The organism is Bradyrhizobium sp. NAS96.2 (assembly GCF_001908235.1).
In the GTDB taxonomy this organism is placed as follows: Bacteria; Pseudomonadota; Alphaproteobacteria; order Rhizobiales; family Xanthobacteraceae; genus Bradyrhizobium.
The window spans coordinates 1-54619 of record NZ_LGHK01000030.1; the positions used below are offsets into that span (position 1 = coordinate 1).

The 54619-nt window shown below is 64.5% G+C and carries 58 protein-coding genes, 1 tRNA gene and 1 riboswitch (1 of these 60 cut by a window edge); of the genes, 35 read left to right on the forward strand and 24 right to left on the reverse strand.

Annotated features, from left to right (window positions below; translation table 11 throughout):
* Nucleotides 1-322 precede the first annotated feature (322 nt).
* The 3 genes from AC628_RS08430 to AC628_RS08440 all read right to left on the reverse strand — a co-directional run bounded on the left by AC628_RS08430 (nucleotide 323) and on the right by AC628_RS08440 (nucleotide 1748).
* Nucleotides 323-913 (reverse strand): SCO family protein, encoded by a 591-nt coding sequence (locus AC628_RS08430; protein WP_074126258.1) that lies wholly within the window; start codon nucleotides 911-913, stop codon nucleotides 323-325.
* A gap of 17 nt (nucleotides 914-930) precedes the next feature.
* On the reverse strand, nucleotides 931-1119 hold the full coding sequence (locus AC628_RS08435) for a hypothetical protein (protein WP_074126261.1): 189 nt from the start codon (nucleotides 1117-1119) through the stop codon (nucleotides 931-933).
* Nucleotides 1120-1268: 149 nt separating this feature from the next.
* Complete coding sequence (locus tag AC628_RS08440) at nucleotides 1269-1748, reverse strand: hypothetical protein (protein ID WP_074126263.1); 480 nt, start codon at nucleotides 1746-1748, stop codon at nucleotides 1269-1271.
* Nucleotides 1749-2025: 277 nt separating this feature from the next.
* Here AC628_RS08440 and AC628_RS08445 point away from each other — a divergent pair, with 277 nt between their 5' ends.
* Nucleotides 2026-3684, forward strand: a complete 1659-nt coding sequence (locus tag AC628_RS08445; protein ID WP_074126354.1) for an FAD-binding dehydrogenase — start codon at nucleotides 2026-2028, stop codon at nucleotides 3682-3684.
* Between the two features lie 110 nt (nucleotides 3685-3794).
* Here AC628_RS08445 and AC628_RS08450 read toward each other — a convergent pair whose 3' ends face one another.
* From AC628_RS08450 to AC628_RS08475, 6 genes are all read right to left on the reverse strand, one after another.
* On the reverse strand, nucleotides 3795-4154 hold the full coding sequence (locus tag AC628_RS08450; protein WP_074126355.1) for a hypothetical protein: 360 nt from the start codon (nucleotides 4152-4154) through the stop codon (nucleotides 3795-3797).
* 268 nt (nucleotides 4155-4422) lie between these two features.
* Nucleotides 4423-5601 (reverse strand): MFS transporter, encoded by a 1179-nt coding sequence (locus AC628_RS08455; protein WP_210190180.1) that lies wholly within the window; start codon nucleotides 5599-5601, stop codon nucleotides 4423-4425.
* A 125-nt stretch (nucleotides 5602-5726) separates the two neighbouring features.
* Nucleotides 5727-6395 carry an aquaporin gene (locus AC628_RS08460; RefSeq protein WP_074126266.1) on the reverse strand — a complete coding sequence of 223 codons (669 nt, stop codon included), beginning with the start codon at nucleotides 6393-6395 and terminating at the stop codon, nucleotides 5727-5729.
* The gene (locus AC628_RS08465; protein WP_074126268.1) at nucleotides 6395-6922 is read right to left on the reverse strand and encodes an arsenate reductase ArsC; all 528 of its coding nucleotides are present in this window, start codon (nucleotides 6920-6922) and stop codon (nucleotides 6395-6397) included. The genes AC628_RS08460 and AC628_RS08465 overlap by 1 nt, the downstream gene beginning before the upstream one ends.
* 9 nt (nucleotides 6923-6931) lie before the next feature.
* A complete protein-coding gene (locus AC628_RS08470) occupies nucleotides 6932-7405 on the reverse strand; it encodes an ArsI/CadI family heavy metal resistance metalloenzyme (RefSeq protein WP_074126271.1) in 474 nt (157 codons plus the stop codon).
* A gap of 11 nt (nucleotides 7406-7416) precedes the next feature.
* Nucleotides 7417-7761: an ArsR/SmtB family transcription factor gene (locus AC628_RS08475; RefSeq protein ID WP_074126273.1), complete on the reverse strand. Its 345-nt coding sequence runs from the start codon at nucleotides 7759-7761 to the stop codon at nucleotides 7417-7419.
* 439 nt (nucleotides 7762-8200) lie between these two features.
* Between AC628_RS08475 and bfr the strand changes: the two genes are divergently transcribed.
* The 3 genes from bfr (at nucleotide 8201) to AC628_RS08490 (ending at nucleotide 10235) form a co-directional block, all read left to right on the forward strand.
* Nucleotides 8201-8683: a bacterioferritin gene (gene bfr, locus AC628_RS08480; protein WP_074126274.1), complete on the forward strand. Its 483-nt coding sequence runs from the start codon at nucleotides 8201-8203 to the stop codon at nucleotides 8681-8683.
* Nucleotides 8684-8812: 129 nt separating this feature from the next.
* Nucleotides 8813-9391, forward strand: coding sequence for a cysteine dioxygenase family protein (locus AC628_RS08485; protein ID WP_074126275.1), 579 nt, complete (start codon nucleotides 8813-8815; stop codon nucleotides 9389-9391).
* A gap of 241 nt (nucleotides 9392-9632) precedes the next feature.
* Nucleotides 9633-10235, forward strand: coding sequence for a glutathione S-transferase family protein (locus tag AC628_RS08490; protein WP_168193331.1), 603 nt, complete (start codon nucleotides 9633-9635; stop codon nucleotides 10233-10235).
* Between the two features lie 203 nt (nucleotides 10236-10438).
* Here the strand turns inward: AC628_RS08490 and AC628_RS08495 are convergent, their stop codons facing one another.
* On the reverse strand, nucleotides 10439-12220 hold the full coding sequence (locus tag AC628_RS08495; RefSeq protein WP_074126277.1) for an adenylate/guanylate cyclase domain-containing protein: 1782 nt from the start codon (nucleotides 12218-12220) through the stop codon (nucleotides 10439-10441).
* Between the two features lie 191 nt (nucleotides 12221-12411).
* Nucleotides 12412-12759: a winged helix-turn-helix transcriptional regulator gene (locus AC628_RS08500; protein ID WP_074126279.1), complete on the reverse strand. Its 348-nt coding sequence runs from the start codon at nucleotides 12757-12759 to the stop codon at nucleotides 12412-12414.
* Nucleotides 12760-12864: 105 nt separating this feature from the next.
* On the opposite strand from AC628_RS08500, the gene AC628_RS08505 reads away from it, so the two are divergent.
* Nucleotides 12865-14316 carry a CDGSH iron-sulfur domain-containing protein gene (locus AC628_RS08505; protein WP_074126282.1) on the forward strand — a complete coding sequence of 484 codons (1452 nt, stop codon included), beginning with the start codon at nucleotides 12865-12867 and terminating at the stop codon, nucleotides 14314-14316.
* A 120-nt stretch (nucleotides 14317-14436) separates the two neighbouring features.
* Nucleotides 14437-14787 carry a RidA family protein gene (locus tag AC628_RS08510; RefSeq protein ID WP_028334578.1) on the forward strand — a complete coding sequence of 117 codons (351 nt, stop codon included), beginning with the start codon at nucleotides 14437-14439 and terminating at the stop codon, nucleotides 14785-14787.
* 80 nt (nucleotides 14788-14867) lie between these two features.
* Here the strand turns inward: AC628_RS08510 and AC628_RS08515 are convergent, their stop codons facing one another.
* Together AC628_RS08515 and AC628_RS08520 are read right to left on the reverse strand one after the other, a co-directional pair.
* Nucleotides 14868-15923 carry an alpha/beta fold hydrolase gene (locus AC628_RS08515; protein ID WP_245321093.1) on the reverse strand — a complete coding sequence of 352 codons (1056 nt, stop codon included), beginning with the start codon at nucleotides 15921-15923 and terminating at the stop codon, nucleotides 14868-14870.
* Between the two features lie 406 nt (nucleotides 15924-16329).
* Entirely contained in the window at nucleotides 16330-17394 is a 1065-nt protein-coding gene (locus AC628_RS08520; protein WP_074126284.1) for an aromatic ring-hydroxylating dioxygenase subunit alpha, read from the reverse strand.
* 67 nt (nucleotides 17395-17461) lie between these two features.
* On the opposite strand from AC628_RS08520, the gene AC628_RS08525 reads away from it, so the two are divergent.
* The 7 genes from AC628_RS08525 (at nucleotide 17462) to AC628_RS08555 (ending at nucleotide 22764) form a co-directional block, all read left to right on the forward strand.
* Entirely contained in the window at nucleotides 17462-18409 is a 948-nt protein-coding gene (locus AC628_RS08525) for a LysR family transcriptional regulator (protein ID WP_245321094.1), read from the forward strand.
* Nucleotides 18410-18512: 103 nt separating this feature from the next.
* Nucleotides 18513-19202 carry an RNA polymerase sigma factor gene (locus AC628_RS08530; RefSeq protein ID WP_074126362.1) on the forward strand — a complete coding sequence of 230 codons (690 nt, stop codon included), beginning with the start codon at nucleotides 18513-18515 and terminating at the stop codon, nucleotides 19200-19202.
* A gap of 93 nt (nucleotides 19203-19295) precedes the next feature.
* Complete coding sequence (locus AC628_RS08535; protein ID WP_074126288.1) at nucleotides 19296-19817, forward strand: DUF4142 domain-containing protein; 522 nt, start codon at nucleotides 19296-19298, stop codon at nucleotides 19815-19817.
* 11 nt (nucleotides 19818-19828) lie between these two features.
* The gene (locus AC628_RS08540) at nucleotides 19829-20149 is read left to right on the forward strand and encodes a cupredoxin domain-containing protein (protein WP_074126289.1); all 321 of its coding nucleotides are present in this window, start codon (nucleotides 19829-19831) and stop codon (nucleotides 20147-20149) included.
* Between the two features lie 95 nt (nucleotides 20150-20244).
* On the forward strand, nucleotides 20245-20607 hold the full coding sequence (locus AC628_RS08545; RefSeq protein WP_074126364.1) for a nuclear transport factor 2 family protein: 363 nt from the start codon (nucleotides 20245-20247) through the stop codon (nucleotides 20605-20607).
* A gap of 83 nt (nucleotides 20608-20690) precedes the next feature.
* On the forward strand, nucleotides 20691-21488 hold the full coding sequence (locus AC628_RS08550; protein WP_074126291.1) for a helix-turn-helix transcriptional regulator: 798 nt from the start codon (nucleotides 20691-20693) through the stop codon (nucleotides 21486-21488).
* 106 nt (nucleotides 21489-21594) lie between these two features.
* Nucleotides 21595-22764 carry a cytochrome P450 gene (locus AC628_RS08555; RefSeq protein WP_074126293.1) on the forward strand — a complete coding sequence of 390 codons (1170 nt, stop codon included), beginning with the start codon at nucleotides 21595-21597 and terminating at the stop codon, nucleotides 22762-22764.
* A gap of 580 nt (nucleotides 22765-23344) precedes the next feature.
* Here the strand turns inward: AC628_RS08555 and AC628_RS08560 are convergent.
* Both AC628_RS08560 and AC628_RS08565 read right to left on the reverse strand, forming a co-directional pair.
* Nucleotides 23345-24274 carry a dihydrodipicolinate synthase family protein gene (locus tag AC628_RS08560; protein WP_074126295.1) on the reverse strand — a complete coding sequence of 310 codons (930 nt, stop codon included), beginning with the start codon at nucleotides 24272-24274 and terminating at the stop codon, nucleotides 23345-23347.
* Nucleotides 24275-24313: 39 nt separating this feature from the next.
* Nucleotides 24314-25480, reverse strand: coding sequence for an NADH:flavin oxidoreductase/NADH oxidase (locus tag AC628_RS08565; protein WP_074126297.1), 1167 nt, complete (start codon nucleotides 25478-25480; stop codon nucleotides 24314-24316).
* Nucleotides 25481-25774: 294 nt separating this feature from the next.
* On the opposite strand from AC628_RS08565, the gene AC628_RS08570 reads away from it, so the two are divergent.
* A complete protein-coding gene (locus tag AC628_RS08570; protein WP_074126367.1) occupies nucleotides 25775-26794 on the forward strand; it encodes an LLM class flavin-dependent oxidoreductase in 1020 nt (339 codons plus the stop codon).
* 314 nt (nucleotides 26795-27108) lie between these two features.
* Here the strand turns inward: AC628_RS08570 and AC628_RS43815 are convergent, their stop codons facing one another.
* From AC628_RS43815 to AC628_RS08585, 4 genes are all read right to left on the reverse strand, one after another.
* Nucleotides 27109-27282 carry a hypothetical protein gene (locus tag AC628_RS43815; protein ID WP_168193332.1) on the reverse strand — a complete coding sequence of 58 codons (174 nt, stop codon included), beginning with the start codon at nucleotides 27280-27282 and terminating at the stop codon, nucleotides 27109-27111.
* A 42-nt stretch (nucleotides 27283-27324) separates the two neighbouring features.
* Entirely contained in the window at nucleotides 27325-27576 is a 252-nt protein-coding gene (locus AC628_RS08575; protein WP_074126299.1) for a DUF3551 domain-containing protein, read from the reverse strand.
* Between the two features lie 93 nt (nucleotides 27577-27669).
* Nucleotides 27670-27743, reverse strand: a tRNA-Gly gene (locus AC628_RS08580).
* A 110-nt stretch (nucleotides 27744-27853) separates the two neighbouring features.
* Entirely contained in the window at nucleotides 27854-29374 is a 1521-nt protein-coding gene (locus AC628_RS08585; protein WP_074126370.1) for a glycosyltransferase family protein, read from the reverse strand.
* 205 nt (nucleotides 29375-29579) lie between these two features.
* Between AC628_RS08585 and AC628_RS08590 the strand changes: the two genes are divergently transcribed.
* The 4 genes from AC628_RS08590 (at nucleotide 29580) to AC628_RS08605 (ending at nucleotide 31973) form a co-directional block, all read left to right on the forward strand.
* Nucleotides 29580-30158 (forward strand): methylated-DNA--[protein]-cysteine S-methyltransferase, encoded by a 579-nt coding sequence (locus tag AC628_RS08590; protein WP_074126301.1) that lies wholly within the window; start codon nucleotides 29580-29582, stop codon nucleotides 30156-30158.
* A gap of 9 nt (nucleotides 30159-30167) precedes the next feature.
* Complete coding sequence (locus AC628_RS08595; protein WP_074126303.1) at nucleotides 30168-31007, forward strand: helix-turn-helix transcriptional regulator; 840 nt, start codon at nucleotides 30168-30170, stop codon at nucleotides 31005-31007.
* 56 nt (nucleotides 31008-31063) lie between these two features.
* Complete coding sequence (locus AC628_RS08600) at nucleotides 31064-31423, forward strand: VOC family protein (RefSeq protein WP_074126305.1); 360 nt, start codon at nucleotides 31064-31066, stop codon at nucleotides 31421-31423.
* A gap of 133 nt (nucleotides 31424-31556) precedes the next feature.
* The gene (locus tag AC628_RS08605; RefSeq protein WP_074126308.1) at nucleotides 31557-31973 is read left to right on the forward strand and encodes an SRPBCC family protein; all 417 of its coding nucleotides are present in this window, start codon (nucleotides 31557-31559) and stop codon (nucleotides 31971-31973) included.
* 18 nt (nucleotides 31974-31991) lie between these two features.
* Here AC628_RS08605 and AC628_RS08610 read toward each other — a convergent pair whose 3' ends face one another.
* From AC628_RS08610 to AC628_RS08620, 3 genes are all read right to left on the reverse strand, one after another.
* Nucleotides 31992-33434: an MATE family efflux transporter gene (locus tag AC628_RS08610; protein ID WP_074126310.1), complete on the reverse strand. Its 1443-nt coding sequence runs from the start codon at nucleotides 33432-33434 to the stop codon at nucleotides 31992-31994.
* Nucleotides 33435-33903: 469 nt separating this feature from the next.
* Nucleotides 33904-34953 (reverse strand): hypothetical protein, encoded by a 1050-nt coding sequence (locus AC628_RS08615; protein WP_074126311.1) that lies wholly within the window; start codon nucleotides 34951-34953, stop codon nucleotides 33904-33906.
* 151 nt (nucleotides 34954-35104) lie between these two features.
* The gene (locus tag AC628_RS08620; RefSeq protein ID WP_074126373.1) at nucleotides 35105-36211 is read right to left on the reverse strand and encodes a 2'-deoxycytidine 5'-triphosphate deaminase; all 1107 of its coding nucleotides are present in this window, start codon (nucleotides 36209-36211) and stop codon (nucleotides 35105-35107) included.
* Nucleotides 36212-36344: 133 nt separating this feature from the next.
* Nucleotides 36345-36424: riboswitch (SAM riboswitch) on the forward strand.
* 76 nt (nucleotides 36425-36500) lie between these two features.
* Here AC628_RS08620 and AC628_RS08625 point away from each other — a divergent pair.
* Entirely contained in the window at nucleotides 36501-37694 is a 1194-nt protein-coding gene (locus AC628_RS08625; RefSeq protein WP_074126313.1) for an O-succinylhomoserine sulfhydrylase, read from the forward strand.
* Nucleotides 37695-37913: 219 nt separating this feature from the next.
* On the opposite strand, the gene AC628_RS08630 is transcribed toward AC628_RS08625, so the two are convergent.
* Nucleotides 37914-38915 (reverse strand): adenosine kinase, encoded by a 1002-nt coding sequence (locus AC628_RS08630; RefSeq protein ID WP_074126314.1) that lies wholly within the window; start codon nucleotides 38913-38915, stop codon nucleotides 37914-37916.
* Nucleotides 38916-39209: 294 nt separating this feature from the next.
* On the opposite strand from AC628_RS08630, the gene murJ reads away from it, so the two are divergent.
* The 16 genes from murJ (at nucleotide 39210) to trmB (ending at nucleotide 54136) form a co-directional block, all read left to right on the forward strand.
* Nucleotides 39210-40748: a murein biosynthesis integral membrane protein MurJ gene (gene murJ, locus AC628_RS08635; RefSeq protein WP_074126317.1), complete on the forward strand. Its 1539-nt coding sequence runs from the start codon at nucleotides 39210-39212 to the stop codon at nucleotides 40746-40748.
* Between the two features lie 69 nt (nucleotides 40749-40817).
* On the forward strand, nucleotides 40818-41870 hold the full coding sequence (gene trpS, locus AC628_RS08640) for a tryptophan--tRNA ligase (RefSeq protein WP_074126319.1): 1053 nt from the start codon (nucleotides 40818-40820) through the stop codon (nucleotides 41868-41870).
* Between the two features lie 88 nt (nucleotides 41871-41958).
* On the forward strand, nucleotides 41959-42453 hold the full coding sequence (locus AC628_RS08645) for a universal stress protein (RefSeq protein WP_074126322.1): 495 nt from the start codon (nucleotides 41959-41961) through the stop codon (nucleotides 42451-42453).
* 145 nt (nucleotides 42454-42598) lie between these two features.
* Nucleotides 42599-43168 carry a NifU family protein gene (locus tag AC628_RS08650; RefSeq protein ID WP_074126325.1) on the forward strand — a complete coding sequence of 190 codons (570 nt, stop codon included), beginning with the start codon at nucleotides 42599-42601 and terminating at the stop codon, nucleotides 43166-43168.
* An 88-nt stretch (nucleotides 43169-43256) separates the two neighbouring features.
* Nucleotides 43257-43952, forward strand: a complete 696-nt coding sequence (gene tsaB, locus AC628_RS08655; protein WP_074126327.1) for a tRNA (adenosine(37)-N6)-threonylcarbamoyltransferase complex dimerization subunit type 1 TsaB — start codon at nucleotides 43257-43259, stop codon at nucleotides 43950-43952.
* The gene (gene rimI / locus AC628_RS08660; protein WP_074126328.1) at nucleotides 43949-44434 is read left to right on the forward strand and encodes a ribosomal protein S18-alanine N-acetyltransferase; all 486 of its coding nucleotides are present in this window, start codon (nucleotides 43949-43951) and stop codon (nucleotides 44432-44434) included. The genes tsaB and rimI overlap by 4 nt, the downstream gene beginning before the upstream one ends.
* A 68-nt stretch (nucleotides 44435-44502) precedes the next feature.
* Entirely contained in the window at nucleotides 44503-44955 is a 453-nt protein-coding gene (locus AC628_RS08665; protein ID WP_050629064.1) for a Fur family transcriptional regulator, read from the forward strand.
* 24 nt (nucleotides 44956-44979) lie between these two features.
* Nucleotides 44980-45678 (forward strand): HAD family hydrolase, encoded by a 699-nt coding sequence (locus AC628_RS08670; protein ID WP_074126330.1) that lies wholly within the window; start codon nucleotides 44980-44982, stop codon nucleotides 45676-45678.
* 58 nt (nucleotides 45679-45736) lie between these two features.
* Entirely contained in the window at nucleotides 45737-47125 is a 1389-nt protein-coding gene (gene miaB / locus AC628_RS08675; protein ID WP_074126375.1) for a tRNA (N6-isopentenyl adenosine(37)-C2)-methylthiotransferase MiaB, read from the forward strand.
* Between the two features lie 5 nt (nucleotides 47126-47130).
* A complete protein-coding gene (locus AC628_RS08680; RefSeq protein ID WP_083632723.1) occupies nucleotides 47131-48201 on the forward strand; it encodes a PhoH family protein in 1071 nt (356 codons plus the stop codon).
* Nucleotides 48202-48269: 68 nt separating this feature from the next.
* Complete coding sequence (gene ybeY / locus AC628_RS08685; RefSeq protein ID WP_074126332.1) at nucleotides 48270-48767, forward strand: rRNA maturation RNase YbeY; 498 nt, start codon at nucleotides 48270-48272, stop codon at nucleotides 48765-48767.
* Nucleotide 48768: 1 nt separating this feature from the next.
* Nucleotides 48769-49881, forward strand: coding sequence for a hemolysin family protein (locus tag AC628_RS08690; protein ID WP_074126335.1), 1113 nt, complete (start codon nucleotides 48769-48771; stop codon nucleotides 49879-49881).
* Nucleotides 49878-51491: an apolipoprotein N-acyltransferase gene (gene lnt / locus AC628_RS08695; protein ID WP_074126338.1), complete on the forward strand. Its 1614-nt coding sequence runs from the start codon at nucleotides 49878-49880 to the stop codon at nucleotides 51489-51491. Before AC628_RS08690 ends, lnt begins: the two co-directional genes overlap by 4 nt.
* 260 nt (nucleotides 51492-51751) lie before the next feature.
* On the forward strand, nucleotides 51752-52168 hold the full coding sequence (locus tag AC628_RS08700) for a helix-turn-helix domain-containing protein (RefSeq protein ID WP_021082652.1): 417 nt from the start codon (nucleotides 51752-51754) through the stop codon (nucleotides 52166-52168).
* 73 nt (nucleotides 52169-52241) lie between these two features.
* The gene (locus tag AC628_RS08705) at nucleotides 52242-53399 is read left to right on the forward strand and encodes a M20 family metallopeptidase (protein WP_143201496.1); all 1158 of its coding nucleotides are present in this window, start codon (nucleotides 52242-52244) and stop codon (nucleotides 53397-53399) included.
* On the forward strand, nucleotides 53396-54136 hold the full coding sequence (gene trmB / locus AC628_RS08710; RefSeq protein ID WP_074126340.1) for a tRNA (guanosine(46)-N7)-methyltransferase TrmB: 741 nt from the start codon (nucleotides 53396-53398) through the stop codon (nucleotides 54134-54136). Before AC628_RS08705 ends, trmB begins: the two co-directional genes overlap by 4 nt.
* Before the next feature lie 48 nt (nucleotides 54137-54184).
* Here the strand turns inward: trmB and AC628_RS08715 are convergent, their stop codons facing one another.
* Nucleotides 54185-54619, reverse strand: the 3' portion of a protein-coding gene (locus tag AC628_RS08715; protein WP_349510107.1) for a phytanoyl-CoA dioxygenase family protein. Its footprint extends 231 nt past the window's final position; the window shows 435 of its 666 coding nt (coding positions 232-666); its start codon lies off the right edge, out of view; the stop codon is at nucleotides 54185-54187.

A 54619-nucleotide genomic window follows, 5' to 3' on the forward strand; every position in this document is an offset into this window, starting at 1 on the left:
GGGGCTGCAGCCGACGGGGGCGTCGCGGGCGCCACGTGGTAGCGGGGGCGGGCTTGGCAGGCGAGGCCGGTGCGGGGGCCATCTTAGCTGCTGGTGCCTGCGGCGCCGCCGGAGGTGTCTGCCCAACTGCCGGCCCCGCCACGGCCAGCACAGCAGCCGCCATCATTGCCGCGGCCAGGCGAAGCTGGCGCGAACGGACGGCAAAGGGCTGGGCGGACAGATTCGGCATATAACCGGCAATATCAGGAAATTGAACGGCTTATAGACCATCCGGCGCGTGAAGCGAGCGCCGATTGGGTTAATTCTGAACCGGAAATGGCGGTCAGAGATACCGTTTGAGATCGGCGGCCGCCTCTTCCGGCGTCCGTTTCAGATTGAACGGCGCGACGAAATGGCCGTCGCGATCCATCAGATAGATCAGCGCGGTGTGATCCATCGTGTAGTCGCCATCCTTCAGCGGCACCTTCTTGGCGTAGACGCGGTAGCTCGACAGCACCTTGGCGATCGCGGCCGGGTCGCCGGTCAGGCCCTTGAGGTGCGGATCGAAACTCGACAGGTAGTCCTTCATCGCCGTGGCGGTGTCGCGTTCCGGATCGACCGAGACGAAATAGGCATTCACGCGGTCGGCGTCCTTGCCCATCGCCTTCAGGACCTCCGAGATCTCGAACAGTGAGGTTGGGCAGATGTCCGGGCAATGGGTGAAGCCGAAGAAGATCAGCGTCGGCTTGCCCTGGAGGTTCTTGTCGGTGACGGTCTGGCCGGCCTGGTCGGTGAGTTGGAACGGCCCACCGATCGCGGCCGGCGCTGCGACGGTGCGCAAGCCGCCGACCGCCCACAACATGAGGAACAGGCCGACCGCCAGACTGCCCGCGAAGGCAGCGAAGATCACCAATGGGCGAGTGGTCCGGGGCATGATGCAGGGCGTCCTTGTCAGAAGCAGGCAGAGATGCCGGCCGTGATCATTTCGAAAAACACCGCGGTCCCGTAGTGGAACCAAAGCGCGGCGGCGGCGAGCAGGGCCAATCCGCCGATGCCGGCAGCGCCCCACAGGATCGCGGACGCCACCCGGCCCTGCGGAGCCGTGACAAGCTCGGATCGGGTGGCGATCGGCTGAACCATGCGGTTGAGATAAGCCGGGTTCCCCCAGCCAGCAAGCGCAATGGCGGTCGCATTCCGTCAAATGATAGCGAGGCGATGTCCGGCGCGAACCCGGTCATGGCGGGCTCGCCGGCCGTGACGCGAGAGGATGTTGGACCGGGATCAGCGGCTCAGCGTGCGGGCTCAGCGGTCGCCTTGGGCGCGGAGGCCTGGGCGTTGAGGTAACATGGCTTGTACAGCGCCTGCAGTTGCTTGCCGCGCAGGAAGATCATGTGCCGGGTCAGGCCACCGCGATCAGTGATCCATTTGCGCACCGCCGGCGGATACATCAGGTACAGCATATGGGTGGCTTCGGGATTGGGGACCGGGCGGCCGTTGTCGCCGTAATCCCAGGCAGCATGGAAGCCGAGCGTGGCGTGTGAGGTCACACAGATCCGGTCGTGAGGAACCTTGCCGAGCACGATGGTGCAGGCCGAGGCGCACAAACCGTCGATGATCACGGTCTCACCCGATGTGCGCAGGTCCTGATACTTGTCGACATAGACCCCGATCTTGCCGCCGCGATCGTCGGCGATCCTGACCACTGCTTGAGACGCCCCCATTCCCGCCAGCAGGAGAACCGCAGCGAGCAACCCCGTCAGCAACTTCATTGGCCTGCCCCAAGTCGAAACCGAATCTGTTGGTCTTGTGATGCAAGATTGGCGTGAGCGTGTTGCGCGCGCAGATTTTTGTCCAGACGAGCGAAGCCGGTCAAAACAAATTCAAATTGGGTGTTGCGCCGACGCTGCAGTGGAGCGTGGGAAAGGTCCCAAACTGGAACAACTTGCCGCAACCATTTGGTGCCTCGCCGCCACAGGCAAGGTCCATTTGGCGTTGACCGCGCACAACGGCGCGGTCTTGAATCGCGGCGGGACGGGGGACATCAAAATGGCTGACGATGCAGATGTGATCGTGATCGGCGCCGGACTTGCCGGCCTGGTCGCCGCAACCGAGATCGCCGACGCAGGCAAGCGCGTCATCATGCTCGACCAGGAAGGGGAACAGAGCATCGGCGGCCAAGCCTTCTGGTCGTTCGGCGGATTGTTCCTGGTCGATTCGCCGGAACAACGCCGGCTCGGCATCAAGGATTCGGTCGAACTCGCGCTGCAGGACTGGATGGGCACCGCCGGTTTCGATCGCGACGAGGATCACTGGCCGCGCAAATGGGCCGAAGCCTATGTCGCGTTCGCAGCGGGCGAGAAGCGCGATTGGCTGCGCGCGATGGGCCACCGCATCTTCCCGGTGGTCGGCTGGGCCGAGCGAGGCGGTTACGACGCGATGGGTCACGGCAATTCGGTGCCGCGCTTCCACGTCACCTGGGGCACTGGCCCCGGCATCGTCGAGCCATTCGAGCGCCGCGCGCGCGAGGCCGCCAAAAGCGGACGGCTGATATTCAAGTTCCGCCATCGCGTCGATGCACTCAGTGTCAGCAACGGCACGGTCGACGGCGTCAGCGGCGCGATCCTGGAACCGACCTCGGTCGAACGCGGCAAGAGTACCTCGCGCAACGTGGTCGGTGATTTCTCGCTGCACGCGCCGGCGGTGATCGTCGCCTCCGGCGGCATCGGCGGCAACCATGACCTGGTGCGGCAGAACTGGCCGAAACGACTCGGCGAGCCGCCGAAGTTCATGATCTCCGGCGTGCCCGAACATGTAGACGGCCGCATGATCGGAATCACCGAGCAAGCAGGCGGGCGGCTGATCAACCGCGACCGCATGTGGCACTATGTCGAGGGCATCCAGAACTGGAACCCGATCTGGCCGCGTCATGGCATCCGGATCCTGCCGGGGCCATCGTCAATGTGGTTCGACGCGTCAGGCAAGCGGCTGCCGGCGCCGCTGTTCCCGGGCTCCGACACGCTCGGGCAACTGCATTACATCATGGGCACCGGCTACGATTATTCGTGGTTCATCCTGACCCAGAGCATCATCAAGAAGGAGTTCGCGCTGTCGGGCTCGGAACAGAACCCCGACCTCACGGGAAAAAGCTGGCGCATGACGGTCAAGCGCGCCACCAACAAGGGCGCGCCGGCGCCGGTCGAAGCCTTCAAGCAGCACGGCGCCGACTTCATCGTGCGCGACAATCTCGCCGATCTCGTCGGTGCCATGAACAAGCTCGCCGGCAATGACCTGTTGCAGCTCGACGCCATCAAAACGCAGATCGAGGCACGCGATCGCGAGATCACCAATCCTTACGTCAAGGATGCGCAGGTGATGAACCTGCACAATGCGCGGCGCTATATCGGCGACAGGCTGATCCGAACCGCGAAGCCGCACCGGATTCTCGATCCCGCGCACGGTCCGCTGATCGCGGTGAAGCTCAACATCCTCACCCGCAAGACGCTCGGCGGCTTCGAGACCGACCTCGATTCACGCGTGTTCGGCAGGGATCACCAGATCATCCGCGGACTCTACGCGGCCGGCGAAGCCGCCGGCTTCGGCGGCGGCGGCGTGCACGGCTATCGCTCGCTGGAGGGAACATTCCTCGGCGGCTGCCTGTTCTCCGGCCGCAACGCAGGGCGTGCTGCGGCGAAGGCGGTGGGGTAAGGCATCCCCTCGTCACGGAAGAGACGGCGAATCGAAAATGAAAGAGCCCGCCGGGTTTGAACCGGCGGACTCTTATCATTGAGTCCGAATTGCTTCAGCTATCCTGGCGCTCACGCCAACTTGGTGAAGAGCGTGAGAATACCGTTGCTGAGATTGACGGCGACAACCTGTGCCGAGCTCAGTCCCTTCGCCTTGAGCGCGGATGTCGCTTCCTTGGACGCGTCGATGGAACCGCGCAGGCTCTTCAGATCTTCTTCGCTTGCCTTTGCGATGACGGCCTCGACCCTTGACCGGACTTCAGGCTTCAGTTCCTTGACGTCCACGACCTGTATGGTCTTGATCGTGGCGGGTTGGTCAGACTCGGCCTGCGACGGCGTGTTCGGTTGCGTTCCCTGCGTTTGCGCCCAGGCAGGAGTTCCAAGCGAGAGCGCCGCAACGATGATCGACGCCGTAGAGATACGGATGCGCATGAGCATTCCTTGTGTTGATGACCCCCAACACCCGCGACAACGATCGTTCCTTGCTTAAGGTTCCGGCGGGAAATCCGCGCTGTTATGCGACCGTCGCAGGGGGCGCTGCCAAAACATCGAAAACAACCCCATGCAAAGCAGCCGGCGGCGGCCTGCGCTCGACCAAGGAACTTGACACGTCGGGCAACTCAGGGGCATATTTCTAATATTCAGAAATGACGCAAGTGAACCTTACCGCTTTCGACCCAAAGCTGACCTTTCAGCCGAATTAAGAGGGACGATCAACTGTCGGCTGCGCTGCAATTCGCGACCAGTACAGGGCGAGCGGTCCAAGCAGGATGCCAAACGCCAGCACCGCAAATGCAGCAGTCCAAGCCGACGCGCTTTGTGCTCCTCCTGCAGCATCGAGGGCTACGCCGAGCGCCCATGCGCCAAGCGCCGACAGGCTGAAGCCAACAGTCGAGTGCACTGCCATCGTCGCACCGCGGTTCTTGGGATCGGCGGCCATGGTCATGCCCGAGGTCAGCGCGCCGGAATCGGCGGGCACCGTCAGCGCGTAAACGAGGAGGAGCGGCATCAGCACCCAGGGCGACTGGTCCGAGAGCAGTCCAATCAGCAGCGCGACCGCGGCCGAAGCGAACATGACAGCGGTGATGGCGCGGTGCCGTCCGAGTTTCAGCGCAAGCTCATTGCCGAGGATGCTTGCGGGCATCGCCAGGAGGGAGAACGCGACGCTGACGATCAGCGGCGTAAGTGATGTCGGGTGCCTTGCCGCCACGAAAGTCCAGAACGCAACGATCCAGGTCCGGATGCCGTAGAGCTCGAAACAATGCGCGCCGTAGCCCAGTACAAATCCCATCGCGTTGGTGTTGCGCAAAACAGGCGCGAAGTTCAGCAGGCGGCTCGCCGAGGGCTTCGGCTCGAGCGGCTTCAGCAAGGCGCTTGCCGTGAGCATCAGCAGCGGACCGACGGCGGTAACCAGAAACGCCGCACGCCAACCAAAGCTCTCGGCGACGAGCTGCGCGACCAGGAACGACAGCCCGACACCGAGCGAGAAGCTCGACGTGTAGAACGTCACCGCGCGGGATGAATCGCCTGGCGCAAGGCGGTCGGTCAGCGCCTTGAGCCCCGGCATGTAGGCGCCGGCGAAGCCGATTCCGGCGATGGCATTGCATAGCGCGCCGGACCACAGATCCGTTGCGAACAGGCCGAACAGTGCGGTACCGAACGCGCTCAGCGCCGATCCCGCGATCAATATCTTGCGGGCATCGATGCGATCGGTCAGCGTCGCCAAGACTGGCACCGTGAGCATGTAGCCGGCCGCGCCCGAGCCGGACAAAAGCCCGGCCTGTGCACCCGACAGATGCCATTCCGGAATCAGAAAACCGGCGAGAATTGCGGGCACGACGACATGCGGTAGCAAGCTTCCGAGCTGCCCTACGCACATCGCGAAGATGACCGGCTTTCCTTCCAACCTCATTTTTTCACCCGATCCGGTCGGGGTGCGCGAGGCGCGCCCGCAACCGGCCTTTCGTTGTTGCCGCTTTGGGCAGTATTGAAGGGGACCCTGGCCTATGCCGGCTTCCCCTCGCGCCAGAGCCAGCCGGCGATGGCAACCGCAGCCAGCATGCCAACGAACCGAGCGACGATAAAAGCGGTCGCGCCGCTCGGTGCTATTCCAGCGAAGGTGTCAGAAAGCGAGCGCGCGATTGGCACCGCCGGATTCGCGAACGAGGTTGAGGCAGTGAACCAATAGGCTGACGTGATGTACAGGCCGACGGCATATGGAATCGCCCCCGGTGTTCTGGCGGCGCAACCGAATATGGTCAGGAGCAAGCCAAAGGTAGCGACCGCTTCAGCGAGCCATTGTCCGGTACCCGAACGCTGCGTCATCGAGAGCTGCAACACCGGCAATTCAAACATGAGGTGAGCTACCCATACTCCGGCGACGGCTCCAACAATCTGAGCAGCGATGTAGGCAACGGCAATTGGCCAGCGCAATTCGCTCCGAATTGAGAGCGCAAGACTTACGGCAGGATTGAAGTGCGCGCCAGAGACCGGTCCGAAGACCAATATCAGCACAGCGAGAATTGCACCGGTTGGGATGGTATTGCAAAGGAGGGCGAGCGCAACATTCCCGCCCGCGAGCTTCTGGGCCATGATCCCGGAGCCGACTACGGCAGCCAGAAGAAACGCCGTGCCAAGTGATTCCGCGACCAGACGGCGCGCGAGCGTCGGCATCAATGCTCTTCCGTGGCGTTGGCTGTCGAGCCTTCCATTTGTCCGATCTCCCGGAGCTTGCTTTGCAAGCTGAGCGCGTCGATGGACCGCAGTGGTAGCGCGGTAAAGACTGCAATTCGCTGATTGAGCATGCGGTAGGCATCTTCGAATGCGACCGCGATTTCGGCTGGCGTACCCTTCGCGTCAGCTGGATCAGGAATGCCCCAATGGGCGGTTGCGGGATGTCCGGGCCAGACGGGGCACGCTTCCGCCGCCGCGCTATCGCAGACCGTGAACACGAAGTCGAATTCTGGCTCACCGGCCTGGGCGAACTCGTCCCATGATTTCGAGCGATAGCCCGACGTATCGTAGCCCAAATTATCGAGAAGATGGATGGTGTGCGGGTTAACCCGGCCCTTGGGCTGGCTGCCGGCGCTGTAGGCGCAGAAATGACCCGCGCCCATCTTGTTCAAGATTGCTTCCGCAATGATCGAGCGCGCCGAATTTCCGGTGCAGAGGAACAGCACGTTATAGGGGCGATCAACCATGGCGCACCGTCACGACGCGCAGCAAGCGGAAGAGCTTGGCGTTGCCTGCGGAGCGCAGCACGCCGATTGCTTTTCATGTGCGATGCGCGCTTGATTTTCGCCGGAGCCGTCGCCGTACACAATGCTTTCGCCCGTGGTGTGGAAGGTTTCCCAAGAGATGCCCGCGGGATCGTCGATCCACGACTTCTCGGACTTGGCGTAGCAACAAGCCGTCTCGCCCTGTTCGATGACGTTGCCCCCGGCCTGGCGCAAGCGACCGTAGACCTCGTGAAGCTCCTCTTGGCTCTCAACCTGGATGCCGAGATGGTCCAGGCCGGGCTCGCGGCCCCTGGCCGAAATGGCGAAGTTCACGCGCGGATCATCGAGCATCCACTTCGCGTAGTCTGTCTTGAGAACGGTCGGTTGGGCCGCGAACAAGGCGGAGTAGAAGCCTACGGACTGCGAGAGGTCACTGACGGTGACATGAACATGAAGGCGCTTCATGGAGGGTCCTTTCAGGCTGGGACTTTGGTGCGCTTGCGCGCTGGTTTGCATTCGGCAGCAGGCGCACAGGGCGTGCCGCCACAGCAGTTTTCGGTCAGGAAGCCAAGGAGTGCGTTCATCTGCTCGAACTGCGCTGCGTAGATCATCGACCGGCCCTCGCGGCGAACGGTGACAAGGCCCGCCGTGCGAAGCCGATCAAAGTGAAATGTCAGCGTATTGGGCGCGAGATCGAGAGCGCCGGCGACTGCGCCCGCCGGCATGCCCTCCGGTCCCGCTTGCACGAGCAGCCGGAATATATCGAGGCGATTGTCCTGCGCGAGCGCCGCCAAGGCGGCAACGGCATCGGTCTTTTTCATACTTCAGTATCTATCGAAATATCGCCCGCTGTCAACGATATTTCAGCATTCATTGAAATATCGAGATCCGGGCTCGCGGCCACGCCCTGAACTCATCTTGCTCCAGGGCGTGTGCTCATAAGCGCCTTGCGGCCGCTTTGAGGTGCAGGCCGGAAAGCGTCGGCGCGCTCAGAACCTTACCGCTTTTGACCCACAGCGGAAGTCAGGTCTCTCATTTTGCCGTGCCGCACAACGCCGCTCGTTCAGTGGTAAACGTGGTAGGGTAACGTTCTCCGAATTGAGAGCGCGCATGAGGTGAGGGGAAGTCATCACCCTCATCGGCGCAGCCGCTGCGTGGCTGCTCGCCCGCGCCGACGAGGTGATCGAAACGCGCCTCATCCGAGCGGTTTCGCCTCGCACACAGACCGATTCGAGTGGCACACGCGAAAAGGAGCAGAGCATGAAGGGAGATGTAAGAGTCATCGAATACCTCAACAGAGCACTGCGCCACGAGCTCACCGCGGTGAATCAGTACTGGCTGCATTACCGCCTGCTCGACAATTGGGGCTACAAGGCGCTGGCCAATACGTGGCGCAAGGAATCAATTGAAGAGATGCAGCACGCCGACAAGCTCATCGAACGCACGATCTTCCTCGATGGATCTCCCAATATGCAGACGCTGGAATCCCTTCATATCGGGAAGAGCGTGAAGGCTGTGCTCGATAGCGACTTGCAAGCCGAATTGTCGGCGCACTCCCTCTACGTTGAAGCCGCGACTCATTGCCATTCGGTCAAGGACTATGTGACACGGGATCTGTTCGAGCAGCTCATGCACGATGAGGAAGAGCACATCGACTTTCTGGAAACCCAGATCGAACTCGTCGCAAGGATCGGTCTCGAACTATATGCCCAACGTCATATCGGCGAGCTCGACGGCAATTGATGTGTCAACTGCTGCTTCCGGTCCTGACCCGCCCCGCCGAAGCCACCCAGAGCGCTTTCCAGGCGTTCCGGCGTCGGCCTAAAAGTGCTAGGCTGGCGGTGCTGCCTCTAGCTAAGGGAGATCGATGCAATGCCCATCTCGTATACCCTCGAACGGTATGTGAACGATCTCCGGGCAATCACCGCTAAACAGATGGATCCGCTGAAAATCACTGACCTCGTCGCGCCACTCGCCAAGAAATTTGCTCAATCGGCCGAATGGTTTCGTCCCGAGTATCGTGAATGCGACGCTGAGCAAGGTTTCGGCGTTCACATGCTTCACGAAGAGCCCAACCACGATTTGGCAGTTTTTCTCGTTTCATGGCTGCCCAACCGGGGCACGACGCCGCACAACCATAAAACTTGGGCCGTCGTTGTCGGTATGGAGGGCGAGGAGCGCGAGATCAGTTATGATCGACTCGATGACGGCACTACGCCTGGCTTTGCCGACCTTAAGCATGGTAGCGAGCAAGTGATAACCGGCGGCAAGATAACGCGCTGCTACCCCGAACACATTCATAGTGTCTGGAACATTGGAGAAAGCGTCGCAATATCACTGCACACATATGGCCGGCATATCAACTACACGGGCCGCTCAGAATTCGATCTGGAGCACAAGCGAGAAAAGCCATACGTGCTAAAGATCGCTGTCGAGCATGCGCGAGCGTAGTATTTCGAATGTGACCGTGGGTGCATGTGCCATCACGTCAGCTGATGGCCCACCGCGACATATTGCAACGCCACACGACCTCGGTCGCTGACGGGCCATACCGGAAATCGACAGGCCGCCGTCTACAGCAGAGGACGAAGCTCGTGACCCATTTGAGACATGCTGAGCCCTGAAGCCCGTTTCGCCGACCGCGAATACTTGATGTAATTGCACTTTCCGAAGTATGGATGGCCCACCGAATATGAAGCTGTATGTCACGTTCACCTCACCCTACGCGCGCTTGGCGCGCATCCTGGTAATTGAAAAGACGCTTGAGGATCGCGTGGAGATTATCGCGGCGAAAACCCGTACTGCAGATAGCCCTTACTATCGGATTAACCCATCTGGGCGCGTACCGTACCTCATCGATGATTCAGGTGTTGGCATGGAGGACAGCCAACTCATTTGCGCTTATCTCGACCACCTAGATGGTAAGCCTCGGTTCCACGACCCTAAACGCCAAACGGATTGGGCTTACCAGCAGTTAGAGTTCTCGGCGCGCAACATGTGCGAAGGCATCTGCGGATGGGTGCGCGAGATGGCTCGACCCGCAGGCGAACGTTCGGCCACTGCTTTGGCGCATGAGGTAACGCGTGCGCAGCGCATGGCCGATGTATTTGAGGGTCGTGTAACTGATCCGCTGATGCAGAGCGCGCCAACTATGGCGCACTTGAGCCTCGCAGTGGCTCTCGATGTCGCGGCAAAGCGCGGTTTCGGTGATCTCACTACCGGCCGCCCCCATCTCGCAGCTTGGATGCGCGGCATGTCCGAACTGGCTTCAATGCAAAGGACGGCGCCGCCGTGATGCGCGAGTCTCGTTTTGAATCCGCTGGTCAGGAGCAAAGCGGATATCTGCGCCAGTCTGCATGACGCGCGTCGGATATAGGTGGCCCGGCGGGTAATCGGGCGTATGGCCGAATGCTCAAGGCCTCGCTTGTGGTAGAGGCTGGCATGCCTGGAAAACGCTATCTCTTACGGCGAGGATCGCGGCGAGCCGGTGGGCCGTGCTCATCCCTCCGGCAGCCCGGCCTTGCGCATCCCGTCGCGGATGCGCTCGCGCTGAGTGAGATAGGTCGGATTGTCGCTCGACGCGCGCGCGCGGAAGCGGGAGATGGTGAAAGTGGGATCGAGGGCAAGCCCGGCCTGAACCGCGGACCGCGCCTCATCGCGCCGACCAAGATGCGCCAAGGCGGCGGCGAGATAAAAATGCGCGAGCGGAAAATTTCGGTTCATCTCGACGGAGCGACGCAACCGCGCGACTGCCTCCTCGTCCGCGCTAAGCAGTAGTTTGGCGAAGCCGGCGTACATCATCCAGCGATAGGCGCTCGTATCTCTAGGACTGAGGCGAAGCGCCTCCTGGACATGGCACTCGGTTTCGTCGCCGAGACCCATACTATACTTGGCGAGACCAATAGCTCCGTGAGCCGAGGCCAAATTTCGATCCAACGCCAATGCTCGCTCGCACTCGGCAATTCCTTGGGCCGCCCGGTTGGTAGAGATTAGGATTAGGCCCAACACTTGATGGGCCATGGCGTGCTCGGGAGCCAGGGACAGCGTCTTGGTCAGCGCCGCTTCGGCCGCCGCGAAGCAAGCGGCCCGATCGTCAGTCGTATAGCTGTTGCCGGTCCTCACGTCGACCCACGCGGCGCCGACCCGCGCGTCGATATTGCCGGGGTCGAGCGCCAAGGCGCGCTCGAAAAATCCCCGCGCTTGCGCTCTAGACTCGGCAGTCGATCCCTTGTTCAACCAAGCCCTACCTTGAAAATAAAGGTCCATCGAATCGGGTTGCGATGCCCTTTCGGCGTGGCGCGCCTCTGCGGCGACGAGCTGCGCGTTGAGCGTCCCGGCAAGGCGCGCGACGATTTCGTCCTGCATATCGAAGAGGTCGGCCAAGGGCTTATCGAACCGCTCGGCCCAAAGGTGATTGCTGGTCTGCGCATCGATGAGCTGGACGTTCACGCGCATCCGATTGCCGCCGCGCTGAACGCTTCCCTCCAGCACATAGCGCACCCTCAATTCGCGGCCGATCTGCTTCACATCGAAGGCCTTGCCCTTGTAGGTGAAGGCGGTATTGCACGCGATCACGAGCGAACCAGAGATGCGCGAGAGGTCGGTGGTCAGGTTCTCGGTCACCCCATCGACGAAGTAGTTTTGCTCCGGATCACCGCTGAGGTTAGCGAAAGGCAGCACAACGATGGAAAGATGAGGCAGTGAAAGTGCGCCCGGCTCAGCCTGTGTCGGCGGGCTAGACCTATCCCGGACCACCGCATAGGCTCGGACCGGAAGGGCGATGTTTTTGAGGTTTTGCTCGCCCAGGTCGGCGAACTCAACCCGGACCTTGGCTCGGATTTGATCGTAGACAGCAGATGAGATGCAGATGCCGCCCGGCTCTGCGATGCTCTCAAGCCGAGCCGCAATGTTAACGCCGTCCCCAAAGATGTCATGGGGCTCGACAATTACGTCGCCGATATTAATGCCCACACGGAAGGCAATGCGCCTGTCTTCTGGGTCATCGATTGTAAGTTCCTTGATACGGGTCTGGAACTGCATAGCAGCTCGAACCGCTTCGACCGCGCTCGGAAACTCGGCCAAGAACCCGTCCCCGGTGTTCTTGACGATGCGGCCGCCGTGTTCGGCGATTGCCGGGTCGACAGCGTCCGTTAGGAGCGCGGTCAGTTTGGCATGCGTAGCCTCTTCGTCTTTGTGCATGAGCCGCGAGTAGCCCGCCACATCGGCGGCCAATATCGCCGATAGCCTGCGCTCGACCCGGACTGGCCGCTTTTGCTCCATGGCCCGCAATCCAACCCGAGGTTATTGTACGACGGACCAGACGGCAGCGCCACGCGTTTTGACGCAATGCCCATCCAGGCTGACGTCGGCTATTTGGCCCCAAAGCGGAGGTCCCGGAATGTCCGCCTCTCGCGCCGCTGTTGGGTGCCAAGCAGACGTGAGCCCCGAAAGGGTCTCGTTGCTTTTGCGCCCTACTCCGCCTCCGCGCTCGCGAACCGGACGCCAAACGTGTCGGCGTTGGCTTCGCCCCAATCGTAGAGTGCCTGGAGCATCGGCTTCAGCATTTCGCCGCGCTTGGTCAGGCAGTAGCGCGAGGAGCCGCCGCCGCGCTCCTGCCTGACGAAGCCTGAATTGCAGAGATCGCGCAGCCGCTCGGTCAACACCTTGTCGCTAAGCTGCGGGATGTCGTGGCGGAGTTCGCCGTAGCGCATCGGACGAACCTTCAAACGGCTGAGGATCACGGTCTTCCATTTGCCGCTGAGCTGATCGATCGAGAACTCGACCGGGCAGCCATATTTGCGCTTGGTCTTGCGGATCATCGCAACTCTCCCGCGGCACTTTCCATCTGGTTCGTTGAGAGCCGCCATCGATCCATTTAAGCACGCTTCGCACGGGTTGAGCGAGCTCAGGGATCATTGCACGGCATGACAGACAACAACTCCGCTCAAGGCCCAAACGACGAGCGACGCGAGCGCAAGCGCATCATCGTCAGACGCAACGGGCCCTACGAACCCGAGCCCGGCATTGCGATCGTCGATCATCTCGGCGTGCCTGTTACCGCCGAGGCGCCGGTGCGGCTGTGCCGCTGCGGGCAATCCCGGACAAAGCCGTTCTGCGACGACAGCCACGTCACGCGCGGCTTCACCGACGCGAGGGATCCGCGACGCGTGCCCGACAAGCTCGAGGTCTATGCCGGGCAGCAGGCCTATGTGTTCGACAATCGCGGCACCTGCGCGCATTCAGGCTTCTGCACCGACCGGCTCAGCTCGGTGTTTCATCTCGGCGAGGAGCCTTTCATCGCGCCGAGCGGCGCGCGCCTCGACGACCTCATCAACGCGGTGCGCAGATGCCCCTCGGGCGCACTCGGCATCGGTATTGATCCCGCGCGGGACGCCGACCTGTCCGACGTCAGCCGGCCGCCGCAGATCGAAGTGTCGAAGGACGGTCCCTATCGCGTCACCGGCCATGTCGAACTGGTCGATGGGGATGGCACTCCGATCGCAGGGAACGCGGGTGCATCGCAGGAGCATGCCAGCCTGTGCCGTTGTGGCGCGTCGCTGAACAAGCCGTTCTGCAGCGGTATGCACTGGAATATCGGGTTTCACGACCCCGTCCCCGATCCCTTGCGCGAGCCGACGCTATTCGAATGGGCCGGCGGCTATCCGGCGCTGCTCGACATGACGCGGATCTTCTACAGCCGCTACGTGCCGGAAGATCCGCTGCTCTCTCCGCTGTTCGCCGAGATGTCGCCGGATCATCCCGAACGGGTGGCAGCGTGGCTCAGCGAGGTGTTCGGCGGACCGCGCTTCTACACCGAGCGCTATGGCGGCTACCGGCGGATGGTGTCGCAGCACATTGGCAAGGAGATCCGGCCGGAGCAGCGCGCGCTGTGGGCCACCTACATGGTGCAGAGCGCCGACGATGCCGGGCTGCCATCCGATCCGGAATTCCGCGCCGCCTTCGTCGCCTACATCGAATGGGGCTCACGGATCGCCGTGGAGAACTCCGGCGCCGACGCGAAGCCGCCGCCGAACATGCCGGTGCCGCGCTGGTGGTGGGTCTGCAACGCGACGCCCGCGGCACGCCCATCCGCAACCGCGGGCGATGCGCAGGCCGCGAACGAAATCGGCGTCGCGCTGCCCGGTCCCGATGAGACGGTGCAGTTCGAGCGGCACATCCGGCCATTGTTCCGGCCGATGGATCGCAGCTCGATGCTGTTCGCATTCGATCTCTGGAAGGAGGCCGACGTGGCCCGTCACAGCCGGCAGATCCTCGCCCGCCTGGAGGCCGGCACCATGCCGTGCGACGGCGCCTGGCCGGCCGAACAGGTGGCGTTGTTCGCACGCTGGGCCAATGGTCTGAATCCGCCAGCCTGATTGCGCCGAGGCGACCTCGGAGCAATTTCGAGCGATTTCCGTGAACAGCGCTGCAAATTGCGCAGTGGCGGCGGTCGCTTTGGCGGGTTAGACATGCCCGCCATTCAAGTGGAGACCCAAATGAGCATTCAGCGTTTCGAAACCGGCCCGCGCATGAGCCAGGCCGTCGTGCACGGCAACACCGTCTATCTCGCCGGCGTCGTCGCCGGCAAGGCGGCGGGCGGCAGCGTCACCGACCAGACCAAGGACATCCTGTCGATCATCGACGGCCACCTCGCCAAGGCCGGCACCGACAAGTCGAAGCTGCTCAGCGCGACCATCTACATCACCGACATGAAGACGTTCCCCGAAATGAACGCGGTGTGGGATGGCTGGGTCTCCCAGGGCAACACCCCGGCGCGCGCCACCGTCGAGGCCAAGCTCGCGGCGCCGCAGTACAATGTCGAGATCATGGTCGTCGCAGCCAAGTAAGCCCGCGCAAGCTGATCGAGCGAGACCTCTCGAAGCCCCGGATTGCAAACCGCAATCCGGGGCTTGTTTTATCCGCAGCCTTACGCACTGATCCGTGGTCGTTGAGCCGAGGCATCACCGATGTCGGACTGAAGCCAGCGCGCGATCCGGCGCCATGAGCTGGTCAGCGCCTTGCAGCCCATGAACAGGCCGAGGTGCCCGCACGGTTCGGTGCCACGCTCCAGCCACATCGGCGGCGTGCCCAACAGTCGCGCTGTCGCAAACGCCTGATCGCGCGGAACGACAATGTCGTCGTCAGCGGCCAGCAGGAAGGCCGGCGTCTTCACCTCGGCGAGATCGATCCTGCGGCCGAGCGCGACGAAGTCTCCGCGAGCGATCCGGTTCTGACGGAAAATCCAGTCGATCACCTCGAGATAGTAGACGCCCGGCAGATCAAGCGTCTCGCGATTCCAGCGCTGGAAACGATCGAGCAGCGAACCGGCATCGTCCGATGCGTCGCGCAAGCCCCGTTGCAGCACGGCTTCCACATCCTGCAGGCCAAAGGGAATGCTCCAGCATTGCAGCATGTGCTTACCGCTGATGATGCCGTCACCCTGATGCACCAGCGCCGCGAAGCTCTGCTCGGGCATCGCGGCCACCATCCCGGAGAGTTGCGACGGCACCGAGACATCGATCGGGCTGCTCGCCAGCACGAGCCGCCGCACCTTGCCGGGGAAACGCGCCGCATAGAGCAGCGACAGCCATCCGCCCTGGCAGAGACCGACAAGATCGACCGGCGGTCCGATCGTGTCGACGGCGACGTTGAGGTCGGAGAGATAGCTGTCGATCGAGAAATAGCGCATCGCAGGCGTGGCCGAGCGCCAATCGGTGAGATACAGACGCGCAATGCCTGACTGTTCGAGCGTCTCGATCAAGCTGTGGCCGGGCGCGAAATCCGCAATCAGCGCGCGGTGCAGCGCGTAGGGCGCACAGATCAGCAGCGGCTGGCCCCGCGCGGCCTGCGAAAAATCCAGCAGATGCATCGACGGCAGTTCGAGCGCGATCCTGTTCGGCGTCGTCCAGGCGAGCTGTGCGTCAGGCGGGTCTGCATGCCCGGGCGCGTGGTCGGCGTACCACTGCCAATATGCGTCAAGCACCAGCCTCGTGGCTTCAAACGGCCACAGCCAAGCATGCTGCGCCCCGACAGCGCCCGTCTCCCGTTCCGGTAACTTCGCGTTTTCGGTCAAAGTCATTCACCGATTGATCGCCGCCGACATAGTCCGGCCAGCACGGGTCGAAACCTTGACCCCGATCAAGAACCGACGAATTCAGATCGAAAATTCTACGCCAAATCAAAGGGTGTAGCCGCCATGCCGGGGTTCACGATCTCGCGACCCCGGGATGACGTTCCGGCCAGCAAGAGGGCCGCCGGCCGCTCCAGCTAAAGCGCGATGAGAACAGGTTGAAGCGTCATCGCGCTTTAGCTCTTTGTTTGAGCATGATCTTTCCGGAAAACCGCTTCGCACTTTGCGCTAACGCGGCCCTTCGGGTCCGGATCATGCCTTAGGCTGCTCGGGCGGCGGTGCGCTCCGCCTCGAGTTTCCGTGCGAACAGCCAGCGGAAATAAGTCAACGGCGCATCGGCGCCGATTGCGAGCAGCTGATAGTCCGGATCGGCGTCAAACACGCGCTGCTGCGCCTCGATGATGTCCTTGTCCTCGTTGAACCCTTCCTCGAGGCTGTGGCGCAGTGACAGCGCGATGTTCGGGTTGTCGATGTCGAAATCGTGCAGGTAATTCCAGAAGAAGTGCGTGGTCGAGCGCGTCTCCGGCGTCATGAACTGTGCATTGCGATAGGACCGCGTACCCGGAACCTGGACGCCCTTCTCTACGCCCTGCCCCGCCGGGGCAAACGTGGTGTCGAGTGTGAAGATGCCGGGCACGATCATGCGGCCGATATTGCGGCGATCGATCTGGTCGGTTTTGTTCGGGATGACCTTCTTGTGATAGGGCGGCGGCTCGGCGCCCATGTGCCAGCGCTCGACGCGGAAGCCGTCGTCCAGCTTTTCGATCGCGACCGGTTTGGTCTTGTAGGCATATTCCTCGGAACCGCCGAGCGTGTTGGTGTGCACGAAGGCGAGATGCGCGAAGTCGCTGAGGTTGTCGACGATCAGCAGCCAGTTGGCCTTATAGTGCATGTAGCCCGGCAGGCCGCGCCACTTCGGATCTTCGAGCGGCGGATAGTCGAGGATCAGCTTCGGATCGGCCTTCTCGGGATCGCCGGTCCAGATGAAGATCAGATTGTAGCGCTCCACCACCGGATAGCTGCGCACGCCGAGCTTGGCGGGGATCGAATCCTGCCCTGGAATCTGGATGCATTTGCCGTCGGCCGCGAACTTCATGCCATGATACATGCACCTGATGTCGTCGCCCTCGATGCGCCCCATCGACAGCGGCGCGGCGCGATGACAGCAACGGTCATCGAGCGCGACGACCTTTCCGCTGGCGCCGCGATAGATCACGATCGGCCGCTCCAGGATGGTGCGCGCCAGCTTCTTGCCGTCGATCAGCTCGTGATTCCATGCCGCCACGTACCAGGCGTTGCGCAGGAAAATTTCGTCGTCGGCCATATCACCCTCCCGATGCACTATTGCTTGCAATCAGGTTAGGTGATCCCGGCCATCGGGATAATCCGATTTGGCTGGACACACTGTACCGGTGGATGGACAATCGGCCATGGAGTGGCGCGACTGGGAGCTGTTTTGCGAGGTTGTCGAGCATGGCGGCTTCACCGCGGCCGCGCGCGTGCTCGGACATCCCAAATCGAGCCTCAGTGCTGCGGTGCAGCGCCTCGAGGCCAACCTCGGGCTGAGGTTGATCGAACGCACCACGCGGCATCTGCGGCTGACCGAGTCCGGCGAGACCATCTATCGCAAGGTGCGCCCGCTGTTCGCCGCGCTGCACGACACCCACAGCGAGGCGCTGGCGATGTCGAGCGCGGTCGCAGGCACGCTGCGGATCAAGGCACCGTACGAATTCGGCGCGCATCACGCGGGGCCCGTCGCCTGCGCCGTGATGGGCCGTTATCCGGAGCTCGCGATCCGGATCGATGTCGAGCACGACATCGTCAACCCGATCGCGGAAAACTACGACATCGTGTTCGCGATGCTGGAGGCGCCGCTGCCCTCGGCCGGCATCGTGATCCGCCGCGTCTTCACCCTCGAGCGCGGCCTGTTTGCGGCACCGGCGCTGCTGGAGAAGTTCGGCGAACCGCGCACGCTGGATGAGTTGAGACAGCTGCCGCTGCTGACCGGCCCCAGCGATCCGCCATGGGCGATCACCGCACCCGGCGGCGCGGTCGAGCATCTCGCGGTCGATCGCGCGCGTCTCACCTCTTCGAATGCCCATGTCCGGCTGCAGGCGGCGCTCGCCGGCCATGGCGTGCTGCGGGTCACCGCGAGCTACACCCGCGCCGCGGTCGCAGCCGGCCAGTTGCGGCGGCTGCTGCCGGACCATGCCTGCGAGCCGCTCAACGTGCACGCGCTGCTGCCGGCGCGGCAATTTGTCCCGGCCAAGGTGCGCTGCTTCCTCGACGCGATGGAGGCGCACGCGCGCGGCGATCCGGAGGCCTATATCAGGCCGTAGCCGCCGATCGGGTCTTTTTGGCTGATCGCGATTTTCTCGGGAACCTGTGCGCCGGCTTGGCATCCAATGTATTATTCAGCCAACAGTGAAGGGCGATCCCGCCATGCGTCAGGCCCATGTCACGTCGCTGCCGCCGGTCAGCTCGGGCGATGCCGAGCTCGTGCAACGCGCGATCGCCCGCGATGAGGCCGCGATCCGCGCCATCATGCAGGCGAATAATCGCCGGCTGTTCCGGCTGGCGCGCGGCATCCTGCGTAACGACAACGAGGCCGAGGACGTGGTGCAGGACGCCTATGTGCGCGCCTTCACCCATCTGGATCAGTTCCGCGGCGACTCCAGCCTCTCGACCTGGCTGTCGCGGATCGCGATCAACGAGGCGCTCGGCCGCGTGCGGAGCAGGCGCAGCAGCGTGGAGTGGTCCGAGCTGCCGAAAGGCAGCCTTGAGGCGCAGATCATCCAGTTCCCCCTGTCGTCAATGGACGATCCGGAAAAATCCATGGCCCAGCGTGAGATCCAGCATGTCGTCGAGCACGCGATCGATGAGCTGCCCGAGGCGTTCCGCCTCGTCTTCATCACCCGCGTGATCGAGGGCATGAATGTCGAGGAGACAGCTGACATCCTAGGCCTGAAGCCGGAAACCGTGAAGACCCGCCTGCACCGCGCCCGGACCATGCTGCGCGACAATGTCGAGCGGAAGATCGGTCCTATCGTGATGGAGGCCTTTCCCTTCGCAGGCAGGCGCTGCGAGCGATTGACCGAGGCGGTTCTGAAACGGCTCGGCGCCGCAGCATAGGTTTTCGGGAACCTTTGGCCGTCTGCACCATCCAACTCCTGTCTAACCAACGACGTGCCGTGCGCATGCCCGGCTCAACAGGAGTGTCAAACCATGTTCGTTCGATTGAGCATTGCGGTCGCCGCGCTCAGCCTTCTCTCAGGGGCTGCGCTGGCCCAGGGCGCCAAGCTGACCGATCCGCAGATCGCGCACATCGCCTACACGGCGGGCGTGATCGACATCAACGCCGCCAAGCAGGCGGAAAAGAAGGCCTCCAACAAGGAGGTCAAGGCGTTCGCCAAGGACATGGTGCGCGACCATGAGGCGGTCAACAAGCAGGCGCTCGACCTCGTCAAGAAGCTGAAGGTGACGCCGGAGGACAACGACACCAGCAAGGCGCTGTCGAAGCAGGCCGCCGACAAGCTCGCCGAACTCGGCAAGTTGAAGGGCGCCGCCTACGACAAGGCCTATGTCGACAACGAGGTCGCCTACCACAAGACGGTCAATACCGCGCTGGAGACGCAGCTGATCCCCTCGGCCAGCAATCCCGAGCTGAAGGGCCTGCTGCAGACCGGCCTGAAGATCTTCCAGGGCCACCAGCAGCATGCCGAACATGTCGCGGCCGACCTGAAGTAAGGAGACGCGCGATGTTGCCAGGACGCTATCTCACGACGCTCGCTCTGTTCGCGCTCGGCGCGATAGCCGTCCCGGCGCATGCCGCCACCATCCAGATCGTGATGGAGAATCTGGTGGTCTCGCCGGCCGAGGCATCCGCCAAGGTCGGCGACACCGTCGAATGGGTCAACAAGGATATATTGGCCCACACCGCCACCGCGAAGAGCGGCGACTTCGACGTGACGATCGCGCCGAAGCAGACCGTCAAGTCGGTTCTCACCAAGGCCGGCACGGTCGACTACTACTGCCGCTTCCATCCCAACATGAAGGCCGTTTTGAAAATCGCGCCGTAGTTCGCGCGATGACCTCCGAGGTAATCGATCGGCACCTGCAAACCTTCGATAGTGAGGACAGCCGCTTAAGTCCGGCGCATCAGAAGGAGAGCACCATGACCGACCACGCAACCGTCGCCCGCAACTACATCGAGCTCTGGAACGAGCGCACGCCGAGCCGGCGCCGCGAGATGCTGACCGCAAACTGGACCGCCGATGCGCGCTATGTCGATCCTTTGATGAGCGGCGACGGCCATGAGGGCGTCGACGCGCTGATCGCGGGCGTGCAGCAGAAGTTTCCGGATTTCAAGTTCAAGCTGATCGGCGAGCCGAACGGCTTCGGCGACCACGTCCGCTTCTCCTGGGGCCTCGGGCCCGACGGCGTCGACAGCCCGATCAAGGGCACCGACTTCGCCATGCTGAAGGACGGCCGTATCAGGAGCATCACCGGCTTCCTCGACCAGGTGCCGGGCGCCTGAGGCGATCCGTCATTCCGGGGCGACGCACCGCTTCCACCCCCGTGATGTCGCTGCTAGTCTTTCCGAAACACAGGGAGGACGCCATGAAGGCCGATTACGCCTTCAAGACTTCTGTCGTCAGCGACATCACGCCGGCGCTGCTGGCGATCGGCCGCGCCAGCTTTCCGCAGGCCTTGATCGACGCGCTGTGCCGCGTCGCCGGCGTCGGTCACTGCATGGTGTTCTCGTTCACGGGCCCACGGTCCGCCGCGTGCCTGCTCGACGTCGGCAACATCCCGACCGGGCACGATCTCGGGATCGCCTATTCCGAGCATTTCCACCAGGCCGACCCGAACCGCGATGCGGTGTTCGAGGGCCAGGCGCAGGCGGCGCCGATCCTGCTGCCGACCTTTGCCCGCCGGATGTACAGCGACGGCTACCGCAAGATCTTCTTCGACGATTCCGACATCGTCGACAAATTCGCTTCCGCGATCTGGACCGGCGACACCTGCTTCTATGTCAATTTCTACCAGATCACCGAGCAGGGCCGCTTCAGCCGCGAGCAGATCGCGCGCCTCGCCGCGGTCGCCCCCGCATTGACCGCCGCCGTGGCGCGGCACTTCCAGCGCGATCCAGCGGCGGATGCCGATCCGATCGCGCGGCTGAAGAGCCTGTTTGCGACTACTGAGCCGCTCGCCAGGCTGACCGGGCGCGAGAAGGAGGTCTGCGTGCGCATCCTCTCGGGCCTCAGTTCGGAAGCGATCGCGGCCGATCTCGGCATCGGGCTGCACTCCGCCCTCACCTATCGCAAGCGCGCCTATGACAAGCTCGGCATCTCCTCGCAGAACGAGCTGTTCGCAATCGCGCTGCGGCTGATGGCATCGGCACGCCAGCTGAACTGAAGCGTCGAAGCGGCCGCTTCCTCCTGTCCCCAACGGTAGGGACAGACCGGCGGCGTCTGCCGGCCTATGCTCAGCTCGAAACCTGAACGCCACCTGAGATCGCGCTGTGAGCACCGCTCCCCATTTCGACATCGATGTCCCCGCCTTCTGGCAGGATCCCTATCCGACGCTGGCGCGCATGCGCAAGGAAGCGCCGATCGCCTTCGTGCCGCAGCTCGGCAGCACGCTGCTGTGCAACCGCGACGACATCTTCGTCTCCGAGAAGCAGATCGACGTATTCTCATCGCACCAGCCCGAAGGGCTGATGAACAGGCTGATGGGCCACAACATGATGCGCAAGGACGGCGATGCGCACATGAACGAGCGCAAGGCGATCTTCCCGGCGATCTCGCCGAAGACGGTGCGATCGCACTGGACCGCGCAGTTTGCCGGACATGCGGCGCGCATCCTCGACGGATTGTCGCCGGACGGCGTGGTCGATTTCGTGCAGGCCTTCGCGCTGCCGTTCTCGGCCGAATGCCTGAAATCGATCACCGGCCTCACCAATATGCGCTTCCAGGACATGAATGCCTGGTCGCAGGGCATGATCGACGGCATCGCCAATTATGTCGGCGATCCCGCGATCGAGGCGCGCTGCCACGCGGCGACCTCGGGCATCGACGCCGCGATCGACGACATGGTGCCGGTGTTGCGCAAGACGCCCGACCTCAGCCTGCTCGGCGTGCTGTTGCAAACCGACATGCCGATGGAAAGCGTGCGCGCCAACATCAAGCTGGCGATCTCGGGCGGCCAGAACGAGCCGCGCGATGCGATCGCCGGCGCGGTGTGGGCGCTGCTGACCCATCCCGACCAGCTTGCGCTGGCGAGGAGCGGCACGATCCCGTGGTTGCAGGTGTTCGAGGAATATGCGCGCTGGATCTCGCCGATCGGGATGTCGCCGCGGCGGATCGCAAAGCCCTGGACGATCCGCGATGTCGGGTTCGAGACCAATGAACGGGTGTTCCTGATGTTCGGCTCGGCGAACCGCGACGAGAAGCATTTCAGCGAGCCCGACCGGTTCGACGTCCGCCGCGACGCCAGCAAAAGCATCGCGTTCGGCGCCGGTCCGCATTTCTGCGCCGGCGCCTGGGCCTCGCGCGCCATGGTCGCCGACGTCGCGCTGCCCGCGATCTTCGAGCGGCTGACGAACTTGCGACTGATCGAGCACAAGCCGCCGCGGATCGGCGGCTGGGCGTTCCGCGGCCTGCTGGATTTGCCGGTGACGTGGGACGCGTAGCCTACCAAGTCTTCTTTCGTCTTACCCAGAACTTGCTTGTTGTTTGAATAGGCGTGGATGGCGCTGATGAACACCACTGCGCCAGCCGTGGCGAGAGCGTCAAGCAAATCTGTACGGAGGACGTCACTCTTTTCGATGAGGATTTGCTTTTGGTTCTCCAGGCCATGGGCCGCAAGCGGACGATCCAAGTCACGCATATTCCATTTGACCGGACAGTGGCTGTCTAGGCCGTGTTTGGCCTTGAACGTCTGTACCCTCTCCAGCAGGCCAGCGGTCATGTCGCGCCGTATGGCATAGCCGCCGATAACGAGGATGTCTGGGGCTTCGGATCCCCAGATACCGTTAAGCTCAGAATTGTCACCTACCAGCTCCATCAAGTCACAACATAACTCGACTACCACCGATTACGAAAGCCAATTATGCAACCAGCCGGCTTTCTGGCGAGCGCTGATGGGCATCACAGGATCATCCGCCGAGATGCCCGGGGCTCCTCGCTTTCATAAAGAAAGCCCTCGCAGAAGCGACCTCCCCCGCAAGCGGGAGAGGTGCAGCGAGTACGCCGCTTGAGCCGATTCAGCTTTTAGCGTCCCCAGCGCAGCACAACCGGATCGAGCGAGCGCGCGATCTCGATCAGCCCGGCGCGTGTGGCCGGATGCAGCGGCTGCAGCGGGTGCCGTACCGCATCCGACTTGATGACGCCGCCCTCGCGCATCAAAACCTTGCAGGCCTGCAGCCCGCATTGGCGGTTCTCGTAATTGATCAGCGGCAGCCAGCGCGCATAGGCCTGCACGGCCTCGTCGCGGCGGCCGGCGAGGAACGGATCCATGATCTGGCGGATGCCGTCGGGATAGCCGCCGCCGGTCATCGCACCGGTGGCGCCGGCATCGAGGTCGGCCATCAAAGTGATCGCCTCCTCGCCGTCCCACGGTCCCTCGATCACGCTGCCGCCCTTCTCGATCAGCCCGCGCAGCTTGTTCGCGGCCATCGGCACCTCGATCTTGAAATACCTGACATTGGCGAGCTCCTTCGCCATCCGCGCCAGGAAATCGACCGAGAGCGGCGTGCCCGCGACCGGCGCATCCTGGATCATGATCGGGATGTTGATCGCATCGGAGACCACCCGATAGAACTCATAGATCGCCGGCTCGCCGACGCGGAAGGTCGCGCCGTGATAGGGCGGCATGATCATCACCATCGCAGCGCCGGCGGCCTGTGCCTCGCGGCTACGCGCGGCACACACCGCCGAGGAGAAATGCGTGGTGGTGACGATCACGGGAATGCGGCCCGCGACGTGCTCGAGCACGGCATGCATCACGGTCTCGCGCTCGGCATCGGTCAGCACGAACTGCTCGGAGAAGTTGGCGAGGATGCAGATGCCGTGCGAGCCGGCATCGATCATGAAGTCGACGCAGCGCCGCTGTCCGTCGAGGTCGAGATTGCCGTTGGCGTCGAAGATGGTCGGCGCCACCGGGAAGACGCCGCGATAGGGGCGCTGTGCCGAACTCGTCATGTCAAATCCTCCCTCATGATCTTGTCGCAGCTTGTCGTGTCACGCGCTGCGGAACGGCAGCGGCGGACCTTCGAGCCTGCGCAGGCCCGGTTCGCGCCGCTCCAGCCACCAGCCATACTGCTTCGGCCAGGATGCAAACACTTCGCCGCTTCCGCCGCCAAGCGCAAGCTCGGCATGCAGCGGCCAGTTCGGATCGAACAGCGCCTCGCGCCCGATCGCGACCAGATCGGCATGGCCGTTTGCCAGCACATCCTCCGCCTGCTGCGGATGCAGGATCAGGCCGACGGCAATGGTGGCGACCTCGGCGGCACGTCGGATTTCGTCCGCATAGGGCACCTGGAAGCCATAGCCGCGCGGAATCCGCGCCGCGGTTGCCGAGCCGAGCAGGCCACCCGACGAACAATCGATCAAATCGGCGCCGCGCGCCCTGGCTTCGCGCGCGAACGCAATCTGGTCCTCGAGCGTCAGGCCGCCGTCGACACCGTCGACCGAGGAGATCCGCACCGCCAGCGGCCGCTCGGCAGGCCAGGCCGCGCGGACGGTCTCGATGATCTCGAGCGGATAGCGCATCCGCCCGGCGCGGTCGCTGCCATAGGCGTCGCTGCGGCGGTTCGACAATGGCGAAAGGAATTCGTGCAGCAGATAGCCGTGCGCGCAATGCACCTCGACGAACTCGAAGCCGGCCTCCACCGCGCGCAAGGTGGCGCGGCGCCATTGCTCGCGCAGCGCAGCGAGCTCGGCGACATCGAGCGCGTGCGGCATCAGCCAGCCTTCCTCCATCGGGATCGCGCTCGGCGCCACGGTCCGCCACGGCAGATCGCCACGAGCGTGGTCCGCCTCGTCGAGCGCGGCATTGCCGTACCACGGGCGCTGCATGCTGGCCTTGCGGCCGGCATGCGCGAGCTGGATCGAGGGCACCGCGCCATTGTCCTTCAGGAAGGCGGCGATGCGTTCGAGCGGCGCGATCTGCTCGTCATTCCAGATGCCGACATCGCCATGGGTGATGCGCCCCTCGGCAGCGACCGCCGCGGCCTCGACCATCACGAGCCCGGCGCCGCCCTGGGCAAACTTACCAAGATGAACAAGATGCCAATCATTGGCGAGGCCGTTGGTCGCCGAATACTGGCACATCGGTGAAATCAGGATGCGGTTTCGGGAGGTCACGCCACGAAGCGTGATCGGCTGAAACAGAAACGGCTGCGGCATCGGGACCTGCGGTAGAGCGTGGTGGCGGAAAGTATGGCGGCCGAAAGCTAGGCGGCGCGTCCCGCAATCGCAAGACGCACGACAGCGCAGGCGGCAGGACCTGCACGCATGCAGCGCACCCGGGCGACAGCACGATCCACAAAACCCGCAACATTTGCCGCGGGATATTCACGCGGCTGGTAAACAGATTCCACTATCCCTTGATGACTTTCAGTCATCCCCGGCTGACTTTCAGTCATGCCGGGGATCACGCCACGGATCGCAATTCGCATCGGACATGCCTACATTGCCGACATGAAAAAAATCGGTTTCCTCTCGTTCGGGCACTGGACGCCCTCCCCGCAATCCCAGGCCCGTTCGGCCGCGGACGTGCTGCTGCAATCCATCGACCTTGCGGTCGCCGCCGAGGAGCTGGGCGCGGACGGCGCGTATTTTCGCGTCCATCACTTCGCGCGCCAGCTGGCTTCGCCCTTCCCGCTGCTGGCGGCGGTCGGCGCGAGGACCAGCCGGATCGAGATCGGCACCGCCGTGATCGACATGCGCTACGAAAATCCGCTCTACATGATCGAGGACGCCGGCGCGGCCGACCTGATCGCGAAGGGACGCCTGCAACTCGGCATCAGCCGCGGCTCGCCCGAGCAGGTGATCGATGGCTGGCGCTATTTCGGCTATCAGCCGGGCGAAGGCGAGACCGACGCCGACATGGGCCGGCGTCATGCCGAGATCTTCCTCGACATGCTGCGCGGACAAGGTTTTGCGCAGCCCAATCCACGGCCGATGTTTCCCAATCCTCCGGGTCTGCTGCGGCTCGAGCCGCTGTCGGAAGGTCTGCGCGAGCGGATCTGGTGGGGCGCTGGCTCGAACGCCACCGCGGTCTGGGCCGCGAAGCTCGGCATGAACCTGCAGAGCTCGACGCTGAAGAGCGACGAGACCGGAGAAGCCTTCCACATCCAGCAGGCCGCGCAGATCCGCGCCTATCGTGCCGCCTGGAAGGAGGCCGGCCACACAAGCGAGCCGCGGGTCTCGGTGAGCCGCAGCATCTTCGCGCTGATCGACGATCGCGACCGCGCCTATTTCGGCAACGGGCAGGAGGAAGACCAGATCGGCTTCATCGATGAGCGGACACGCGCGATCTTCGGCCGCGGCTACGCCGCCGAGCCGGACAAGCTGATCGAGCAGCTCAAGACCGACGAGGCGATCGCGGAGGCCGACACGTTGCTGCTGACCGTCCCCAATCAACTCGGCGTCGCCTACAACGCGCATGTGATCGAGAGCATCCTGACTCACGTCGCGCCCGCGATGGGTTGGCGCTGAATCCAGCGGAGAAATGCAGCGATCCCCTCGTCACGGATCAGGACCCGCGGCGGCCGTCCTCCAGGGGGGTGTGGTTGAGGGCGGACGACCGGCCGCGGGCTTGAACCGGCCATTCTCCGCCGGAGGTGAGCCGGTTCTGCCGGGCTAACCCCGGAACACGCAGAAACGTTCCGGCGGAACTCCGTTCTCAAACGCGGAGAACTACGGAAACATAACTGCGCGTTGTGAGAAGAACAGGTTGAGTACAGTTCGTTAGGCGCGCACGTTGCGTGAACAGATCGCCGTAATATCCCGGGACCCTCGCGCGAGGTCAATCAAGGGTCCCGGTCACGCGTGCGGCGATTGAGATCGAGGCGATCGATACGCTCATCGATCCGCCGGTTGAGTTCCTGATCCTCGTTCGAATCCCTGCCGCGCCGGGCGCGGACGACGAACACGCACCCGATCAGGACGACGACGGCAAACAGCGCGTAGTACCACCATTCCATGCATCGATCTCGAATGAACGCTCGCAGGGACGAGCGGAAGGGTCATCGTTCAGGCCTGGCAGGACGCCCCGATCTTGGCGCGTAGAACGGGTTCACCAGGCAGGTGGCCGGATTGCCCGCCATGCTGGCCTGGCACTGCTGCAACGATGTGAAGATACAATCCATTCGCTCGCCGAGCAGTTCCCCGTAAACATGCATGCAGACGGGATAGCGAGGGTCATACATTTGCGCCGATGCCGGCGTCGTCGTGCAAAGCGCGCCGAGCGAGAGCAACAGCGCTGCAAGCAACCTCACGTCTCGTCTCCTGCTATCGCCGCGAAATAAATTGCTGCTGCGAAATGCATTGTCTCGCCGACAAAACCATCGCGTGCAATTTTGCCTGAGGGCTGGAGCGGGCGAAGGGAATCGAACCCTCGTATGCAGCTTGGGAAGCTGCCGTTCTACCATTGAACTACGCCCGCGATCTCAATTGCTTGAGGTCGAACCCTGTGGGTGCGACCCGCCGGACCATAGCCCGGGCGGCGGTCGAGGATCAAGCGTGCAGTGACGCCGGTCGCGGCACCGCCGCCCGCTACTGGCCCATCCTCACCAGCACGTCATTGATGACAAAGGGCGCTGCGGCCGATGCATCGCAGCTCCCGCCGCGGGCATAGATGCAGGCTTCGCTGAAGCCGACGCGGGCACAGCTTTGCTGCGAAAAATCCGCCGGCAGATCGCCTGCGGCCTCGGGCCGCGCCAGGATGCGATTGAAGGCCGGCCTGGCCGCCTGCAGCAGCAGCGGCGGCAGGATCAGCTCGGCGAGCGGATCGGCGGGCTGCACCGCATAGAGCGGCACCGGGCCGACCAATCGCTCCCGCCCCGGCAATTGCTGGAAGCGAACGTTGTAAAGCGCAAGGCCGCACATCTGCGGATCGCTGCGCAGTTCGGCGGCGAGCCGCGCTGCGCCGACGCCGCGCATCCAGTACTCGCGCATCCCGTCGCTGGCGCCGGCCATCGCCACCGACAGCAACGCCCAGCCGCCGAGCACGATCGGCAACGCCCAGCGGCGCCACGCGGCTTTCGCGCGCAGCCATTGCACCCAATCGGCCGAGCCCAGCGCCGCGACGGTGATGAACAACACCAGCGACAGGAAGACGAAGCGGTATTCCTTGTGCGTGATCAGGCTGTGGAAGACGAGGTTGACCAGCGCCACGGTCAGCAGCAGCGGCGCATGCCGCCAGCCGCGCCAGATCGCAGCAAGCGGCAGCAGGATCGCCACCGACCACACGGTCAGAAAGTCGATCAGATAGGCCGACGGCGGCGACACGCCGAATTCGATGGCGCGATCGTGGACGAGGTTTTCCTTGATGTTCGCGATCAGCCAGGCGAACGGCACGGCGCCATGTGCAAGGTCGATCGCGGAGGCGAGCAGCAGCGCAACGAGCCCGCCGGCGACCAGCGGAACGAGGTTTCGCCAGCGTGTCCAGCACGCCCCGAGGGCCAGCACGGCGATCGCCGGCGCATACTGGAAGCGGCAGACAAAGGCGAAAGCGAGCAAGGCTCCGCCGATCGCGAGACGCCGCTGTGACGGATGGTCGGTGATCAGCAGCGCCGCCGGCACGATCAGCGCGGTCGCCAGCGGCTCGCCCAATGTGTGGGGCGCGAGCATGAACAACTCGAACCAGGTCGCGGCGGCAAAGGCCGTGACGACGGCATGGGTTCGCGAGATCCGCGCGCCGACGAACCAGGCGCTGATCACGATCGACAGCGAGGCGCAAGCAGCGATCAGGCGCGGCACCAGGAAGGCGCCTGCGCCACCAGGCGCAATCGCATCACCCAGCGCAACCGGCCCGGCCAGCAATGTCGGCAGGAACCAGCCGCGAATACCCTCGCGCCATTCCCACGTCAAAATGCCGTCATGGCCGAGCATCCGCCACGCCGGCTCGAGATACTGAAAGACCTCGTCGGGATAGATCACGTTGGGCCAGACGGCGACCGCAAGGCGGATCACCAACGCCAGCAGCAGCAACGCGAACAGCGGGTGCAAACGCCGGCTGGCGCGCGCGACCATGGCAGCGCGGCCGGGCGCAGCCCCGGCGCTCGTGCTCGTCATCGTTCCGCCGATCGTCCTTTGGAGCAGCATGCCGGCGACCAGATTGCGGGCAAAGCCTTTAAGATGCGTGACTGGACGATGCGTGACCGGACGTCGTCGAGGTCACACAGCGCCGGCCGTAACATGCTTAACTAAACGTCAAGATTTTCGGATGCGCCGGACCGCGACGATGTTATGCTCGCCCGCGTGGGGGGCTCGTGGCGTCATGGCGGGGCGTGGGTACACCATTTTCGACACGGCAATCGGCCGATGCGGCATCGCATGGGGCGAAGCCGGCGTGGCCGGTGTCCAGCTTCCGGAGCTCCGCGAGATCGAAACCCGCAAGCGGCTGTTCCAGCTCTACCCCGACGCGCGCGAGATGCGGCCGCCCGCGGAGATCGAGCTCGCGATCGAGGGCATCGTCGCGACCTTGCACGGCGGCGATGCTGACCTCACAGGCGTGGGGCTCGACATGAGCGGCATCCCGGCCTTCAACCAACGCGTCTACGAGACCGTCCGCAGCATTCCCCGCGGCGAGACCCGGACCTATGACGAGGTCGCGAGCGCGCTCCGCGCGACCGGCGCGGTCTATTCGGTGGCGCAGAGGCTCGGCCGCAATCCGTTCATGATCATCGTGCCCTGCCACCGCGTGCTCGAAGCGGGGCACTATCCCGACCGGATTTCACGGAACGGCGGCAGCATCTCCAAGCGGCGGCTGCTCTCGATCGAAGGCGCCCAGCCGACCACCAGCAAGACCCTGTTCGACGTGCTGCTGCCCGTTGCACGGCCCCGGCCGCACGCCTAAATCTCGGGTATGACCCGAACCACGCTGTTGCAGCGCGATCGCATCACGGTGAACGAGTTTCGCTGCACGGCGGAGCCCGGCGACAAGCCGTTCGCCGAGCAGTTCGCCTGCCATTCCGTGTCCTATGTGCGCAGCGGCAGCTTCGGCTGCCATTGCCGCGGCCGCTTCCATGAGCTGGTGGCAGGCTCGATCCTGGTCGGCCACCCGGGCGACGAATACACCTGCACGCACGACCATGTGGTCGGCGACGAATGCCTGTCGTTCTTCCTGGACCCGGAGCTGGTCGAGACGATCGGCGATCGCACATCGGTCTGGCAGGTCGGCTCGGTGCCGCCGCTGCCGGAATTGATGGTGATCGGCGAGCTCGCCCAAACGGCGGCAGGTGGCAACAGCGATGTCGGACTCGACGAGGTCGGCCACATCCTTGCCAGCCGCCTTGTCGAGCTGGTGTCCGACCGCAAGGCAAAGCCCCTCACCGCCGGCTTGCGCGATCGCCGCCGCGCCGTCGAGGCCGCGCTGTGGATCGACGCCAATTCGCATCATCAGATCGATCTCGACGATGCAGCCGAACAGGCCGGGTTGAGCACCTTCCATTTCCTGCGGCTGTTTTCTGCCGTGCTCGGCGTCACCCCGCATCAATATCTCGTGCGCTCGCGGCTGCGCCATGCGGCGCGGCGGCTGGTGGATGACGACAGCCCGGTCACCGACATCGCCTATGGTGTCGGATTCGGAGATCTCTCCAATTTCGTGCGCAGCTTCCACCGCGCCGCCGGCGCCTCGCCGCTCAAGTTCCGCCAAGCCTCGCGCGGCGACCGCAAGATTCTCCAAGAACGCCTTGCGCTGCAATAGCTAGGCTTCTCCAGTCCGCGCGTCCGTCGACGCGCCCAGCGACTGGAGACCTCATCATGTACGACCATATCGGATTGCGCGTCGCCGATCTCGACGCCAGCGTGCGCTTCTACACCGCGGTGCTGGCGCCGCTCGGCTTCGTGCTGTGCTCGCGCGACGACAGCGGCGCGGGCTTCGGCCCGAAGGGCGAGCCCGCGCTCTGGCTGCATCTGCACAAGGGCAAGGCGCAAAGCGGCACCCACATCGCGTTCCGCGCGCCGAGCCACGAGGCGATCAAGACATTTCATACCGAAGGCCTGAAGGCCGGCGGCAAGGACAACGGCGCGGCGGGCCATCGCAAGGACTACAGCCCGACCTACTACGCGGCGTTCCTGCTCGACCCCGATGGCAACAATGTCGAGGCGGTGAGCACCTAGGTGCACGCCACGATCTCCGCCGTCATTGCGAGGAGCGAAGCGACGAAGCAATCCATACTTCACTCAGCTGCGGCATGGATTGCTTCGCTTCGCTCGTAATGACGGCAAACTCAAATAGCAAGGACCCACTCCCATGGCCTCCATTCAAAAAGACATCCCGATCGACGCGCCGGCCGACCACGTCTGGGACGCGCTGCGCGATTTCGGCGCACTGCATACGCGGCTGGTGCCGGGCTTCGTCACCGACACGCAGCTCGACGGCGACGTCCGTACCGTCACTTTCAGTAACGGCACCGTGGCGCGCGAGACGATGGTCGATTGCGACGACAAGCGGCGACGGCTGGTCTATGCGATCACCAGCGAGCGGTTGAAACAGCATTCCGCCTCGGTGCAGGTGTTCGTCGAAAGCGATGCGCGCTGCCGGGTGGTGTGGATCGCCGATGTGCTGCCGCACGAGATCGCGCCCTACATGGACGCGCAAATGGACCTCGGCGCGGCGGCGATGCAGGCCGCGCTGGCGAAATCGGCCAGGGAGAAGAGCGCGGCGTGACATTCCCGGTCGCGCAGCCTACGACAACGCCGGCTGCACATCCGCGACCGGCGCGGACTTGCCCCAGCGGGTCAGGATCACGCTGAGGCACGAGAGCACGCCGAGCACGCCCATCGAGGCGGCGGCGAGTGCGAAGAAGTTTTGCGCGCTCGCCTCATCCGTCGACAGCCACCAGCCGCCGGTGCCGATGAAGATCAGCCGCGCGGTCTGCGCCAGCACCGGGCCCAGCACCTTCGCGGCACCCTGCGAAGAGAAATACATCGACATCGCAAGGCCAATGAAGGCGTACATCGGCGCGGCGGTCGACAGATATTGATGGCTGGTCGCCCGCACATGCGGATCGCTGGTGAACAGGTTGACCCAGAGGTCGGGGAATACAGCAATGAAGCTGCCGACCACGCCAACCGACAGGAACGACACCGTGCCTGCGGTCCAGGCGATGCGCCGGGCACGCGCGACGCGTTCGGCGCCGACCGCCATGCCGATCATCGGCACCGAGGCGATGCCGACCGCGAAGGCGACCGAGGTCAGCATGAATTCGAGCCGCGCACCGATGCCGTAACCGGCGAGCACCGCGGTGCCGAACTGCGCCAGCATGTGGGTGAAGATCGAGATCGTCAGAACCGATTGCAGCGGCGAGAAGCAGGAGACGGCGCCGACCCTGAGGATGTCGATGAACATCGCCCATTGCACGCGCAGCCCCTTGAGCTTCGGCTTGACGCGGGCGCGGCCCGAGAACAGATACCAGCCCATCACGCTGATGCTGATCGAATAGGCGATCAGCGAGCCGGCGGCGACGCCGCGCATGCCGAACTGCGGCACCGGCCCGAGGCCGAGCCCGAGCGTGCCGCCAAGCATGATCTGCCACACCGCCGAGGACAGGATCATGGTCGACGGCAGTTTCATGTTGCCGGTGCCGCGCAGGATGCCGGCCATCGTGTTCATCAGCCAGGGCAGGATCGCGCCGCCGAAGAAAACCTGCGTATAGGCGATCGCCTGTGCCAGCACATTGCCGCGGCCGCCGAGCAGTTCGAGCAGGCGCGGACCGAAGATCAGCATGCCCAGCATGAAGGTGACGCCAAACGTCAGCCCGATCAGCAGCGCATGCATCGCCAGCGTCGAGGCGCGCTCGATCTCGCCGGCGCCGAGCGCGCGCGCGATCGCAGACGCGACGCCGCCGCCCATCGCGCCGCCGGACATCGTCATGGTCAGGATCACGCAGGGAAACACCAGCGCCATCGCCGCGAGCGACTCGACGCCGAGCCGGCCGATATAGGAGGTCTCCGCGATCACGACACAGGTACCGGCGGAGAGCGCGATCACGTTCGGCCACGCCAGCCACAACAGCGTGCGTAGAATCGGCCCGTCGAGCAGCGCATTGCGCGCCGGCTTGGTCACCGGCGGCGGCAGCGGCCGCTCTTGTTCGTCGACAGGTATTTCGGCGAGGCCGAGATCGGACATTTCTACTCCACTGCGCATGACCCGCCAAAGGGCGTGCGGTTTGGCGAAAAGGTCATGCGCCCAAATTTATGATTCAGAGCGCGATCGGACGCAAAACCGGCAACCACTTTTGCTGATCGCTCTCTGCGCGATCTGGGGAGCCGCGCCATGGTGTTTCCCTACCATGGCAGCGACGGATTCCACGTGCGCGGGACGCAAGGGGGGGCCTGCGCGATTGCAGGTGAACCCAAGTGAACCTCTGGTCTAGCCGATCGACCAGACGAACGGGGAGATCAGAGGTCACCCTCCCTGGAGGGGGAGGGTCGGCTCACCGCGAGCGAAGCGAGATGTGAGCCGGGGTGGGGTGATCTCTCCGCTCGGGCAGCGCCCGATATGAGAGACTTTCACCCCACCTCGGTTCGCATTTCATGCGAACCGATCCCAGAGCGAGCTCCGCTCGTCTCGACCCCTCCAGGGGAGGATGTCTGAGCTAGCCGATCGACCACACGAACGGCGCGCCGGCGGTGCTGTTCGGCTTCAGGTGCACCGGAATATGCCGTCCGCAGCCGGCTGCGAGGCCCTCGAACAGGCCGGTCAGCACGCTGGCGCAGGCCGGGTGATAATCGGCGACATCGGCCATCAGCTTCCAGCCCTGCTGGCGGATTTCGAACTGGCCCTCGGACTCGCTGATCTCGGCGACATCATCCTGCGACTCGAAGAGCGTGCGCAGAAATGCGGCAAATTCCGCGGCACGGCCACGGCTGCCGCCGAGCGCCTGCGCGACCTCATCGAAATACTGCATGCCAATCAGCCTGCCGGTGAGATGCAGCAGATAGCTCGCATCCTCAAGGCCAAACACCTGCACGATGACCGGCGCGGCCGTCTTCACATATTCCATCGCGTAGTTGCGATAGGCCTTCTCCAGCCGCTGACGCGGCCAGCTGTCGACCGGCAGCGCCGGCGCTGTGTTCGGATCGAACAACGGCGCCTCGAGGTGGCGCGCGAACACCAGGCGCTGGTCGAGCTCGAGCGGATGATCGTACTCGCAGTAATAGCCCTCGAGGCCATCTTGTCCGTCGACGCTCTGCTTGGTGCACACGAAGCCGAGCCTGAGATCGCCGAGCGCGACGCCGTTGTTGGCGTGCCAGCCGCGCAGCATCGCGCGTGAGACCTCGCCGGGCACGCCGCAGATCGCCGTGCCCTTCCAGATCCAGCGCGGCGGCGGATAGCGGATCCAGGCCTTGCGGTCGGTCTCGACCATGTATTCGACATGCACGCCGCCGATCCAGTTGGAGAGATAATGATACTGCGCGGCCGCCACCGCCGGCGGCAGGCCGTCGAGGCCGAGCTTCTTCAGGCCGGGCAGGAATCGCTCCTGCTGCTGCCGGCGAAACACGCGGAACACGAACTCGGCGGCATCAGCAGTGCCGCGCCGCGTGACCACGGTGAGGATCAGCCCGGTGAAGAAGGCGTGATAGAGATCGGCGACGCTGCGCCACTTCCGCCACTGCGCCTCGCGCGCGTCCTGATCTCCGCTCATGTTTGCTCCCGCTGTTGTCGTTGGCGAGATCAAGGCTCGCGCACATGATCGTAGCCCGGATGCAGCGAAGCGCAATCCGGGGCAGCTCAATCCGCGTATGCAGCGTCGCGGATTTCGCTAGCGCTTCATCCGGGCTACGTACGGAATATCGCTATACGCGAAAATGCTTGGAGAGCTTCAGGCCCTGCGCCTGATAGTTCGAGCCGATGCGCTGGCCGTAGAGCGCGTCGGGACGCTCGAGCATGCGCTCATAGACGAGACGGCCGACGATCTGGCCATGCTCGAGAATGAACGGCACCTCGCGCGAGCGCACTTCGAGCACGGCGCGCGCGCCCTTGCCGCCGGCGCCGGCATAGCCGAAGCCGGGATCGAAGAAGCCGGCGTAGTGGACGCGGAATTCGCCGACCAAAGGATCGAACGGCACCATCTCGGCGGCGTAGTCCGGCGGCACCTGCACGGCCTCTTTCGACGCCAGGATGTAGAACTCGCCGGGATCGAGAATCAGGCTGCCGTCAGGGCGCGCCTTGATCGGCTCCCAGAAATCGTCGACGGCATAGCCGCCGCGGCGATCGACATCGACCACGCCGGTGTGGCGCTTGGCACGATAGCCGACGAAGCCGCCCGAGCTCTCGCCGGAGAGATCGACCGAGAGCGCGACGCCATGGGTGAGATCGGCATTGTCGGCATCGACCAGCCGCTCGGCGGCATGCAGCGCATCGAGTTCGTCGGCGGTCAAGGTCGCCTCACCGATCCGGAAGCGCACCTGGCTGAGCCGCGAGCCCTCGCGCAGCAGCACGGGAAAGGTCTTCGGTGAGATCTCCGCATAGAGCGGGCCGTGATAGCCGGCGCCGATCATGTCGAAACGGCGGGTGCCGTCGGCGATCACGCGGGTGAAGACGTCGAGCCGTCCGGTCGAGCTCTTCGGATTGGCCGCCGCCACGATCTCCGGCGGCAGCGCGAGACTCTCCAGCAGCGGGACGATGTAGACGCAATTGGTCTCCAGCACCGCGCCGTCGGAGAGATCGATCTCGTGCAGCTTCAGCTGGTCGATCCGCTCGGCGACGGTGGCATCGGGTCCCGGGAGGAAGCTGGCGCGGACGCGGTAGGCGATGTCGCCAAGGCGCAGGTCGAGGCTCGCCGGCTGGATCTGGCTCTCGACGAAGTCGTAGGCGGGCAGGATGAGGCCGGCCTCCGCCATCTCCGCGATCATGCGGTCGGGCAGGATTCCGTTGGATTCATCTTCCAGCGTGAACGACACGATACGGTCCCTCGGCGATCCCTCGAGATGGCCCAAAATCATACTCTCCGCGGCCATCAAGCCCCAAAATATGGGCTTTTACGGGTTATCCGATGACCGTCTTGACGGAAAGGGCGCGAGGGAATATCAGCTGCACTTATCCCGTGGTGATTTGAGCCGGCCGGCTTGCAGCCACGTTAAATAAGTCGCTAAACAGGCCGGGGACAGTGTGATCCCGGCTTGTGGAGGTTTCTCCAGGCCGGTTTTTTTTGTGGCCATTTCCGAGGGAAATGGCCACTTCGGAGGTCACATGTCTGAATCTGAAGGTACCGCCCGCTTCCGTCCCGAAACCCGCCTGGTCCATGGCGGCACGCTCCGCTCGCAATTCGGGGAGACGTCGGAAGGGCTTTTTCTCACCCAGGGCTACGTCTACGACACCGCCGAGCAATGCGAGGCGCGCTTCAAGGGCCAGGATCCCGGCTTCATCTATTCGCGCTATTCCAACCCGACCATCGCGATGTTCGAGCGCCGCATGATCGAGCTCGAGGGCGCGGAAGCCGCGCGCTCGACTGCGACCGGCATGGCCGCGGTGACCACCGCGATCCTCGCACCGCTGAAGGCCGGCGATCACGTGGTGGCGTCGAAGGCGCTGTTCGGCTCCTGCCTCTATGTCGTGCAGGACCTGCTGCCGCGCTACGGCATCGAGACGACGCTGGTCGACGGCCTCGATCTCGACCAGTGGCAGCGCGCCTTGCGGCCGAACACAAAGAGCTTCTTCCTGGAGAGCCCGACCAACCCGACGCTCGACGTGCTCGATATCGCAGCGATCGCAGAGATCGCGCATAGCGGCGGCGCCCGGCTGATCGTCGACAACGTGTTCGCGACGCCGATCTGGCAGAGCCCGCTGTCGCTCGGCGCCGACGTCGTGGTCTATTCCGCGACCAAGCACATCGACGGCCAGGGCCGCTGCCTCGGCGGCGTCATCCTGTCGTCGGAGGCCTTCATCGCCGAGCACATCCATAATTTCATGCGCCAGACCGGTCCGTCGCTGTCGCCGTTCAACGCCTGGGTGCTGCTGAAGGGGCTGGAGACGCTCGGCGTCCGCGTCCGCGCACAGACCGAAAACGCTGCGAAGATCGCCGAGGCGCTGGCCAGGCATCCGAAGATCACGCGGCTGATTTATCCGGGCCGCCCCGATCATCCGCAGGCCGCGACGGTGAAGAAGCAGATGGGCGCCGGCTCGACGCTGGTCGGCTTCGAGGTCAAGGACGGCAAGGCAGGCGCGTTCCGCTGCCTCAACGCGCTGAAGATATCGCGGATCTCGAACAATCTCGGCGATGCCAAGAGCCTGGTCACGCATCCCGCGACCACGACGCATCAGCGCCTGGCGCCGGAGGCCCGCGCCGAACTCGGCATCAGCGAGGGCTTTATCCGCTTCTCGGCCGGGCTCGAGCACCCCGACGATTTGATCGAGGATTTCGAGCGCGCGCTGGAGCAGGTTTGAGGCGACTCTAGAAACCGCAAAGCAAGTCGAACTCCCTCTCCCGCTTGCGGGGGAGGCATAGGCGGCCTTCGGCCGCCGTTCCTGAGAACACGCCGATGCAAAGCATCGGCTACGGGTGGGGGCTCTCTCCACGAGTCATTCTGTGGAGAGAGCCCCCCACCCGGCGCTACGCGCCGACCTCCCCCGCAAGCGGGAGAGGTGAAGAAAGTGAGCCGCGCCCTAAACCAACAGCCCCTTCTGCTTGGCCAGATCCTTCAGCGACACCAGCGGCCGGGCGCCGATGTGCTGGATCACCTCGGCGGCGGCGAGCGCGCCGAGACGGCCGGCATTCTCATGGCCGACATTGCGGACAAGGCCGACCAGGAAGCCGGCCGCGAACAGATCGCCGGCGCCTGTCGTGTCGACGAGCTTGTCGATCGGAGAGGCCGGCGCTGAAGTAACGTCATTCCCGGAGATCACGACGCAGCCCTTTTCGCTGCGGGTGACGACGCCGAGCCTGGTGTCCTTGCCGAACTGCTTCAGCGCGGTGTCGAAATCGGAGGTCTGGTACAGCGAGTGCAGCTCGGACTCGTTTGAAAACACCAGGTCGACGATACCCTTGCGCATCAGATCGAGGAATTCGTCGCGGTAGCGATCGACGCAGAACGAATCCGACAGCGTCAGCGCGACCTGGCGGCCCGCGCCATGCGCAATATCAGCCGCCTTCACGAAGGCGTCCTTGGCGTTCTTCGGATCCCAGAGATAGCCTTCGAGATAGATGATGCTGGCGGCTGCGATCTGGGCCGGATCGATGTCGTCGGGCGTCAGGTCCTGCGCGGCGCCGAGATAGGTGTTCATGGTGCGCTCGCCGTCCGGCGTCACCAGGATGTAGGAGCAGCCGGTGGCCGGGCCGGCCTTGGCCGGCGCGGTGTCGAAGGTGACGCCGGCGGCGCGGATGTCGTGGACGTAAAGCTTGCCGATCTGGTCGTCCTTGACCTTGCCGACATAGGCGGCGCGGGCGCCGAGATTGCCGACGCCGACGATGGTGTTCGCAGCCGAGCCGCCCGACATCTCGGTCGCCACGCCCATGTCGCTGTAGATCGCGGTAGCGCGCGCTTCGTCGATCAGCTGCATCGAGCCCTTGGTCATGCCGTGACGGGCGAGGAATGCCTCATCTGTTTGCACCAGCACGTCAAAGATCGCGTTGCCGATCCCGAGAACGTCATATTTTGCGTCAGCCATAGACCTGCCCTGTGTTAACGCCACCCAACAAGAGCCGCGACCTATCACGTTACGCCTTGGGGCAGCAAGGGAAGCGGGCTGCCAGTTCCGTCATTCGCCGCGCGCTCGTTAGCCGTCACCCGCAAAGGCTTCGCCTTTGTCGCTGGAGGTGCGAGCCTCTTCGGCGAGCCTCGAAGGGTGCACGGCCCATCTGTGGCCGATTCATCCTTCGAGGCTCGCTCCGCTCGCACCTCAGGAGACGGGTTTGATAGGGCGGGCGCTGGCAGCAACGCAGGCGGCTGCTATAGAGACACCATGTTCCGCTCCTTCCTCACGGTCTCCTCGGGAACGCTGGCCTCGCGACTGCTCGGTTTCGTGCGCGATTCCGTGATCGCGGCGCTGCTCGGCGCGGGGCCGGTGGCGGATGCGTTCCTGGCGGCATTCCAGCTTGTGAATGTCGTGCGACGGCTGCTGGCTGAGGGCGGGCTGAATGCCGCTTTGGTGCCGGCATGGCTGAAGATGCGCGATGCTGATGGCGCGGCGGCAGCGACCGCGTTTGCCGGCCGCGTGCTCGGCACCATCAGCGCCGCAGTCATCGCAGCCGCGCTCGTGATCGGCGCGCTGATGCCGCTGGTGATCGCCGCGATCGCGCCCGGTTTCGTCGGCCGCGACACCCTGCAATTCGCCGTCGACAACGCAAGGCTGATGCTGCCCTATCTCGCCTTCGCCGGTCCCGTCACCGTGATGATGGCGCTGCTCAACGCGCAGGGACGCTTCGCGCTGACCGCGTTCTCGCCGCTGCTGTTCAACATCGCGCTGATATCAGTGATGGCCGTGCTGCTGGCGCGGCAGCAGGAGCCGGTGCAGGCCGCGCTTGTCATGGCGGCCACGATCGGCGTCGCCGGCTTCCTGCAACTGTCGATGCTGGCGCTGCGCGGGGCAAAGCTCGCTTCGCCGGTCCGCGTCTCCTTCGATCCCGAGATGCGCGGCTTTCTCGGCCGCGCGGTCCCCGGCATGGTCGCGAGCAGTGCGCCGCAATGGCTTGTCGTGGCAGGCGCGGTGATCGCATCCACCTCGCCATCGGCGGTGTCGTGGCTCTATTTCGCCAACCGCCTGCTCGAGCTGCCGCTCGGCATCGTCGGCGTCGCGATGGGCACGGTACTGATCCCGGAGATGACGCGCGCCGTGCGCAGCGGCGAGCCCATCGCGATCGCGCATGCGGAATCGCGCGCGCTGGAGCTCGCGGCCGGGCTCGCGCTGCCGGCAACGCTCGGCCTGATGGTGCTGAGCGAGCCGATCGTGCGGATGCTGTTCGAGCGCGGCGCGTTCACCGCGGAGGATACCGCCGCCACCGCGCAGGCCCTGATCTGGCTGACACTGGCGCTGCCCGCGCATGTGCTGGTGAAGGCGCTGTCGCCGGCGTTCTTCGCCCGCGAGGACACGCTCACGCCGCTGTTTGCGACGCTGAAGGCCGTCGTGGTGGCGATCGCGGCGGCCTTCCTGCTTGGCCATATCTTCGGCGCCAGCGGAATTGCCGCAGGCATTGCGCTCGGCGCCTGGAGCAATGCGCTGGCGCTGATCCGCAAGGGGGCGGTGACCTTCGGCTTTTCGATCGACGCCGAGGCGCGCCGCCGGCTGCCGCGCATCCTGGGCGCAACGCTTGCGATGGGCGTCCTGCTATGGCTCGCAGAGGGCGCGCTGCCGGCCGCCGGCGACCACGGTTTGGTGCGCGCAGCCGCCCTGCTCGTGCTGATCGCGGCCGGTATCGCCGGTTACGGGCTCCTCTTGCAGCTTTTCGGCGTCACCGACTGGCGCGATGCGGTTAACGCCATCAGGCAAAGACGTCCCGCCTGACTTGCGCGCGCGGGGCTTAAGTGGCAAACGACGCCGCAAAAGCAGCGGCCATTTCCGGGAAATAACACCATGGCGTTCGTTGAACGGGTCTTCTCAGGCGTCCAGCCGACGGGCAATCTGCACCTCGGCAACTATCTCGGCGCCATCGTCAACTTCGTGAAGATGCAGCAGACCCATAACTGCATCTATTGCGTCGTCGACATGCATGCGATCACGCAGGGCGTCGAGGTCTGGGGCGGCCCGGCCGAGCTTGCGCGCAACACCCGCGAGGTGACCGCGGCCTTCATCGCCGCCGGCATCGATGCCAAGAAGCATATCGTGTTCAACCAGAGCCAGATCGCCGGCCATGCCGAGCTGACCTGGATCTTCAACTGCGTCGCGCGGATCGGCTGGCTGAACCGCATGACGCAGTTCAAGGAGAAGGCCGGCAAGGACCGCGAGAACGCCTCCGTCGGCCTCTACGACTATCCGGTGCTGATGGCCGCCGACATCCTGCTCTACCGCGCCACCCACGTGCCGGTCGGCGAGGACCAGAAGCAGCATCTGGAGCTGTCCCGCGACATCGCCCAGAAGTTCAACAATGACTTCGGCGATTCGATCCGTGGCCATGGCTTTGCCGACGGCCTGCTCTTCCCGCAGCCCGAGCCGCTGATCACGGGGCCGGCGACGCGGGTGATGAGCCTGCGCGACGGCACCAAGAAGATGTCGAAGTCGGACGCCTCGGACAATTCGCGCATCAACCTCACCGACGATGCCGACACCATCGCGCAGAAGATCCGCAAGGCGAAGACCGATCCGGAGCCGCTGCCGTCGGAGGAGAAGGGCCTCGAGACCCGCCCCGAGGCCGACAATCTGGTCGGCATCTACGCCGCGCTCGCCGGCATCTCCAAGCAGGAGGTGCTGACGCAGTTCGGCGGCGGGCAATTCTCCAGCTTCAAGAACGCGCTGGTCGAGGTTTGCGTCGCAAAACTGGCGCCGATCGCCTCCGAGATGAAGAAGCTGGTTGCCGATCCCGGCCACGTCGATTCGATCCTGGCGGACGGCGCCAACCGCGCCCGCGGCATCGCCGACGAGACCATGCACATCACCAAGGACATCGTCGGCTTCATCCGCCCGCGTTGACGCACAAGCCGGCAACTGTGCACTCCCTCTCCCAAACGGCGAGGGAGTATGGCAGCATGGGTTGGTTTGGTTCAGCACCGGGACATGCATGACCACCCAGCGACGAAGCTACGAGACAGGTCACAAGCCGAAATGCCTCGTCATCGTTGACGACACGGCTGAATGGGACCGCGCGGTGTATTACGCCAGCCGATGGGCCATCCGGGTCGGCGGCGGCGTCGTGATGCTGCGGGTGATCGAGACCGAGGACCAGAACCAGCAATGGCTCGGGGTCGCCGACATCATGCGCGCCGAGGCCGAGGAGGCCGCCAATGAGGCGCTCGACCGCGCCGCCGGCCGCGCCAACGGGATCGCCGCGATCACCCCGGAGCGGGCGATTCGCGAGGGCGACCCGACCGAGCAGATCCTCGACGTGATCGAGAAGGACGTCGATATCGCGATGCTGGTGCTGGCGGCCAATCCGGGCCCCGAGGGGCCCGGGCCGATCATCACCACCATGGCCAAGACCATGGGCGCGTTCCCGATCCCGGTGACCATCGTGCCCGGCGGCCTGACCGACGCCGAGATCGACGCCCTGTCGTAGGCGCTATCGGCCCCGAAACCGCTCCAGGGGCATGGGTACGGGCCTGGAACCGCGGTTTTGCGGCTTGATCGCGGGCTTTTTAATTGCCATTTCATACGGGGAACCCAACGCGCCGGCCTTGAACCGGCGACGCCGGAGACAGCAAATGTTCATTCAGACCGAAGCCACACCGAATCCCGCCACCCTGAAATTCATCCCGGGCCGCCTGGTGCTCGACAGCGGGACCATGGAATTCTCGTCGCCCGAATCCGCCGCACGCTCGCCGCTCGCCGAACGGCTGTTCGCCGTCACAGGCGTCACCGGCGTGTTCTACGGCGCCGACTTCATCACCGTGACCAAGGCGGACGGCGACTGGCAGCACCTCAAGCCCGCGATCCTCGGCGCCATCATGGAGCATTACATGTCCGGCGCGCCGCTGCTCGCCGACGGCACCGCTGGCAGCGACGACATCAGCGATGAGGCAGACGAGTTCTTCGACGAGGCCGACGCCGAGACGGTCGAGCAGATCAAGGACCTGATCGAGACCCGGGTGCGTCCGGCGGTCGCCAATGACGGCGGCGACATCACCTTCCGCGGCTTCAAGGACGGCATCGTCTATCTCAACATGAAGGGCTCCTGCGCCGGCTGCCCGTCATCGACCGCAACCTTGCAACACGGCATCCAGAACCTGCTCCGGCACTTCGTGCCCGACGTGCAGGAAGTCCGGCCGATGTGATGGAGAGGCGAATATTGAGTGGCGAATGGCGAATAGCGATCCGCGCTGAGACCCTATTCGCCATTCCCTACTCGCTATTCGCCCTCCCATGATGATTCTCGCCATCGATACCGCGCTCGACGCCTGCTCCGCGGCGGTGCTCGACACCACCTCCGGCAATACCATCGCGATCGAATCGCAAGCGATGCAGCGCGGCCATGCCGAGGCGCTGATGCCGCTGATCGCGCGGGTGATGAAAGAGAGCGGCATCGGATTTGCCGGGCTTGACCGCATCGCCGTCACCACCGGCCCCGGCAGTTTCACCGGCCTGCGCGTCGGCCTCTCGGCGGCGCGCGGCATTGCGCTGGCCGCGTCCAAGCCGGTCGTCGGGCTGTCGACGCTCGCCGCTTACGCTGCGCCCGTGGTTGCCGAGAATGGCGAGAATCCGATCCTGTCGGCGATCGATGCGCGTCACGATCATGTCTATTTCCAGTTGGTGGGCGGCGACGGAAGCTTGATGCTCAAGCCGAAAGTTGCGCCGATCGCGGAAGCGCTCGAAGCCGCCCAATACGGTGCGCTGCATCTGGTCGGCAACGCCGCAAATATCCTCGCCGAGCGCTGGCCCGCCGACGCAACGCCGCCGGTGAAGATCGACCGGCAACCGGCGCCCGACATCACCTGGGTCGCCTGGGTCGGCGCCGCCGTGGATCCCGAAACGGCGCCGCCGCGTCCGTTCTATCTGCGCGCCCCCGATGCGAAGCCGCCAAAGGATCGCCTCGTCATCAGCGCGCCGCCATCGACATGAGCGGCTGGCTGTCGCGATGGTGGGGCGGCGGCACGCCCGCGGTCGAGCCCGCATCTCTGCGTGATGCGGCGCGGCTCGCCCAATTGCACGGCGCGTCGTTTCATCGCGGCTGGGGCGAGGGCGAATTCGAGGCAATGCTGACCGAGCGCAACACGCTGGTGCATCGGCTGCGGCAGGGCCGCAAGGTGATCGGCTTTGCCGTCTCGCGGATGGCCGCGGACGAAGCGGAAATCCTGTCGATTGCGATCGATTCCAATCAGCGCGGGCGCGGCCTGTCGCGCGACCTGCTGTTGACCCATCTCGGCCATCTTGCCGGCCGCGGCATCCGCACCATCTTCCTCGAGGTCGAAGAGAACAATGCGCCGGCGCGACGGCTCTATGAAAGGGCCGGATTCGGCGTGATCGGCCGCCGCGAACGCTATTACAAGCAGCCCGGTGGGGAACATTTGAACGCGCTTCTGATGCGGCGCGACTTGTCGTAACATCGGCGCGATGGCAGAACAGCGCCCTGCTCTGCCACCCAAGGTTTGAAGAATACGGCCTGAAACCCATGACCACGGTGAAAATCCCGCCGGCGCAGAAAAATACCGGCATCGAGGCGCGCTGCGCCGCGACCGGCATGCGCATGACCGAACAGCGCCGCGTGATCGCGCGGGTGCTGGCGGAGGCGATGGACCATCCCGACGTCGAGGAGCTCTACCGCCGCTGTGTGGCGGTCGACGACAAGATCTCGATCTCGACGGTCTATCGCACCGTCAAGCTGTTCGAGGATGCAGGGATCATCGAGCGTCACGACTTCCGTGAGGGCCGTGCGCGCTACGAGCAGATGCCCGAGAGCCATCACGACCACCTGATCAATCTGCGCGACGGCAAGGTGATCGAGTTCACCTCCGAGGAAATCGAGAAGCTGCAGGCCGAGATCGCGCGCAAGCTCGGCTACAAGCTGGTCGATCACCGTCTCGAGCTCTATTGCGTCCCGCTCGACGACGACAGCAAGTCGTAGGCGCGCGTCACGCATCGCCAGATCATGAGCTTCGATCTCGTCATCTTCGATTGCGACGGCGTGCTGGTCGACAGCGAGGTGATCTCCTGTCGCGCGCATGCGGACACGCTGACGCGGCACGGCTTTCCGATCACGCCGGACGGGGTGCTGAAGCGTTTCCTCGGCGTTTCCGACCGCGAGGCGCGGCGGATCGTGGAAAGCGAGATCGGCCGCGCGTTGCCCGAGAGCTTCGAGGCCGAGGTCAAGCACGCGACGCTGAGCTTCTACGCCAACGATCTCAGCGCGATCGCGCATGTCGGTGACGCCATCGCCGCGCTCACCTTGCCGAAATGCGTGGCGTCCAGCGGAACGCCGGAAAAGATCCATCACGGCCTGACCTGCGCCGGGCTCTACGACCAGCTCGCGCCGCATATCTTCTCCGCTGCGCAGGTCAAGCGCGGCAAGCCGGCGCCGGATCTGTTTCTGTTCGCGGCCACCCAGATGGCTGCACGGCCGGAACGCTGCGTCGTGATCGAGGACAGTGTGGCTGGCGTCACCGGCGGGTGCGCCGCCGGAATGACCGTGCTCGGCTTTTACGGCGGCAGCCATTGCACAGCGGAACACGAGGCCATGTTGCGCGAGGCCGGCGCGGCCATAACCTTCGCCGATATGCGCCAATTGCCCGATTTGATCGCCCGGGCCGGCCAAAAACACGGCTCGATCGCTGGATTTTCCCCGGTTTAGGCTATATTTCAGCCCCGGCGCCCGGATGGCGCCGTTTCCTTTCCGCAATCAGGGTTCCATGACGACGCCGCGCAAACTGCACATCAAGTCCTATGGCTGCCAGATGAACGTCTACGATGCGCAACGCATGGTGGACACGCTGGCCGGCGAGGGCTTTGTCGAGACCGCGAGCGCCGAAGACGCCGACCTCGTGATCCTCAACACCTGCCATATCCGCGAGAAGGCGTCGGAGAAGGTCTACTCCGAACTCGGGCGGCTTCGCGTCGCCAAGGATGAAGCCGCGCGGGCAGGCCGCGAGATGAAGATCGCGGTCGCCGGCTGCGTCGCGCAGGCCGAGGGCGCCGAGATAATCAACCGCGCACCGACCGTCGACATCGTGGTCGGGCCACAGAGCTATCATCATCTGCCTGAACTGCTGAAGCGCGCAAAGGAGAACGGCCGCGCGCTCGAGACCGAATTTCCGGTCGAGGACAAGTTCGGCTTCCTGCCGCAGCCGAAGCCGGATGCGATCCGCGCCCGCGGCATCTCCGCCTTCGTCACGGTGCAGGAAGGTTGCGACAAGTTCTGCACCTTCTGCGTGGTGCCCTATACGCGCGGCGCGGAAGTCTCGCGTCCGGTCGCCAGGATCATCGACGACGTGAAGCAGCTCGCCGACAATGGCGTGCGCGAATTCACCCTGATCGGACAGAACGTCAACGCCTATCATGGCGAAGGCCCCGACGGCGGCGCCTGGTCGCTCGGCAAATTGCTCCAACGGCTTGCCGAGATTCCCGGCGTCACCCGGCTGCGCTATTCGACCAGCCATCCGCGCGATGTGGACGATGATTTGATCGCGGCGCACCGCGATCTGCCCCAGCTGATGCCGTTCGTGCACCTGCCCGTGCAATCGGGCGCGGACCGGATCCTTGCGGCCATGAACCGCAAACATACCGCCGATGACTACCGACGTGTCATCGACCGGTTCCGGGCGGCGCGGCAAGACATTGCTTTTTCATCAGATTTTATCGTGGGCTTCCCCGGCGAGACGAGGGAAGAATTTTCCGCCACCCTCGCGCTTGTCACGCAAATCGGGTACGCTGCGGCGTATTCATTCAAGTATTCGCCACGGCCGGGCACGCCGGCGGCGGAGATGCGGGAGACGGTGTCAGCAGCCGAGATGGACGAGCGCTTGGGGCGGCTTCAGGAATTGATCGACAGCCAGCAATCGGCCTTCAACCGTGCTGCGATCGGCACAACGGTCGATGTGCTGTTCGAGCGCGCCGCGCGCAATCCGGGCCAGATCGTCGGGCGCACCGCCTATCTGCAGCCCGCCCATGTGATGGCATCGCCTGACATCATCGGCCAGGTCCTCCCGGTGAGGATCGACAGCCTCGAGCGCTACAGCCTGATCGGCGAGCTTGCGACACCGGCAGCGCCGCGCCTCTTTTCGCAGACCATTGGAGCCTGAAATCCTTGCCAAAAAGCGCATCGGATTCGTCTTCGCTCGCTCCCAGCCGCAAACCTGACCGCGACATGCAAATGCCACCTGAGACCCGGGCCCCTGAGACACAGGTCGTCATCGATTTCGACGACAACCGCGCCGCATCCGCGCTGGTCGGCCCCTACGGACAGAATCTGGCGTTGATCGAGCGGCGGCTCGGCGTCGTGGTCGATTCCCGCGGCAACCACGTCACCATCGCGGGCTCCCGCGACGGCTGCGACGCGGCCCGGCGCGTGCTGGAGACGCTTTACGCGCAGGCCGTCGCAGGCCACGACCTCGATCAGGGCGAAGTCGAGGGCGCGATCCGCGCCGTGATCGCGCAGGGCTCGCTGTTCGAATTCGACAACAAGACCGCCAAGCCGACCTTCGAGACGATCAATCTGCGCAAGCGTCCGGTGCGCGCCCGCACCGCTGCGCAGGATTCTTACATCCGCGCGCTGAAGCGGCATGAGCTGGTGTTCGGCATCGGCCCGGCCGGCACCGGCAAGACCTGGCTCGCGGTTGCCCACGCGGCGCAGCTGTTCGAGCGCAAGGAGGTCGATCGCATCATCCTGACGCGGCCCGCGGTCGAGGCCGGCGAACGGCTCGGCTTCCTGCCCGGCGACCTCAAGGAGAAGGTCGATCCGTATCTGCGCCCGATCTATGATGCGCTGTACGATCTGATGGATGCCCGCGTCGTCGAGCGCGCGCTGCAGGGCAACGAGATCGAGATCGCGCCGCTCGCCTTCATGCGCGGCCGCACCCTGACCAATGCCGCCATCATCCTCGACGAGGCGCAGAACACCACGACGATGCAGATGAAGATGTTCCTGACGCGTCTCGGCGAGAACAGCCGGATGATCGTCACCGGCGACCCGTCGCAGGTCGACCTGCCGCATGGCCAGGCTTCGGGGCTCACGGAAGCCGTGAAGCTGCTCGATGGTGTCGAAGGCATCGCGCAGGTGCATTTCAAGGCCGAGGACGTCATCCGCCATGAATTGGTGGCGCGCATCGTGGCCGCCTATGAGGGATTGCCGCAAAAGCCGGCAAACGCCAGATCTTGAGACCAATAGCTTCGGCCGCGAGCCCGCGCGATGCGGGTTCCGGCCATAACGCAGATTTTGAAACGAACGTGTCCGCTTTTCCTGCAACCGAGGTTCTCGTCACCGCCGAATGCTGGCAGGCCGAGCCCGACGCCGACGCGGTGATCCATCGCGCCATCGAGGCTGCCGCCGCAATCGCCGATGCCGATGTCGCCGATGCCGAGCTTGCGGTGATGCTGACCGACGATTCCGGGATCCGCACCCTCAACGCCAATTGGCGCAGCATGGACAAGCCCACCAACGTGCTGTCGTTTCCGGCGCTACAGCCGGAAGGCGGCGGCGGGCCTGACGATGCCCCGCGCATGCTCGGCGACATCGCGATCGCCTATGAGACGACGCGGCGGGAAGCCGATGAGGAACAGAAACCGTTCGACCATCATTTGAGCCACCTCGCGGTGCATGGCTTCCTGCATCTGATCGGTTACGACCACGAGAACGACGACGATGCCGAGGACATGGAGTCGCTCGAGCGCGAGATCCTGTCCTCCCTCGGCATTCCCGACCCCTATGCGGATCGGATCGCCTGACATGCCGGATTCCGAACCGACCCACGACAATCCGCGCAACGTGAGCAACCTGCCCGCGGTCGTGCACGACGGCGAGGTGCAGCGCCCGGCCGCCGAGGGCTGGCTGGTGCGCGCCATCCGCACGCTGTTCGGCTGGAAGGCCGGCTCGGTGCGCGACGACCTTCAGGTGGTGCTCGACGCCTCGACGCCCGACGATGTCGGCTTCTCGGCGATCGAGCGCACCATGCTGCGCAATATCCTGTCGCTGAACGAGCGGCGGATCGCCGACGTCATGGTGCACCGCGCCGACATCGTCGCGGTCAAGCGCGACATCCCGCTCGGCGAGCTGATGAGCCTGTTCGAGAGCGCCGCGCATTCGCGGCTCGTCGTCTACAACGAGACCCTCGACGATCCCGAAGGCATGGTGCACATCCGCGACCTGCTCGCCTTCATGACCGCGAAGGCGCGCGTCACCGATGCGACCAAGACCAAGCGCAAGAAGCCGTTCCCGGCCGGGCTCGATCTGCGCAGCGTCGATCTCGCGCTGCCGCTGGCCGAAGCCCATATCATCCGCAAACTGCTCTATATCCCACCGTCGATGCGCGCGATCGACCTCTTGGCGCAGATGCAGGCCTCGCGGATCCATCTCGCGCTGGTGGTCGACGAATATGGCGGCACCGACGGGCTGGTGTCGATCGAGGATATTGTCGAGCAGATCGTCGGCGAAATCGACGACGAGCACGATTCCGACGAGCCGCCGTCCATCGTCCGCCAGCCGGACAACTCCTTTGTTGCCGACGCACGCGCCAGCCTGGACGATGTCCGTTCGGTGATCGGCGAGGACTTCGTGACCGGCGAGGCCGGCGAGGAGGTCGAGACGCTCGGCGGCTATCTCGTCTCGTTCGTCGGCCGCCTGCCGGTGCGCGGCGAGGTGATTTCCGGTCCCGGCAATTACGAGGTCGAGGTGCTCGACGCCGATCCCCGGCGGGTCAAGCGCGTGCGGGTCACAACGCGCAAGGAACGGCCGGCGCCGCGCAAGGAACGCGAACGGCGCCGCGAGCAGGCACCGGACTCCGGCAACCCCCAGGCGAATGACAACATGCCGCCGCCCGGCGAGGGAGCCGGTCCGCAGTGAGGCTGTCAGACAAACTCCGCTCGGTCGGACTTGCGATCATTTTGACCTGGGGATGGACGCGCGCGGTCCTCGCGCTCACAGCCGGCGCACTGTCCTCGCTGGCGATGGCGCCGTTCAACGCCTGGCCAGTGCTGTTTCTGACGTTTTCGATCGCGGTCTGGCTGATCGACGGCGCTGCTGCCGGGCGCTGGCGCGGCGTGCCCGCCGCAGCGCTGTCCGGCTTCTGGTTCGGCCTCGGCTATTTCGTGCCGGGACTGTACTGGATCGGCTACGCCTTCTTCGTCGATGCCGACACTTTCGCCTGGCTGACGCCGTTCGCGGTGCTCGGCCTGCCCGCCTATCTCGCGCTGTTCACCGCGTTCGGCTTCGGGCTGGCAAGGCTGATCTGGCCGCGCGACGCCTCGCGGGTGCTGGCGCTGGCGGTCAGCCTGACGATCTCTGAGTGGCTGCGCGGCCATCTCCTGAGCGGCTTTCCGTGGAACGCGTTCGGCTACGCGCTGACCGAGCCGCTGGCGCTCGCGCAGACCGCGTCGCTGATCGGGCTGTGGGGCATGACGTTCCTGGCCGTCGCGATCTTCGCAAGCCCGGCGGTGCTGATCGACGGCGCCTCGCGCGGCCGCAAGCCGTGGCGCGCGCCGGTGGCGGCCGTGCTGGTTCTCGCCGCGATGCTGGCGTTCGGCGCGGTCCGCCTCTCGCAGCAGCCGACCAGCATGGTCAGCGGGGTCAAGCTGCGCATCATGCAGCCCGATCTGCAGCAGGACGCCAAGTTCAACTACTCCGCCAAGGCGGCGGTGATGCAGAAATATCTCACATTGTCGGATCGCGCGTCCGGGCCGCATTCGACCGGCGTGAGCGATGCCACCATCCTGATCTGGCCGGAATCCGCGTTTCCGTTCTTCCTGACCAAGGAAGCCGACGCGATGGCGCAGATCGCCGATCTCCTGCCGAAGGGAACCGTGCTGATCACCGGCTCGGTGCGGGCACCCGATCTGCCGCCAAACGTCCGCGTCACGCGCGCCTATAATTCGATCTACGTCATCGACCACGACGGCAGCGTGCTCGCGGTCTACGACAAGCTGCACCTTGTGCCATTCGGAGAATATCTGCCGTTCCAGGACTGGATGGAGAAGCTCGGCCTGGTGCAGCTCACCAAGGTGCAGGGCGGCTACATTGCCGGCACGATCCGCCGCACGCTCGACATTCCCAATGCGCCGCGCGCGCTGCCCTTGATCTGCTACGAGGCGATCTTTCCCGGCAATGTCGTGAGCCGCGACGATCGTCCCGGCTGGATCGTCAACGTCACCAATGACGGCTGGTTCGGAATCTCGACCGGCCCCTATCAGCATTTGCAGCAGGCCCGGCTGCGCTCGATCGAGGAAGGCCTGCCGCTGGTGCGTGCCGCGAATACGGGCATCTCGGCCGTCATCGACCCGCTCGGGCGAATCGTTGCGCAACTTGGGCTCGGCACCGAAGGCGTGCTCGATGCCGGACTGCCGGCGGCGATCGCGCCGACGATCTATGCGCGCGCCGGGAACATCCCCGCCGCCGTGATTGTGTTGGTTGCCCTCGCAATCGTATTGCGGAGACGTTTTGTCAGGCGAAAAGCCTGATCCTGCATATCGCCGGTTGTCGCGAACCCGAAAAAACGTCGAAATTTACCTCAGCGCGATTCCACCAGTTGACAGATCGACCGTGCACTTCGCATTGTACGGGTCCACGCGAAATCACAAGCCAAGTCAGCCCCTTTGCGCAAATTGTCCGCATTTCGTCCCGATCCTCCTTGCAGGATTTGACGGCACCGGCGCCTGAGGCATACTCCACGTCCAACTTGCCTCACCCCCGGGCGCGCAATCCCTTAGGAGAGTTGGAGATGTCCACCAAAGCGCCCAATCCTGTTGACAAATATGTCGGCAGCCGCGTCCGTATGCGACGCATCATGCTCGGCATGAGCCAGGAAAAACTGGGCGAGGCGCTAGGCCTGACGTTCCAGCAGGTGCAGAAATACGAGAAGGGCACCAACCGTGTCGGCGCGAGCCGGCTGCAGCAGATCTCCGAGATTCTGCAGGTGCCGGTCTCTTTCCTATTCGACGGCGGCCCGAGCGGCGTCAAGACCGCTGACGGCTTCAGCGAGGGCTCCTCGCCGGCCTATGTGTCCGACTTTCTGGCAACCGCCGAAGGCCTGGCCCTGACCCGTGCGTTCACGCGAATCGCTGACGCCAAGCTCCGCCGCAGCATCGTCGAACTGGTCGAGCAGATCGCGGCGCGCGAGGCGGCCGAACAGGTCTGATCCAGCCTTATCCGTTTGAGAGCTCGTCAAATCTGGAATATGTCATTCCGGCGTACGTTAAGGCGTGCGCTGAATGACAACGCAATTCCTGAGCGACGACAACAGCATGTCCAGCAACCCGTTCGAAACCGCTGATATCCTCGACGGCATTCGCCGCTGGGTCGAGATCGAATCTCCGACCGAGCGGCCGGACCAGGTCAACAAACTGGCTGATCTCGTCGCGTCTGAATATCGCGACCTGCCGGCAACCGTCGACCGCGTTGCGGGACGCGACGGCTGCGGCGATCACCTGGTCACGCGCTCGTCCTGGGGACAGGACGCCCCGGGCATCCTGGTGCTGAGCCATCTCGACACAGTTCATCCGATGGGATTCATCGAACGGCTACCATTCAAGATCGAAGGCGACAGCGCGTTCGGCCCGGGCGTCTACGACATGAAGGGCGGCGCCTATCTCGCCTATCATGCGCTCCGGCAGATTTGCGCCGATGACGCGCGCCCGCCGCTCGGCATCACCCAGCTCTACGTATCGGACGAGGAAATCGGCAGCCCGACCTCGCGCGCGCTGATCGAGGCCGAGGGACGCAAGGCCAAATACGTGCTGGTGACCGAGCCGGCGCGCGATGGGGGCAAGATCGTTACCGGGCGCAAGGGCGTCGCGCGCTTCGATGTGCACATCAAGGGCGCGCCCGCGCATGCCGGCACGCGCCCCGAGGATGGCCGTAGCGCGATCCGGGAACTCGGCAATGTGATCCAGACGCTGGAGGCGATGAACGATCTCAAGCGCGGCGTCACCGTCAATGTCGGCGTGGTCCGCGGCGGCACCAAGCCGAACGTGATCGCTGAAGAGGCCTATGCGGAAGTCGACATGCGCGTGCCGTCCATGGCGGACGCCGACGAGTTGGTGCCGAAGATCCTCGGCATCACCTCGCGCACCGAGGGCGTCAGCGTGAAGGTGACCGGGGAATTGAACCGCCCGCCCTATGAGAAGAGCAATGCCGGCGCCGCGCTCTACGAGCACGCCCGGGAGCTTGCCACCGAACTCGGCTTCGAGCTGCTCGATGTCTTCACCGGCGGCGGCTCCGACGGCAATTTCACCGCGCCGCATACTGCAACGCTCGACGGCCTCGGCGTCGACGGCAAGGGCGCGCATACCCATTACGAGCAGCTCTACATCTCCTCGATCGAGCCGCGCGCGCGCCTGCTCTACCGGCTCTATCAGACGCTGCGATGACACCCGCTCCGAACGACACCAGCGATCGCGATTCCCCAGAGGACGGCGCGATGGCCCATTCGCGCGGCTCGTTCTTCGGACGGCGCAAGGGCCACAGACTGCGTTCGCACCAGGCCGACCTGATCGACAATCTGCTGCCGCATCTTTCGGTCGACATCGCGCTGCCGGCGCCCGCGGCGCTGACCGAATTGTTCGATGACGGCACCGAGAATGTCAGACTCGAGATCGGCTTCGGCGGCGGCGAGCACCTGATCGCGGAAGCGCAGGCATTTCCGAAGACGGGCTTCATCGGCTGCGAGCCCTATGTCAACGGAATGGCGAAGATCCTGACCCAGATCGAGGCGCAGAATATCGGCAACATCCGCCTGTTCGCCGGCGACGCCGCCGAGCTATTGGCCTGGGCGCCAGCGCGCTCGCTCGCGCGCATCGACCTGATCCATCCCGATCCCTGGCCGAAGCGGCGGCACTGGAAGCGGCGCTTCGTGCAGGATGCAACGGTCGCCGCGATGACGCGGCTGCTGCCGCCCGGCGGCGAATTCCGCTTCGTCAGCGACATCGACGATTACTGCGCCTGGACGCTCGCGCATCTGATGCGCTCGCCCGACTTCGCCTGGCTCGCCGAGCGCGCGATCGACTGGCTCGAGCCATGGCCGAACTACACGATGACGCGCTATGGCGCCAAGGCCGAGCGCGAAGGCCGCAAGGCGGCGTATTTGAGGTTCAAGCGGTTGCCGTAGCCTGTCATTCCGGGGCGTGCGACGCGCGAACCCCGGAATGACGAACTGCTATCCCTGCTCCGCCATCCGCGCCTTCCTGACGTCGGTCGCCTCCCACACCATGCGCTTGCCGCGCTCGCGGCCGAGCAGCTCGATCGGATCGTGGTTGTTGATGTGGCCGAACTGGCCCTTGTAGACGCTGTATCCGCACAGTTCCTGCAAGCGGCGTGGAAAGCGCGCCGCGGTCTCGCGCGGAATGCCGAGCTGCAAATTCTCCTGCTGCCGCATCCAGCCCCAGCAATAGGCGCAGGAGAACGCGAAGCGCCTGGTGTCGCTGGTGTTGGCGCCGCCGCCATGCCACAGCGCGCTGTCGAACAGCATCACGCTGCCCGCCGGCATGGTCGCGGTGACCGCGTCGTAATCCCCGCCGTATTCCGGCGACGAATCGAATTTGTGGCTCGCCGGAATGATCCGTGTCGCGCCGTTGTCATCGCGGAAATCGGA

What these genes read in the sequence shown, in the direction of transcription:
- AC628_RS08605 (WP_074126308.1), top strand. Translation starts at nt 31,557, where the DNA reads ATGGCCTCCATTCAAAAAGACATCCCGATCGACGCGCCGGCCGACCAC.
- AC628_RS08645 (WP_074126322.1), top strand. Translation starts at nt 41,959, where the DNA reads ATGACCACCCAGCGACGAAGCTACGAGACAGGTCACAAGCCGAAATGC.
- AC628_RS08475 (WP_074126273.1), bottom strand. Translation starts at nt 7,761, where the DNA reads ATGAAAAAGACCGATGCCGTTGCCGCCTTGGCGGCGCTCGCGCAGGAC.
- AC628_RS08610 (WP_074126310.1), bottom strand. Translation starts at nt 33,434, where the DNA reads ATGTCCGATCTCGGCCTCGCCGAAATACCTGTCGACGAACAAGAGCGG.
- AC628_RS08665 (WP_050629064.1), top strand. Translation starts at nt 44,503, where the DNA reads ATGACCACGGTGAAAATCCCGCCGGCGCAGAAAAATACCGGCATCGAG.
- AC628_RS08700 (WP_021082652.1), top strand. Translation starts at nt 51,752, where the DNA reads ATGTCCACCAAAGCGCCCAATCCTGTTGACAAATATGTCGGCAGCCGC.
- AC628_RS08455 (WP_210190180.1), bottom strand. Translation starts at nt 5,601, where the DNA reads ATGTGCGTAGGGCAGCTCGGAAGCTTGCTACCGCATGTCGTCGTGCCC.
- AC628_RS08560 (WP_074126295.1), bottom strand. Translation starts at nt 24,274, where the DNA reads ATGACGAGTTCGGCACAGCGCCCCTATCGCGGCGTCTTCCCGGTGGCG.
- AC628_RS08465 (WP_074126268.1), bottom strand. Translation starts at nt 6,922, where the DNA reads ATGGTTGATCGCCCCTATAACGTGCTGTTCCTCTGCACCGGAAATTCG.
- AC628_RS08470 (WP_074126271.1), bottom strand. Translation starts at nt 7,405, where the DNA reads ATGAAGCGCCTTCATGTTCATGTCACCGTCAGTGACCTCTCGCAGTCC.
- AC628_RS08430 (WP_074126258.1), bottom strand. Translation starts at nt 913, where the DNA reads ATGCCCCGGACCACTCGCCCATTGGTGATCTTCGCTGCCTTCGCGGGC.
- AC628_RS08500 (WP_074126279.1), bottom strand. Translation starts at nt 12,759, where the DNA reads ATGATCCGCAAGACCAAGCGCAAATATGGCTGCCCGGTCGAGTTCTCG.
- AC628_RS08510 (WP_028334578.1), top strand. Translation starts at nt 14,437, where the DNA reads ATGAGCATTCAGCGTTTCGAAACCGGCCCGCGCATGAGCCAGGCCGTC.
- AC628_RS08545 (WP_074126364.1), top strand. Translation starts at nt 20,245, where the DNA reads ATGACCGACCACGCAACCGTCGCCCGCAACTACATCGAGCTCTGGAAC.
- AC628_RS08585 (WP_074126370.1), bottom strand. Translation starts at nt 29,374, where the DNA reads ATGACGAGCACGAGCGCCGGGGCTGCGCCCGGCCGCGCTGCCATGGTC.
- AC628_RS08505 (WP_074126282.1), top strand. Translation starts at nt 12,865, where the DNA reads ATGACAGACAACAACTCCGCTCAAGGCCCAAACGACGAGCGACGCGAG.
- AC628_RS08570 (WP_074126367.1), top strand. Translation starts at nt 25,775, where the DNA reads ATGAAAAAAATCGGTTTCCTCTCGTTCGGGCACTGGACGCCCTCCCCG.
- bfr (WP_074126274.1), top strand. Translation starts at nt 8,201, where the DNA reads ATGAAGGGAGATGTAAGAGTCATCGAATACCTCAACAGAGCACTGCGC.
- AC628_RS08535 (WP_074126288.1), top strand. Translation starts at nt 19,296, where the DNA reads ATGTTCGTTCGATTGAGCATTGCGGTCGCCGCGCTCAGCCTTCTCTCA.
- AC628_RS08565 (WP_074126297.1), bottom strand. Translation starts at nt 25,480, where the DNA reads ATGCCGCAGCCGTTTCTGTTTCAGCCGATCACGCTTCGTGGCGTGACC.
- AC628_RS08460 (WP_074126266.1), bottom strand. Translation starts at nt 6,395, where the DNA reads ATGCCGACGCTCGCGCGCCGTCTGGTCGCGGAATCACTTGGCACGGCG.
- AC628_RS08435 (WP_074126261.1), bottom strand. Translation starts at nt 1,119, where the DNA reads ATGGTTCAGCCGATCGCCACCCGATCCGAGCTTGTCACGGCTCCGCAG.
- AC628_RS08595 (WP_074126303.1), top strand. Translation starts at nt 30,168, where the DNA reads ATGACCCGAACCACGCTGTTGCAGCGCGATCGCATCACGGTGAACGAG.
- murJ (WP_074126317.1), top strand. Translation starts at nt 39,210, where the DNA reads ATGTTCCGCTCCTTCCTCACGGTCTCCTCGGGAACGCTGGCCTCGCGA.
- AC628_RS08690 (WP_074126335.1), top strand. Translation starts at nt 48,769, where the DNA reads ATGCCGGATTCCGAACCGACCCACGACAATCCGCGCAACGTGAGCAAC.
- AC628_RS08650 (WP_074126325.1), top strand. Translation starts at nt 42,599, where the DNA reads ATGTTCATTCAGACCGAAGCCACACCGAATCCCGCCACCCTGAAATTC.
- AC628_RS08630 (WP_074126314.1), bottom strand. Translation starts at nt 38,915, where the DNA reads ATGGCTGACGCAAAATATGACGTTCTCGGGATCGGCAACGCGATCTTT.
- AC628_RS08540 (WP_074126289.1), top strand. Translation starts at nt 19,829, where the DNA reads ATGTTGCCAGGACGCTATCTCACGACGCTCGCTCTGTTCGCGCTCGGC.
- AC628_RS08625 (WP_074126313.1), top strand. Translation starts at nt 36,501, where the DNA reads ATGTCTGAATCTGAAGGTACCGCCCGCTTCCGTCCCGAAACCCGCCTG.
- AC628_RS08450 (WP_074126355.1), bottom strand. Translation starts at nt 4,154, where the DNA reads ATGCGCATCCGTATCTCTACGGCGTCGATCATCGTTGCGGCGCTCTCG.
- AC628_RS08530 (WP_074126362.1), top strand. Translation starts at nt 18,513, where the DNA reads ATGCGTCAGGCCCATGTCACGTCGCTGCCGCCGGTCAGCTCGGGCGAT.
- AC628_RS08590 (WP_074126301.1), top strand. Translation starts at nt 29,580, where the DNA reads ATGGCGGGGCGTGGGTACACCATTTTCGACACGGCAATCGGCCGATGC.
- AC628_RS08445 (WP_074126354.1), top strand. Translation starts at nt 2,026, where the DNA reads ATGGCTGACGATGCAGATGTGATCGTGATCGGCGCCGGACTTGCCGGC.
- AC628_RS08440 (WP_074126263.1), bottom strand. Translation starts at nt 1,748, where the DNA reads ATGAAGTTGCTGACGGGGTTGCTCGCTGCGGTTCTCCTGCTGGCGGGA.
- AC628_RS08705 (WP_143201496.1), top strand. Translation starts at nt 52,242, where the DNA reads ATGACAACGCAATTCCTGAGCGACGACAACAGCATGTCCAGCAACCCG.
- AC628_RS08495 (WP_074126277.1), bottom strand. Translation starts at nt 12,220, where the DNA reads ATGGAGCAAAAGCGGCCAGTCCGGGTCGAGCGCAGGCTATCGGCGATA.
- trmB (WP_074126340.1), top strand. Translation starts at nt 53,396, where the DNA reads ATGACACCCGCTCCGAACGACACCAGCGATCGCGATTCCCCAGAGGAC.
- AC628_RS08520 (WP_074126284.1), bottom strand. Translation starts at nt 17,394, where the DNA reads ATGGCCGACGACGAAATTTTCCTGCGCAACGCCTGGTACGTGGCGGCA.
- AC628_RS08550 (WP_074126291.1), top strand. Translation starts at nt 20,691, where the DNA reads ATGAAGGCCGATTACGCCTTCAAGACTTCTGTCGTCAGCGACATCACG.
- AC628_RS08670 (WP_074126330.1), top strand. Translation starts at nt 44,980, where the DNA reads ATGAGCTTCGATCTCGTCATCTTCGATTGCGACGGCGTGCTGGTCGAC.
- AC628_RS43815 (WP_168193332.1), bottom strand. Translation starts at nt 27,282, where the DNA reads ATGGAATGGTGGTACTACGCGCTGTTTGCCGTCGTCGTCCTGATCGGG.
- AC628_RS08600 (WP_074126305.1), top strand. Translation starts at nt 31,064, where the DNA reads ATGTACGACCATATCGGATTGCGCGTCGCCGATCTCGACGCCAGCGTG.
- AC628_RS08615 (WP_074126311.1), bottom strand. Translation starts at nt 34,953, where the DNA reads ATGAGCGGAGATCAGGACGCGCGCGAGGCGCAGTGGCGGAAGTGGCGC.
- AC628_RS08490 (WP_168193331.1), top strand. Translation starts at nt 9,633, where the DNA reads ATGAAGCTGTATGTCACGTTCACCTCACCCTACGCGCGCTTGGCGCGC.
- trpS (WP_074126319.1), top strand. Translation starts at nt 40,818, where the DNA reads ATGGCGTTCGTTGAACGGGTCTTCTCAGGCGTCCAGCCGACGGGCAAT.
- rimI (WP_074126328.1), top strand. Translation starts at nt 43,949, where the DNA reads ATGAGCGGCTGGCTGTCGCGATGGTGGGGCGGCGGCACGCCCGCGGTC.
- miaB (WP_074126375.1), top strand. Translation starts at nt 45,737, where the DNA reads ATGACGACGCCGCGCAAACTGCACATCAAGTCCTATGGCTGCCAGATG.
- AC628_RS08485 (WP_074126275.1), top strand. Translation starts at nt 8,813, where the DNA reads ATGCCCATCTCGTATACCCTCGAACGGTATGTGAACGATCTCCGGGCA.
- tsaB (WP_074126327.1), top strand. Translation starts at nt 43,257, where the DNA reads ATGATGATTCTCGCCATCGATACCGCGCTCGACGCCTGCTCCGCGGCG.